Below are 56,799 nucleotides of genomic sequence, written 5' to 3' on the forward strand. Positions count from 1 at the left end.
CGCCGCGGCGCGTCCGGGATTGTCGCTACTGGCGACCGAAGACACCTACGTCGGCAGCGACGACCTGCGGCGACAGGCCGCCGCGCGGGCGGGTGCCCGCACCGAGGTGCTCGACGGCCTCGGGCACTGGTGGATGCTTCAGGATCCCGCGCGAGGCGCGCAAGCACTCACCGACTTCTGGACGTCACTGAGCTGATTCACAGCCGGTTCTACTGCACCACCGCGGACGCGGTGCAAGCATGGCCCAGTCGCGGTCAATAAGTCGGCCGCCGGGGAAGGGACCGCCATGGCCGAAGAATTCCGCGGAGTCATCAAGCTCGACATCAGGGATTCGGTCCCCGACTGGACGCCCTATCAGCTCAAGAAGGCACCTGAGGACGCGCCCAACGTCCTGATCGTCCTCTACGACGACACCGGCCAGGCGGCCTGGTCGCCCTATGGCGGCCGGATCAACATGCCCACCCTGGACCGGCTGGCCGACAACGGCGTCACCTACACCCAGTGGCATACCACCGCGCTGTGCTCCCCCACCCGCTCCACCTTTCTCACCGGACGCAACCACCACGTGAACCGCTGCGCCTCGATCACCGAGGGTTCGATGGGCTTTCCCGGCGCAGCCGGCCGGCTGCCGGCCGAGTGCGCCACCATCGGACAGGTCCTGCAGGACAACGGATACGCCACGATGTGGCTGGGCAAGAACCACAACGTCCCGGTGGAGGACCTGTCGGCAGGCGGCAGCCGTTCGGAGTGGCCGCTGTCCAAGGGTTTCGACCGTTTCTACGGTTTCCTGGGCGGCGAGACCAACCAGTGGTATCCGGACCTCGTCGAGGACAGCCACTTCATCGAACCGCCCTACGCGCCGGAGGACGGGTACCACCTCTCCAAGGATCTCGCCGACCAGGCATTGCGGATGCTGCGCGACATCCGCTCGGCCAGCCCGTCCAAGCCGTGGTTCATGTGGTTCTGCCCCGGCGCCAACCACGCGCCCCACCACGCCCCGCAGGAGTACATCGACAAGTACAAGGGCGTCTTCGACGACGGCTACGAGGCCTACCGGGAGTGGGTGCTGGCCCGGATGATCGAACGCGGAGTGCTTCCCGAAGGCACCGAGCTGACGCCGCTGAACCCGATGCCCGCCGACGTGGCAAACGAGGCCGACTATGTGCGGCCATGGGCCGAGCTCAACGACGACGAGAAGCGGCTGTTCTGCCGGATGGCAGAGGTGTTCGCCGGGTTCTCGGAGTACACCGACGTCCAGGTCGGCCGCATCGTCGACTACCTGGAGAAGACCGGCCAGCTGGACAACACGCTGATCCTGTACTGCGCCGACAACGGCGCGTCCGGTGAGGGCACCCCCAACGGGTCGGTCAACGAGAACAAGTTCTTCAACGGCTATCCCGACAGCCTCGAAGAGAACATGTCCTACTTTGACGAGCTGGGCGGCCCGGAGACCTACAACCACTACCCGACCGGCTGGGCGGTGGCGTTCTCCACGCCGTTCCAGATGTTCAAGCGGTATGCGCAGTACGCCGGCGGCACATGTGACCCGCTGGTCGTGCACTGGCCCAAGGGCATCAAGGCCAAGGGCGAGATGCGGCACCAGTACCACCACTGCACCGACATCGTGCCAACGATCCTCGAAGCCGTCGGCCTGGAGATGCCCACGGTGTATCGCGGGGTCGAGCAGTACCCGCTCAACGGGGTGTCGATGCGCTACAGCTTCGACGACGCCCATGCGCCGACCACCAAGAAACGGCAGTACTTCTCGATGCTCGGCACCCGCGGGATCTGGCAGGACGGCTGGAAGGCCGCCGCCCTGCACGCGCCGATCAGTGGCAAGGGCCATTTCGACGCCGACCGCTGGGAGCTCTATCACGTCGACTCCGACCGCGCTGAGGCGCGCAACATCGCCGACCGGTATCCGGAGAAACTGCAGGAACTCATCGACGCGTGGTTCGATGAGGCCGAAACGAACTTCGTTCTCCCCCTTGATGACCGCCCGGCGATCGAACAGATCAGCGACGTCCGGCCGCAGGGCGAACCGCCACGGTCGCGCTACATCTACTTCCCCGACACCTCACCAGTGCCGGAGTCGACTGCGGTCAACATCCGTGGCCGCTCCTACAAGATCCTCGCTGACGTCGAGGTGACTCCGCAGTCGCAGGGCGTGATCTTCGCGCACGGCTCCCGCTTCGGCGGCCACACGCTGTTCATCAAGGACCACAAACTCCACTACGTCTACAACTTCCTCGGTATCAAACCCGAGCAGAGCTTCGTCTCCCCCGAACTCGACACCGGCCAGCTGACGCTGGGCGTGGAGTTCGTCCGCGACGGCGCCGGCGAGCACGGCGAATCGCTGGGGACGGCGAGACTGTATGTCGGACAACAGGTTGTGGCCGAGGGACCGATGCGGGCGCAGATCGGGCCGTTCACCCTGTGCGGTGACGGGCTGTGCGTGGGCTACGACAGCGCCGACCCGGTCAGCCGCGCCTATCCGCCGGGGTTCCCGTTCACCGGCGGGCGCATTCTCGGCGTCGGCGTCGACGTCAGCGGCGACCAGTACCTGGATCTGGAGCGGGAGGCCGCGGCGGCGTTCGCCCGCGACTGAACGGTGGGTGGACCATTTTTGGGCGGCGCAGGGTTTGTTCGCGCCCGCGGCGGGTAAGCGGTCGGAGTTGTCCCCTAACAAGGAAGTGAGGGCCGCATGTCTCTCGGATCGAGAACGATGTCCAGGGCCACGATGGCGTTGGTTGGCGGAGCCGCAGTACTGACGTTGACCGTCGGCTGCGGCGGTAGTGGCGACTCCGGTAAGAGCTCCACGTCGACAACGACGACGACAACGTCACCAACGTCATCGATCGTGACGACGACGACCAGCCCGACCGACACGATGGCTCCCGGTGGAACCGGCACGGCGCCGGGCGGCGTCACCGGTGGCGGCGATGCCAACGGCGGTGGCGGCAGCATCCCGGGTGGCCCGACCGGTAGCGGCGGCCCCGGTGGCGGTGGCGGCAGCATCCCGGGTGGTCCCACCGGTAGCGGCGGCCCCGGCGGCGGCAGCGGATCCATTCCCGGCGTCGGCAGCGGCGGCGGTGGTCCGGGCGGTGGCGGCGGCTGCATCAACGGCGTGGGCTGCATCGGTACCGGCGGATAGTCGAGCAGAGGCCAGTGGCCACTTGTGACACGGGTCCGATGTGCCGCAAGTGGCCACTCAGGTTTCGGCCGGCCCCACCCGGTAGATCGACTTGAGCGAGAAGAACGCGTCCAGCCCCTCCGGCCCGAGTTCACGGCCGATGCCGCTGGCCTTCACTCCGCCGAACGGCGCGCGGAAATCCAGCTGATAGTCGTTGATCCCGATGGTTCCGGTGCGCACCGCCCTGGCCACCTCGGTGGCCCGCTCGTCATCGGTGGACCACACCGTGCCGGCCAGGCCGAACTCGCTGTCATTGGCCAACGCGACCGCCTCGTCGTCGCCGTCGTACGGGATCACCGCGAGCACCGGGCCGAAGATCTCCTCCTGGGCAATGCGGTCGGTATTGTCCACGTCGGCGAATACTGTCGGTGAGACGAACCACCCGCGCTGCTGATCGGCCGGAACCGAGCCGCCCGCAACAAGTTTGGCTGAACTGTTCTTACCCGACTCGATATAGCCCAGTACCCGATCGCGCTGGCGGTCGCTGACCAGCGGCCCGATATCGGTCGAAGTATCCAGCGGGTCACCGACTTTCAGGCCGTCGACCATGTCGACCAGTGCGGCCAGCACCTCCTCGTAACGTGACCGCGGCGCCAGAATCCGTGAACTCAGGTGGCAGGTCTGACCGTTGTTGACGAACGAGGCCGTGCGCAGTCCCTTCATGGTGGCGTCCAGATCCGCGTCGTCGAGGATGATCGCCGCGGACTTGCCACCCAACTCGAGGGTGACCGGCCGCAGGAGCCGCCCACATACCTCGCCGATCGCGCGCCCCGCTGCCGTCGACCCGGTGAACGTGACCTTGTCGACCCCGGGGTGGGCTACCAGGTAGGCGCCCGCCGCTGCGCCACCGGGCACGACGTTGAGCACACCCGGCGGCAGCCCGGCCTCCGCGGCGGCCTCGGCGAAAACCAAGGCGTCCAGAGCTGTTTCGGGGGCGGCCTTGAGAACTACCGTGCAGCCGGCCGCCAGTGCCGGCGCCAGCTTGAACGCGGCCAGCGCCTGTGGGTAGTTCCACGGCACGATCGCAGCCACCACCCCGACGGCTTCCCGGCGCACGACGGTATGCCCGATCATGCTCGGCCGGATCTCCTCGATCGGCGTGTCAGTGATCAGCTGGGCGTAGTAGCGCACCAACGCGGCCGGGAACCGGCCGTTTGCCCCGCGGGACAACGACATCGGCATGCCGTTCTCCCGGGTCACCAATTCGTCGGTGCCCCGAGCACGCTGGTCCAGTGCGGCGGCGAACGCGTTCAGCATCGTCGCACGATGATCCGGTGAGGCGGACTGCCAGGCGGGCAACGCCGCTGCGGCGGCGGCCACCGCGGCATCGATCTCGGCTTCGGTGGAGCTGGCACCGTCACCTAGCGCCTCGCCGGTGGCGGCTTCGATCACCGGGTGTGCTTCCTCGGCGGCCCGGAACTGGCCGTCGATGAAAATCTTTGCCGCCGTGCTCATCTGGTGACTCCCGTGGTCTCGGTATCCGCTGCGGGTGCGAACAGTACTCCGCCGGCGATCAAGCGCTCGATGTCAGCGCTTGCCATGCCCAGCACGTCTCGGCACACCTGGCGGGTGTCGGCGCCGGGAAGCGGCGCCGGGCGCTGTGGGGCGGGCGGTATGTGACGGTAGGCTGCCGGCCCGGCTTCGGTGGGCAGCGGCCCGTCGAACAGTGGATGGACCATATCGCTGAACACCCTGCGCAACCGAAGCTGCGGGTCGTCGCGCAGGTCGGTGGCCCGGTACATCGGGCCCGCGGGAACGCCGACGGCCTGCAGCTCCTCGGCGGCCTGCAGCGGCGACCGATCTCGCACCCAGGTTGCCAGTTCGTCCTGGCCGATCACCGCGGCGATCGCCTCCCGATCCGCGTCCGACCGTACCGACACCACACACCATTCGTCGTCGCCGGCGCACGACAGCACCCGGTGCGTGGTGGGATCCGAATCGATTCGTTGCCCGCCGGTAGCGGCTGCGGCCAGCGTGACGTACAGCGTGTCGAGCTGGTTGATCGCCGCCTCGGCCTGCGAGACGTGGATCCGGGCGCCCACGCCGTCGCGCTCGCGCCGGATGAGCCCGGCCAGGGCGCCGATCGCGCTGATCCGCCCGACGACATGGTCGGGAAAGATCGTCGTCGCGTCGTAGAACGCATGCCGCGCGGTGGGCGCGGCCGGCTCATCCGATGTCCACAACCGGGTCACCCCGATGGTGGCGCGCACCAGCGGGCCGTAGCCCATGCGCCTGCTCCAGGGGCCGGTGTCGCCGAATGCGCTGCTTTCGGCCAGCACCAAACCGGGATTGAGCTCCAGCAGCCGTTCGTGGGAAAAGCCCAGCGCGGGCAGTGTTCCCGGCTTGAAGTTGGCGAACACCGCATCCGATGCAGACACCAGACGGCTGAACAGTTCGGCGCCTTCCGGGCTGCGCAGCTCCAGGCCAAGACCGAGGTTGTTGCGATGGGCGCGAGCGAACGACTCGCTGATCTGCTGATTCGGTCCCTTCTGGCGTAGCCCGTCGGGATAGCTCGAACTCTCGACCTTGATCACCTCGGCGCCCAGGTCAGCGAACAGCCGGCTGAGTTCCCCGCCCGCGACGATGACGCCCAAATCCAGAACTCGAATACCCGCCAGTGGCCGACCGCCAACCTTCCGGGTTGCCCCCGGGGTGAATGGTGTTGATTCCCAGTGCTTGTCGCCGCCGCTGAGCCCAGGTGCCGGGGCGCGGTAGCCGGCGCGGGTGCCGTCAATCACCCAGTAGCCGACCGGCACGCGGGCGGCAACGCCGGGCGCCAGCTCGGTGTCGATCAGGGCCCCGACCGCGGCGAGGTGCTCGGAACCCAATGCCTGCGACGGGGTCAGGACGGCGGCGATCGGTACCCCGTGTGCCTGACCCTCGGCCACCAGCTGCTTCATTGTCCGGTCGGCGAACAACGCCGCCATCAGCTGGCTCAACTCACCGAATGCCTTGGTGCGGGCCGCAATCGACTCGAAGCTGGGATCCTGGAACTGCTCGGGCTCCCCCAGCCAGGCCCGCATGCCGTGCCATTGCCGCGGGGAGAGGACGCAGAGCCGGACGTAGCCGTCTCGGCAGGCGAAAATCGGATATGCGTCCTGGTTTCTGGGCCGCCCCCGCCACCGTTCGGTAGCGTTGCGGGCGGTCGCGGCCTGACCCTGGGTGCCGAATGCTGGATCCAGCGTCAAGACCACCGCATCGAAGCGCGAGAAGTCGACGTAATCCCCTGTTCCGCAGCGCAATCGATTGAAGTACGCCACCAGGACCGCCCAGGCTGCCTGTACCGCTGCGGTGGCCGACGCGATGCCGTCCGGCGGCAGCACCGGAGTGCCGGATGCCGGGCCCGAGCGAGACAGCGCCGAGCACATCGCATAGAGCACCGCGTCGGTGGCCTGCCAGGTCGCGTGCGGACCCTGGGTCCCGAAATCGGTGACCACCATGGTGACCAACTGCGGGAACTGGTCGGCCAGGGTGGCGCACGAGGTGCCGAACGCGGCCGCGAGTCCGGGTGCCCCGCTGTCGACGACGATATCGGCGCCGGCGACCATCTCGAAGAACAGCGCGCGGTCGGCATCGTCGGATGGATCGAGCACGACGCCGCGCTTGTTGGCGTTGTGCAGGGCGAATGGGACGCTGACCCCGTCCAGGGTCGGTCGGGCATGGCGTGCGGGGCTACCTCCGGGCGCCTCGATCTTGATGACGTCGGCGCCCAGGTCGGCTAGCAACCGGGTGACGCCGTCGCCCGTCTGATCGCACAGGTCCAGTACCCGCACCGAGGCGAGCAGGCGATCGTGAACCGTCACGAGTCGGCCGCCAACAGCCGCTCCACCCATTCCAACGCAGTGTCGGTGTCCTCGACGACGTAGAGAGTGTCAACGAAGACATCACGATAGGCGTTGTCCCGCAGCACTTTCAATGCATCCTCCACTGCCTCGATCGGTGTTCCTTCCGCGACGTTGAGCCGGACGTGGGTGGCGATGGCCGCCGGATCGCGTCCCGCTGCCTGTGCTGCATCGTCGATCACCCTGCGCTGAGCATCGAGCTTGTCGATCCGCACGTTGCCGGGCACGCCGACCACGGCCAGCCACCCGTCGGCCCGGCGGCCGATCCGGCGCAGCCCCGCGGACGAAGACGCCCCCAGATAGATGGGCGGACGCGGCTGCTGAACGGGTTTGAGACTCACCCACGAGGGCGGGATGCGATATCGATCACCGTGGAACGAGACCGGATCAGTGGTCCACAGCGCATCGAGCGCGTCGAGCATTTCGTCGAGTTGGGTACCACGATGCTCGAACGAGGCGCCGGCACCCCGATACTCCTCCGGCGACCAGCCGATGCCGAAGCCCGGCAGTACCCGGCCGCGGCTGACCACGTCGATGCTGGTCAATTGCCGGGCCAGCTGAACCGGCGGATACCACGGCGCCACCAGCACGCTGAACCCCAGCAGCGCCGACGTGGTCTCCGTCGCGGCGACCGTCAAGGCGACGAAGGGATCCAAGCTGCTCCGAAAATTCAGCGGCACCGTATCGCCGCCGCCGTAGCCGACCGACGGATCCGCCGCTGCCAAGAGCCGATCGCCCACCCACAGGCTTTCGGCGCCGAGTTGCTCGGCGGTCGAGGCGAATCGAGCCAAGTCGGCATGGGCGGACTCACCGAATTGCGGCAACGCGAAGCCCAGCACCCCGCCAGCGTAGTAGAGCGGCCCGTGAACAAATGGTGCCCCGCGGGCACGGTTGCGTCGATCGGAGTTGGATGGGGGCATGGAGTCGATAAGTGAAGACACGATCGCCCAACTCGACGGTTGGTGGCGCGCCGCCAATTACCTGTCCGTCGGTCAGATCTACCTGCTGGACAACCCGCTGCTGCGGACGCCGCTGACGCGCGACAACGTCAAACCCCGACTGCTCGGGCACTGGGGCACGACCCCGGGTCTGAACTTCCTCTACGCGCATCTCAACCGTGCCATCAAGGCGCGCGAGCAGCCGACCATCTACGTCACCGGACCCGGCCACGGCGGTCCAGGGCTGGTGGCCAACGCCTACCTGGACGGCACCTACACCGAGACCTACCCCGACATCACCCAGGACGTCGAGGGCCTGCGCCGGCTGTTCCGTCAGTTCTCCTTCCCCGGCGGCATCCCGTCGCACGTCGCCCCCGAAACCCCCGGTTCGATTCACGAAGGCGGGGAACTCGGCTACGCGCTGTCGCACGCCTACGGCGCGGCATTCGACAACCCGGATCTCCTGGTGGTCGCGGTGGTCGGCGACGGCGAAGCCGAGACGGGCGCGCTGGCCACCAGCTGGCATTCCAACAAGTTTCTCAACACCACCAACGACGGCGTGGTCCTCCCGATCCTGCATCTCAACGGCTACAAGATCGCCAACCCGACCGTGCTGGCGCGTATCCCGGAAGACGAATTGCGCAGTCTGATGGTCGGATTGGGGCATCAGCCGTACTTCTTCGAGGTACCCGACGACGGTTCGACAGACCATGCCGACGCGCATCGCCGATTCGCCGCACTGCTGGACGACGTGCTGGACCGGATCACTGAGATCAAGGCGAACGCCGCCGCCGGCGACGAGGAGCGGCCGGCCTGGCCGATGATCGTGTTCCGCACCCCCAAGGGCTGGACGGGGCCCGCCACCATTGACGGCAAGAAGACCACCGGCTCGTGGCGCGCACATCAGGTCCCGCTGGCCAGCGCCCGCGACACTCCCGAACACCTGCAGGTGCTGGCGCAGTGGCTGGCGTCATACCGCGCCGAGGAACTGTTCGACGCCGACGGCAAGCTGGATCCGCACATCGCCGCACTCGCGCCGCCCGGCCAGCTCAGAATGAGCGACAACCCGCACACCAATGGTGGGTTGCTGCTCAAGGACCTGCGACTGCCGGACTTCCGGGCCTTCGGCGTGGATGTGCCCGCACCCGGCGCCACCGTCGCCGAGGCGACTCGCGTGCTCGGGCAGTGGCTGACCGAAGTGATCCGGCTCAACCCGGACAACTTCCGGATCTTCGGACCCGACGAGACCGCATCCAACCGCCTGCAGTCCGTCTTCGAAGTGACCGACAAGCAATGGGAAGCCGAATTCGTCGGCCCCGAGGTCGACGAGCACCTGGCCCGGGCGGGCCGGGTGATCGAGATGCTCTCCGAACACCAGTGCCAGGGCTGGCTCGAGGGATACCTGCTGACCGGCCGGCACGGGTTGTTCAACTGCTACGAAGCGTTCATCCACATCATCGACTCGATGTTCAACCAGCACGCCAAATGGCTGAAGGTGACCAACCACATCCCGTGGCGCCGCCCGATCGCCAGCCTCAATTACCTGCTGTCCAGCCATGTTTGGCGCCAGGATCACAACGGCTTCAGTCATCAGGATCCGGGATTCATCGACCACGTCGTCAACAAGCGTGCCGAGGTGGTGCGGGTGTACCTACCGCCGGACGCCAACACCCTGCTCTCGACCTACGACCACTGCCTACGCTCTCGCCAGTACGTCAACGTCGTTGTCGCCGGTAAACAGCCCCACCCCAACTTCCTCACCATGGAGGAGGCGATCGCGCACTGCACCCGCGGACTGGGCATCTGGGAGTGGGCCGGCAACGAGAAGGTCGGACGCGATCCCGACGTGGTGATCGCCGCCGCCGGGGATGTGCCGACGCTGGAGGCACTCGCCGCCGTGGACCTGCTGCGCCAGCACTTGCCCGAGCTTCGCGTTCGCTTTGTGAACGTCGTCGACCTGATGCGGCTGCAGGACGCCACCGAGCATCCGCACGGTCTGTCCAACCGGGACTTCGACATGATCTTCACCCCGGACAAGCCCGTCATCTTCGCCTACCACGGTTACCCGTGGCTCATCCATCGACTGACCTATCGCCGGAGCAACGACAGCCGGATCCACGTCCGTGGCTACAAGGAGGAGGGCACCACCACGACGCCGTTCGACATGGTGATGCTCAACGACTTGGACCGCTACCACCTCGTCATCGACGTGATCGACCGGGTGCCGCAGCTGCAGTCGCGGTGTGCCACGCTGCGCCAGCGGATGGTCGACAAACGTCTGGCCGCCCGCGAGTACACCCGCGCCTATGGCGACGACATCCCCGAGGTGCGTGACTGGGTGTGGCCGGACGCACGCGGAGCTCAGGGTGGCGGACCGGTCGACGCTGTCGCTGCGACCGGCGGCGACAACGAATAGCAACCGAGCTGATCGCTCTTGAACTGGCCATATTGCGGCCACACGTACACTTGGCCGGTTATGTCCGAGCAGAGCGCGGTGGCCCCGCATCCCCATCCCGCGCTTTCGCAGCTGGCCGCGCTGCATCACTTCCGGGTCTACGTCGACATCGGCATCGTCGTCGTCGTGCTGGCGATGACCAACCTGATCGCCCACTTCACCACCCCGTGGGCCAACGTCGCTGTGGTGCCGGCGGCCGCTGTCGGACTGGTGCTCCTGGTGCGCTCGCGCGGATTGGGCTGGACGGAACTGGGCCTGGGCCGCGAGCACTGGAAGTCGGGGGCCCTGTACGCGCTGGGCGCGGTGTTGTTGGTGCTGACCGTGATCGCGGTGGGCGCGCTGCTGCCCTGGACGCGGCCGATGTTCCTGAACAACCACTACGCCACCCTGTCGGGCGCGCTGCTGGCATCAATGATCATCATCCCGTTGCAGACGGTGATTCCCGAGGAGCTGGCGTTCCGCGGGGTGCTGCACGGTGCGTTGGATCGCGCCTGGGGCTTTCGTGGCGTGGCGGCTGCGGGGTCGATGCTGTTCGGCCTATGGCATGTCGCCACTTCGCTGGGGTTGACCAGCAGCAATGTCGGTTTCACCCGGCTTTTTGGCGGCGGTGTGCTGGGCATGGTCGCTGGGGTCGTCATGGCGGTGCTGGCGACGGGAGCGGCCGGTTTCGTGTTCACCTGGCTGCGTCGGCGCAGCGGCAGCCTGATCGCGCCGATCGCACTGCATTGGTCGCTCAACGGCCTCGGGGCGCTGGCTGCCGCGCTGGTGTGGCACCTGTCCTGAGCTAGTCGCGGCGGCTGCGTCGCGCCCGGAATTCCCGGTTCTTCAGCTTGTTACCGCACGTGGCCATGTCACACCAAGTGCCCCCGTGGTTACGGGACCGGTCGTAGAACGCCCACCGGCAATCGTCGTTGCCACAGGCCTTGAGATGAGCCCAGGTGCCCTCGCGTTGAGCGTCGGAGACCACCAGCAGCAGCGACAGCAGCCGCCCTTCCATGGAATCGGTGTCGGGGGCCACCCGCAGCGTGCCTTCCGCGCCGAGCCGAACCCGGGCGCCGGCAGTATCGGTGATCCGCCTTAGTGGCTTCAGCTGGTCGTCGCTGGGCACCGGGCCGCCCGCGTTGTGCACGAGCATGGCGCGCAGCGCTTCGCGCACGGCGCGAATGGTGTGTAGCTGTTCGCTGGTGGGAACGTCGCCGGAGGGCAGCAGTCCCTGGGCTTGCAGCCATGGCTGTGCATCGGAGGCGAGCGCCAAACGGTCGGCGCCGGATTCCCGATCGACGGTGTTGACCAGCGCTTGTATCCGAGACAGCGGCGGTGGTGCCGGCTTGCCTTCGGTGTCCCCGAGCCACTCCGCAGGGGCCTGCGTCATGTCACCCAGCCTAGGAGGACGTGACCGGTAAATCAACTTGACCGGTCACGCATGACCGGTGTAGCGTTTTGATTGGTCATAAGAGAGGGCGACGAGGCCCATCTCGGAACAGGAAAAGGCCATGGGGCCCAACGATTTTCAAGACAACATCCGCCACGCCAACGCCCGCGACACTAGCATCCGGTTACCGGGCGGATTCGACGCCCCTGCGTCGGCCGAGCTGCTCGATGGCGCGACGCTCAGTTCCCGCTTGAAGGCACGGCTTTTCGCCGGCCGACTCGACCGCGAAGTCGAAGTGGGCATCGTGCCATTGCCGGGCAGCTCGCTGGCCGTTCACATCGCGCGGCTGACCTCCGTCGAGGAACGGGAAGCCCTCGCCAATACGCTGCGGCAAGCGTTGACCGAGCTGCGTCGCGCCCCTCGGGGCCTCTCCCCACGGATCCCTGTGCATCCCGAGCGACTGGCCAGCAGCCGGAGCGTGATCGACGACATCACGCTGTTGCTGCATTCGCCACGCCCGGTGCGTGCGCGTGGCATGGCCCGGCTGCGGTTACTGCTCTCTGATGGAACCGGGCCGCTATACCGCAACGGGCGCGGCAGCCTCGCCGCCGAGCTGCGCGGGGTCCTGGCCGCTCTCTAGGGCCCTAGGGCAACAGCACGGCGGCGCCCGCAATGCGTCCCTCGGCCAGGTCGGCCAGTGCTTGATCGGCTTGTTCGAGCGAATATTCCGGGGTGGTCACCGCGATGCGATGACGACCCGCCAATGCCAGGAACTCCCGCGCATCGGTGCGGGTATTGGACGTGACCGACCGAACCTGGCGCTCCTGGAACAGATGTCGCTGGTAATTCAGCGCCGGAATGTCGCTGAGATGGATGCCGGCGATCGCCAGCGTCCCACCGCGATCGAGTGCCTCCAGCGCCGGCAACACCAGATCACCGACCGGAGCGAAGAGGATCGCCGCGTCGAGTTTGACCGGTGGCGGATCGGCCGCGCCCTGGACCGAGGCGGCGCCCAGCCCCAGCGCGAGTTCGCGGGCATCGGCCCCCCGGGTCATGACGTGGACCTCGGCGCCCTGTGCCAGTGCCACCTGGGCAGTGATGTGGGCGCTGCCGCCGAACCCGTACAACCCCAGCCGCCCCCCTTCGGGCAGTTCAGCACGCAGCAGCGACCGGTATCCGATGATCCCGGCGCACAGCAGCGGTGCGAGTTCGCTATCGGTGTAGCCATCGGGCAGCCGGTGTGCGAAAGCGGCTGGGACGGTGGCGAAATCGGCATAACCGCCGTCGGCGTCCCATCCGGTGTACAGGGAGTTCGGGCAGAGGTTCTCCGCGCCGCGCCGGCAGTAGTCGCACACTCCACAGGTGTGACGCAGCCAAGCGACGCCGACCCGGTCCCCCACCGCGAACTCGTCGCCGGCATCCGAACCGATTGCGACGACCTCGCCGACCACTTCGTGGCCAGGTATGACGTGCGGGCGGTGCACCGCGAGATCACCCTCGGTGACGTGGAGGTCAGTCCGGCAGACGCCGCAGGCGCGCACCGCCACCAGGAGCTCGTCGGGCGCCGGCTGCGGAATCGTGGCGGTGGTGTCCAACTCCAGCGGCCGACTGCTCATCGGGCCGGGCCGGCGTACCCGCCAGGCGCGCATCGCGGTCCCTTCGGTGCTCATCTGTCCATCGTGCAACGCGCCCGGGCAGGGCGCAGGTGGTGGTGTCCTGCTAGGTCTTGCGGACCATGCCGACGATCCAGAGCAGGATCACCGAGCCGAGGACCGCGGTGAACAGGGTGAACCACCATCCGCCGGCCGCAGTGTCGAGGAAGAAGCTCAGCAGGAACCCGCCGACCAGGGCGCCGATCACCCCGATGACGATGTTCATCAGAATGCCTGAGCCGCCGCCCTTCACGATCTTTCCGGCGATCCAGCCTGCCAGCGCGCCGATGATGATGTAGCCAATCCAGCCGACGCTGGTCAGCGTCGTCGAACGGGCGAGGAATTCAGTAGCTGCCACCATGTCCATCGCGGTCTCCTCGGTGTCACTGGCCAGCGCCGATGCTGGCCGCTATCCCTCTGGTATACCGCCGGCAGGTAACGATTGGCCGGTCGATACGGCCACGATCACCTACTGACCGGGCGTCATCCCCGGAACCGGTGTCTCCACCGGTACGGGAACGCCGACGGGCACGCGCCCGCCCGGAACCGGAGCCGGAGTATCGGCGACCGGAGCGTTGGGGTCCGGCGCTGGCGGAGGCGGCGGGGCGTACGGCCGGATCGACTCGGCCAGTGCCTTGGCGGCTGCCGGATCGATCGGATCCTTCGCGGTGCCCAGCCAGACCACGAACCAGCGTTGGTTGCGCTGATCACGCGGGGCGTTGGGGACCGCAGTGCCGACCACGCCGGCCCAGATCTGGCCATTGGGCTTGGTGGTGTCGGTGAACTTCACCTCGTAGGAGGAGAAATAGCCCGGCATGTCACCGGCTTGCAGTGCCCCGCTCTGCTGATTGATCCGGACACCGGGGAACGGCATGAAGAACTCGCCCATGTCCGAGCCCAGCCGAATCGCAGCCTTGCTGTTGTCCTGCTCGGCGCCGGCGAACAGCTTCAGGTCCAGCCGGCCGAGGATGACGCTGGTGTCATTGGCCGTCGGGGCGGGCTGGCCGTTCTCCGGTGGCGCGGTCTGCTTGCTCAGCAGCGCCTGGCCGTAGTTCAGGCGGGACGCGTCGGAGACGATCCAACCGGCGGGAAGCAGGTAGCTGAATCCGCCTGCCGTGTTCGGGGTACGACCCGGCTCGAGCGGCGGGGGGGCCGCCGGCGCGTTGGGATCAACCGGCGCCGGCGCCGGCGCGTTGGGATCAACCGGCGCTGGCGGCGGCGCGTTGGGGTCCGCCGGAGGCGGGGGGACTTCGGTGGCCGGCGGCGCGGCGGGGGCGGCCGGGACGGCGGGGGCCGCCGTCGTAGGCGCCGGCGTCGCAGGATCCGCGAGCGCCGACGTTGATGGCAACGCGATCGTGACGGCGCTGGCGGCGGTCACTGCGGCAACCGCAAACGCCGTCCACCGGCCCGGGCGTCGCGAAATCGGGTCCGACTGCGTCATTCCGATGAACCTACCGTGTTACAGCCGTGACGCAAGTGTGGCCTGCTCACGGTGTTGCGCGGGCTGCGGAGTGCAGGGCAACCTCCTGTGCCTTGACTGTGAACCACACCGTGTCCCCGGCGGCCAGCCGCAGCCCGGCCGCCGACTCCGCGGTGATATCGGCGGCCAGCCCCGGTGCGCCGTCCGATTGCTCGTCGGCGCGCACCCGCACGCGCGCACCATCGGCGTCCAGCTCCGCGACGCGGATCTGGACGCTGTTGCGCGGGCTACCGTGCGGCAGGTCGCGGTACACCGCGACTGCCGCCGGAGAGAACACCGCGACGAGATCGCCGTCGGCGATCTCGTCGGCGATCTGCCTGCCATGCCACAGCGTGCCGTCGGGGGCCCGCAGGCTTTCCGGGCCGCCGCGCACACCCCGCACCACGTTCACGCCCGCGATGCGGGCGCCGAACATGCTGCGCGGCGCGGCCAGCACGTCACCGACCCGGCCGGCCTCGGCCACCCTGCCGTCCTCGAGCACCAGCACCCGGTCGGCCAGCGTCAGGACGTCGAGCAAATCGTGGGTGATGAGCACCGTCGCCCTCCCCTCGGCCGACGACACCCGGCGCAGCAACGCCCGCACCGCGGCCGCCACCGCGACGTCGAGCCCGGCCAGCGGCTCGTCGAGCAGCAGCACTTCGGGCTCGGCGGCCAGCGCCCGTGCGATCGCGACCCGCTGAGCCTGGCCGCCGGACAGCTGGCCTGGCTTGCGCCCGGCGAGCTCGGCCAGGCCGACCTCGGCCAGCCAGGTCGCGGCGCTGGCCCGCGCCGCGGCGCGGCCCGCCCCGCGACTGCGCGGCGCGAACTCGACGTTGGCCTGCACGCTCAGGTGCGGAAACAACAGCGGGTCTTGCAGCAGCAGGCCGACGCGCCGGTCATGGGTGGCCACGTGAATACCCGCCGACGTGTAGGTCAGCGCCCGTCCGCCGAGGCGCACCAGCCCGGCATCGGGCGCCAGCAGCCCGGCGATCACATGCAATGTGGTGGACTTCCCGGCGCCGTTGGGGCCGAGGATCGCCAGCACTTCGCCGGCGGCGACCTCGAACGCCACTTCGAACCCGCGCTCGGCCACCGCGGCGTGGAACTGCAGCTCAGGCATCGCTGGTCCAGCCGGACACCCGCCGCATCCCGAGCCCCAGGACGACAACAGCGGCGACGGCGACCAGCAGAATCGACAGCGCCACCGCCGCGTCCGGGTCGCTCTCGCGCTGCAGGTAGATCTCCAGCGGCAGTGTCCTGGTGACGCCTTGGCGGGACCCCGCGAAGGTCAGCGTGGCGCCGAACTCCCCCAGCGACCGGGCGAAGGCCAGCACCGATCCCGACACCAGACCGGGGGTCAGCAGCGGCAGCGTCACCCGCCACCACACGGTTGCCGGTTTGGCCCCCAACGTCGCCGCCACGACGTCGTAATCGGCTCCGGCGGTGCGCGCGGCACCCTCCAGCGCGATCACCAGGAACGGCAGCGAGACGAACGTCTGCGCCAGCACCACCGCGGTCGTGGTGAAGGCGATCCTGATCCCGGCCGCCTCCAGGTAGCTCCCGAGTAGGCCCAGCCGTCCGAACGCATACAGCAGTGCGATACCGCCGACGACCGGCGGCAACACCAGTGGTAACAGGATCAACGGGCGCAGAGCGCGCACGACCCGCCCGTCGCTGCGGGCCAGCACCAGCGCCATCGGAACGCCCAGGACCAGGCAGAATGCGGTGCTGGCCGCGGCCGTGCGCAAGCTCAGCAGCAGCGCGGCCTGCGATGGCGTGCTGGTGATCAGTGACCAGAAATGTGTCCAGTCGACCTTGATTGCCATGGCCACCAGCGGGAGCACCACGAATGCCGCGCCGAGCACAGCCGGGACGTACACCCAGCGGGGCAGCGGCGGCTGCGTCCGGTGTGCCGCGCTGCGCCTCACCCGTCACACCCTAGGACTTAGCGACACGCCGTGTCCTGATCGTGTCGCGACCACATTGGCTGAATTAGCTACCGTCCAGTAACATTTCTCCCTAATCGACACCACCGCGCTCGAAGGCGTGCACGAGGAGGTCAAAGATGATGGACGTGCTGGTCACGGGTGCTGACACCGAACTGGGGCGCACGATCGCGGAGGGTTTCCGCGACGCCGGCCACAAAGTCGTCATCAGCGGCGCGCGCCGCGACGACCTCGAGGTAGCTGCCAAGGAACTCGATGTCGACGCCATCGTGTGCGACACCACCGACCCGGCGGCTCTGGCCGAGGCGCGCACCCTCTTCCCGCATCACCTGGACACCATCGTCCACGTCCCGGCTCCGGCCTGGGTCGGCGGCGACCCCCGGGTCTACACGCTGGCCGACACCGCCAAGGCGTGGCGCACCGCGCTCGATGCCACCGTGCTCTCGGCCGTGTTGCTGGTGCAGAACATCGGCGATCACCTGCGCTCGGGCGGATCCATCGTGACCGTGGTGCCGGACAATCCGCGCGACGGCGGCGCCGACGCTGCGGTCAAGGCAGCGGTGTCGAATTGGACTGCGGGACAAGCTGATTACTTCGGCACCCGCGGCATCACCATTAACACCGTGGCCTGCGGCCGCAGCGCGGAGCCGTCCTACGACGGACTGTCCACCACCCCGCCGTCGGTGGCCGCGGAGATCGCCCGGCTCGCGCTGTTCCTGACCACGCCGGCCGCCCGGCACATCACCGGCCAGACCGTGCACGTCGGCCGGGGCGCGTTGGCCAACTTCGGCTGACTGTGATTCATCTGGCGTTTTCCGAGAGGGACTAACCTCTGCTGGGTGACGATCCGACTCGCTCTTCAGATCCCGAACTTCTCGTACGGCACCGGTGTCCCCGAACTCTTCCCGACGGTGATAGCGCAGGCCCAGGAGGCTGAGGCAGCGGGATTCGACTCCGTCTTCGTGATGGACCACTTCTACCAACTCCCCAACCTCGGCGCACCCGATGAGCCGATGCTGGAGGCGTACACCGCGCTGGGCGCGCTGGCCACCGCGACACAGCGGGTGCAACTGGGCACGCTGGTCACCGGAAACACCTACCGCAACCCGACACTGCTGGCCAAGGCCATCACCACCCTCGACGTGATCAGCCAGGGCCGGGCCATCCTCGGTATCGGCACCGGCTGGTTCGAGCTGGAACACGACTCACTGGGCTACGAATTCGGCACCTTCACCGACCGGTTCAACAAGCTCGACGAGGCGCTGGAGATCATCCTGCCGATGCTGCGCGGCGAGCGGGTGACCGTGGACGGCAAGTACTACCGCACCCAGGAGGCGTTCGCCAATCCCCGCTTCCGCGATCACATCCCGCTGATGATCGGCGGCACCGGTGAGAAGAAGACCATTCCGTTGGCGGCCCGTCATTTCGATCACCTGAACCTCGTCTGCGGCTTCGACGAACTCCCCCGCAAGGTCGCGGTGGCCAAGCAACGCTGCGAGGACATCGGCCGGGACCCCGGCACACTCGAGACCAGCATGTTGGTGTTCGCGATCATCGACGAGAACGTCACCGCAGATTTCATCCCGGACGACGTCAAGCAGCGTGCTGCATACGGCAGTCCCGACCAGATCGCCGAGCAGATCAAGACCAAAGTGCTCGACGCCGGCGTCGACGGCGTCATCCTGAGCCCGGTGACCCACCTCGACGGCTATCACCCGGGCCGGGTGACCGCCGTTGGCGAGGTCCTGCGGCCCCTGCTGGGCCTCTAGCCACCGCGGGTGGCACACATCACCTGATCCGCCCGGGGACCGGCGCGAAGTCTGTCGGCCGGGCGACTACCGTAGTACGTGTCCTGTGCATGTTTTGAGGAGCAGAAATGACCCACCCCGGTGCAACGCCATCGGATAAGCACAAGGTCGTCATCATCGGTTCGGGATTCGGCGGCCTTAATGCCGCGCAGAAGCTCAAGCGGGCCGACGTCGACATCAAGCTGATCGCCAAGACCACCCACCACCTCTTCCAGCCACTGCTGTACCAGGTGGCGACGGGCATCATCTCCGAAGGTGAGATCGCCCCGCCCACCCGGGTCATCCTGCGCAAACAGGAGAACTGCCAGGTGCTGCTCGGTGAGGTCACCAATATCGACCTGACGGACAAGACCGTCGACTCGATCCTGCTGGGCCACACCTACCGGACTCCCTACGACACCCTGATCGTCGCCGCCGGTGCCGGGCAGTCGTACTTCGGTAACGACCACTTCGCCGAGTGGGCGCCCGGCATGAAGACCATCGACGACGCTTTGGAACTGCGTGGCCGCATCCTGGGCGCGTTCGAGCAGGCCGAGCGGTCCAGCGACCCGGTGCGCCGCGAAAAGCTGCTGACCTTCGTCGTTGTCGGCGCCGGCCCGACTGGTGTCGAGATGGCCGGGCAGATCGCCGAACTCGCCGATCACACGCTGCGCGGCGCGTTCCGCCACATCGATTCGACCCGGGCGCGGGTGATCCTGCTGGACGCCGCTCCCGCCGTGTTGCCACCGATGGGCGAGAAGCTCGGCAAGAAGGCGCAGGACCGGTTGGAGAAGCTGGGCGTTGAAATCCAGCTCAACGCGATGGTCACTGACGTCGACCGCAACGGGATCACCGTCAAGCGCCCCGACGGCACCATCGACCGCATCGAGGCTGCCACCAAGGTGTGGTCGGCCGGCGTCTCGGCGAGTCCGCTGGGCAAGATCATCGCCGACCAGTCCGACGCCGAGATCGACCGGGCCGGACGGGTCAAGGTGGGGCCGGACCTGTCGGTTCCCGGGCACCCGAACGTGTTCGTGGTCGGCGACATGGCGTTGGTCGACGGCGTTCCCGGTATGGCGCAAGGCGCCATCCAGGGCGCCAAGTACGTCGCCAACCTGGTGAAGTCGGAGCTCAAGGGCGCCGACCCTGCTGCCCGCGAACCGTTCAGCTATTTCGACAAGGGCTCGATGGCAACCGTGTCCCGCTTCAGCGCGGTGGCCAAGATCGGCAGGATCGAGTTCGCCGGGTTCATCGCGTGGCTGGCATGGCTCTTCCTGCACCTGGTCTATCTGGTCGGGTTCAAGACCAAGGTCGCGACCATACTGTCGTGGATCACGACATTCCTCGGCCGCGGTCGCAGCCAGCTGACGATTACCGAGCAGCAGGCGTACGCCCGCACCAGAATTGAGCAACTCGAGGAGATCGCCGCGACGGTCGAAGACGAGAAGGCGGCGAGCTGACCCGGCCCCGTGTGGGCTGGGAGTTGTCGGTGAGCGACGCTGAAATCACGGCGTTTGCACACTGCCTGCCCTAGCATGATCAGCGATGACAGTCTCACTACAAGGGGGCCCGATGACATTCAATCGTTCCGTGCGACGCGCAGCTGCGGCGGCGTTGGGCGCAGGTGCGGTGTTGCTCAGCGTGGCTGGACCCGCTGCCGCCGACCCGCCGCCCAACTGCACCACCGCGGATATGACCGGAATCATGTCCGGAGTATCGGCGGCGATGTCGACCTACCTGTTCACGCACCCGGACGTCAACGCGTTCTTCACCGGTCTGCAGGGGCTGCCCAAGGCTCAGGTCAAGACCCAGACCCAGCAGTACCTGGACGCCAACCCGGGGATCCGCGCCGACTTGGATGGCATCCGCCAGCCGTCGACAGACTTCCGCAACCGGTGTGGCCTCATCCAGCGTCCGCTGGCCCCAGGCGTGGTCTAGCCTCCTCCCGGCGTGGCCCGGTGCCGTTTCGGCGGCGCACCCTAAGGTTGTCGGCGTGGTCGTGAAGCCCGACGAGATCGTCTACCGCGTGCTGCAACGGCTGCCTACCCGCATGCTGTCGCTGCGTACCATCGTCATCGTCGCTGCGCTGTCGGTGGTGATCCTGGTGCTGACGCTGGGCACCTGGGTGTGGGTGGGTGTCACCCACGATCAGTACAGCCAGCTCGACCGGCGGCTCGATTCGGTCAGCAGTCTGGGTGATGTCAGCTCACTGCTGAGCACCGCAGGCCCCAGCGGGGTCGGCACGCCCACTCCCGACGGGAACCTGGTGCGCACCATCCGGGTCGGGGCGATGGCGATGTCGGTGCCCCCCGATGTGGTGCTGCCTGCCCTGGGCGACGGCTATGCCAACACCACCATCGACGGCGTCGAGTACCGGGTGCGCACCTTCTCGGTCGGTGGGGCGACGATCGCGCTGGGCGCGCCACTGGCCGAGACCCAGCGCCGGATCGCCGAACTGCACCTGCGGGTGCTGTTGATCTGCGCGGGCGTCATCGCGGGCACCGTGGTGATCGGCTGGCTGATCTCGCTGATCATGATCAACCCGTTCCGGGTGCTGGCCCAGCAAGCCCGCGCCATCAACGCCCAGTCCAACCCCGACGAGGTGCAGGTGCGCGGGGTCAAGGAGGCGGTCGAGATCGCCGAGGCTGTCGAAGGCATGCTGGCCCGCATCGGCGACGAACAGGCCCGCACCAAGGCCGCCCTGGAGTCCGCCCGCGACTTCGCCGCCGTCGCCTCGCATGAGCTACGGACTCCGCTGACCGCCATGCGCACCAACCTCGAGGTGCTCTCCACCCTGGATCTGGGGCCCGAACAACGCACCGAAGTGATCGGCGATGTCATCCGCACGCAGAGCCGCATCGAGGCCACGCTGACCGCCCTGGAACGACTCGCCCAGGGCGAGCTGACCACGGCAGACGATTTCGTTCCGTTCGACGTCGCCGAACTGCTCGACCGGGCCGCGCACGACGCCGAGCGGATCTACCGCGACCTCACCGTCTCGCTGGTGCCCTCGCCCGCAGTGCTGATGGTGGGCCTTCCGGTCGGGCTGCGGCTGGTCATCGACAATGCGCTCGCCAACGCCGTCAAGCACGGTGCCGCCACTGAAGTGCAGCTGTCGGTATCGAGTTCGGCCGACGGCGTGCAGATCACGATCGACGACAACGGCAGCGGGGTGCCCGAAGAGGAGCGGGCCGCGGTGTTCGAGCGGTTCTCCCGCGGCTCGACCGCATCGCGGTCCGGGTCAGGTCTTGGCCTTGCCCTGGTTGCCCAGCAGGCCGAATTGCACGGCGGCACAGCATCGTTGTGCGCCAGCCCGCTCGGCGGTGCCAGGCTGGTGCTCGACCTCGCCGGTCCTGGCGACTAGAGCCGGGCACCCTGCCAGGTTGAGATGCTGCCGCCGGCGGCCAGTGCGTACGTGATGCCGGCCGCGTCATCGGCCGGCTCGGGGTAACGCAGTTCGCTGACACAGGCCAGTGGGGAACCCAGCGCATCGTCGGCCACCGAGGCGGGCCCCAGCTCCACCCGGTGCCGAAGCAGCGGGGCGCCGGCCACGTCGGCGCGCATGGCGCCGCTCCAAAAGCCTTCGCGCTCACCGGTTCTGCCGATCTGCACCCGCTCCCGGATGCGCAGCCGCGAGGTGCCGGCCGCCCAGACCGTCAACTCGCTGAGGTGGCGTGCATTGGCAGCGACGACAGTCGGCTCGGGATCGAGGTCGAGCTCACCGTCGTTCTCGATGTGCCAGCATGCCCGCGACTGAGTGGTCGCTGCGCCGGGCAGCGCCACCGTGGCCGCGGCGCTGCGAAGGCGCAGGCGCGCACCGACTTCCACGATCAGCCGGATCGAGATGGTGTCCCCACCCAGTGGCGTTGCCGCCGCCGACACCAGATGCACGGTGTCGGGCTCGGTGTGCCGCGCCGCCAGTGCACCGCGGCACTCGATGCGGGGCAGCCGTCCGGGCTGGGCGACCACGAGGACATCGGAACGCATTGCGTCAGGTGAGTTGGTCGACGCGCAGCTGCTCGCGCACCCAGGACAGGACCGCCGACGCCGCGGGATCCTCGGTCAGTGAGATCAGCACGGTCGGGCGGCCCTCGCGCACCTTGGCGGCGTCGCGGCGCATGACCTCAAGGTCGGCTCCGACCAGTGGCGCTAGATCCGTCTTGTTGACCACCAATAGATCTGAGAACGTCACCCCAGGGCCGCCCTTGCGTGGCACCTTGTCTCCGCCGGCAACGTCGACGACAAAGATCTGCACGTCGACCAAGCCGGAGGAGAACGTCGCGGTCAGGTTGTCCCCGCCGGACTCGACCAGAATCAGGTCAAGCTGCGCGTGACCGGCGATCAGGTCGTCGATCGCATCCAGGTTGGCGGTGATGTCGTCGCGGATCGCGGTGTGCGGGCAGCCGCCCGTTTGCACGGCGGCGATCCGATCGTCGGGCAATACCGCGTGACGCCGCAGGAAATCGGCATCCTCGGTGGTGTAGATGTCGTTGGTCAGCACCGCCAGGGACAACTCGGTGCGCAGCTGGCGACACAGCGCTGCCACCAGCGCGGTCTTGCCCGAACCGACCGGGCCGCCGATCCCGATGCGCAGCGGCTCCCCCGGCTGGCGGGCGCGCTTGGGCCGATCGGCATGGGCGTGCGGTTGGCCCTCAATGAAATGTGGAGGCATACAGACTCTTTCAGGAGACGAATAGGGGACGTTCGCGTTGCGCGTGGCGCTGCGCCAATTCATCGAGCAGCGGGTCGGACAAGTCGGCGAGCGCGGTGGCGGCCAACTCGGCGGTCTGTTCGCACAGCTGCGCCAAGCTGAAGGTCAGCGCCGCGACATCGGCGGGATCCAGCGCCAGCAGCCGCTGCGCGGCGGTGGCGGTGCCGGTCATAGTGGTGTACACGATCGACAACGCGGTCTGCTCGGGCTGCAGTCCGCTGGCTAGGCCGACGCGGCCGGCGGTCACCGCCAAATGCGGACGGGGACCCAACGAATCCCAGGCCCAGTCCTGCTCCGAGTCCGGCCAGACTCGACGGGCCAGCCGAAGCAGCCCGCGGCCTTGGGCGCGGGAGGCCTGCCGGGCCGCCGGTGCCGGTGTCCGGGCATCGGTTTCGGCGTCGGCGACGGCCACCGTCAGATCCCCGCGGTGCACGGCGGCCGCAACGGACGCCGTCACCAGACCGCTGGTGCGGATCCGGCGGCGTAGATAAGCCGCCAATGTGGTGAGGTCGACGACCAGCTGGCTGGCCACCGCCTCCTCGGCCCCGCCGGAGTGCACGTGTCCCCCGGTCGGCAACCGCGAGTCGGTCAGCGTCAGCAGGGTGCTCAGCGACGAGGGCGAGCGAAGCGACGGGGAATGTGCAGCCATCAGAACAGGAAGTAACGCTGAGCCATCGGCAGCTCGGTCGCGGGTTGTTCGGTCCAGACCTCGCCGTCGATGCGCACGGTGAAGGTGTCGGGGTCGACCTCGATGCGGGGCCGCGCGTCGTTGAGTGGCATCTGCGCCTTGCCGACTGCGCGCACATTGCCCACCGGCGCCAAGCGCCGGTGGACCGCGAGCCGATCGGCCAGCCCGTCCTCGATGGCCTGCGGAGCGACGAAGTGCAGCGAGGTGGCAGCTGCCGCGGCGGGTGCGGCTCCGAACATCGGGCGCGGCAGCACCGGTTGCGGGGTCGGAATGGAGGCGTTGGCGTCGCCCATCGCGGCCCAGGCGATCATCCCGCCCTTGATGACCGCGTGCGGGCGGACCCCGAAGAACGCCGGTTCCCACAGCACCAGGTCAGCCAGCTTGCCGACCTCGACCGAACCGATCTCGTGGTCCAGGCCGTGGGCGACGGCCGGGCAGATCGTGTACTTCGCGATGTAGCGGCGCACCCGGTGGTTGTCGGCTCCGGAGTCCCCTTCGAGGAAGCCGCGACGCTTCTTCATCACGTGCGCGGTCTGCCAGGTGCGCATCACCACCTCGCCGATGCGGCCCATGGCCTGGGCGTCACTGCCGATCATCGAGATCGCCCCCATGTCGTGCAGCAGGTCTTCGGCGGCGATCGTCGAGGGCCGGATGCGGCTTTCGGCGAACGCCAGGTCCTCGGGCACGGCGGAGTTCAGGTGATGGCAGACCATCAGCATGTCCAGGTGCTCGTCGAGGGTGTTGACCGTGTGTGGCCGGGTCGGGTTGGTCGAGCTGGGCAGCACATAGGACTCGGCGGCGACGGTGATGATGTCCGGTGCGTGCCCGCCGCCGGCACCTTCGGTGTGATAGGCGTGGATATTGCGGCCCTTGATCGCGGCCAAGGTGTCCTCGACGAAGCCGGCCTCGTTGAGGGTGTCGGTGTGGATATTGACCTGCACCCCGGCAGCCTCGGCCACCGTCAGACAGGCATCGATCGCGGCGGGGGTGGTCCCCCAGTCCTCATGCAACTTGAAACCCGCTGCACCCGCACGCAACTGCTCCCACATTGCTTCGGCGCTGACGGTGTTGCCCTTGCCCAGCAATGCGATGTTGAGCGGCCAATGGTCCATCGATTCCAGCATGCGCGCCAGATGCCAGGCGCCCGGTGTCACCGTGGTGGCCTTGGAACCCTCGGCGGGCCCGGTGCCGCCGGCGATGATGGTGGTGATGCCGCTACCGATGGCCTCCTCCATGATCTGCGGACAGATCAGGTGCACATGGCAGTCGATCGCGCCGGCGGTGACGATGCGGCCGTTGCCGGCGATTATCTCCGTGGACGGGCCGACCACCAGATCGGGGTGTACGCCCGACATGATGTCGGGATTCCCAGCCTTGCCGATGCCGACAACGCGGCCGTCGCGAATTCCGATGTCCGCCTTGATGATTCCCCAGTAGTCGATGATCACCGCCCCGGTGATCACGGTGTCTGGTGCGCCGTCTGCGCGGCTGGCCCGGCTCTGGCCCATCGATTCGCGCAGCACCTTGCCGCCGCCGAACACCGCCTCGTCGCCGGCCAGTCCCGGCCCGCCGCTGCGGTCCTCGGTGATCTCGATGATGAGGTCGGTGTCGGCGAGCCGGATCCGGTCGCCGGTGGTGGGGCCGAACAGCGCGGCGTAACGGGCCCGGGACAGCTCGGTCATGCCGGATCCAACTTTCCGGGCGGGTTCAGGCTCAGGCCGTGAACTTCACGAAAACCACCCAGCGGCACCAGGCGAACTCGCTGCGCCACACCGGGTTCGAAGCGCACCGCGGTGCCCGCTGGAATGTCGAACCGATGTCCGTGGGCGGCGACGCGGTCGAAGGACAGCGCGGCGTTGGCCTGCGGTAGGTGCACGTGGCTGCCGACCTGTACCGGCCGGTCGCCAGTATTGACGATGTCCAGCTCGATACGCGGGGCGCCGGCGTTGATCTCGATGTCACCGTCACCGAGGAAGACCTCGCCGGGAATCATGGTGTCTTCTTTCACCTCACGGGATGGGGTGGTGGACGGTGACCAATTTGGTGCCGTCCGGGAAGGTGGCCTCAACCTGAACGTCGTGCAGCATCTCGGGCACGCCCGCCATGACGTCGTCGCGGGAGAGCACCTCGCGTCCGCTGACCATGAGCTCGGCCACGGTGCGGCCGTCGCGCGCGCCCTCCAGGACGTGGTCGGTGATGAGCGCGACCGTCTCGGGATGGTTGAGCCGCAGCCCGCGCGCCTGCCGGCGGCGCGCGAGCTCGGCGGCATACGAAATCAGCAGCCGGTCGGTTTCATGCGGTGTGAGTCGCATAGAGCGCGATCCTGCCATGGCAGGACGTGATCAGCAGGTCGGCGGGCGGGCTCACCCCTGCGGCGGCTCGGGCTCCAGGTTCTGCAGGCGCACCTGACCGCGGGCGACCAGCCGGTCCTTGTCGTCGCGAATGGTCACCAGCCAGAGCTGCTGACGCCGGCCGCGGTGCACCGGCTCGGTGACGCCGTAGACGGTGCCCCCGGAGATCGCTCGCAAGAAGTCGGTGTTGTTGTTGACGCCGACGACGTTGCCGCCGCCGTTGGCAGCCAGCCAAACGAAGGCCGACGTGCTGGCCATCGACTCGATCATCGAGCAGTACACCCCGCCGTGCACGATGCCCATCGGCTGCAGCAGTTTGGGCTGGACTTCCAGCTGCGCCTTGGCGCCGTCGGGTGACAGTTCGGTGAACACCAGGCCGAGCTCGTTGTCGAACGGGGCGGAGAAAGCGATCTGCTCGATCGGCGACTGCTCTGATTGCACGCATCTGTGTCTACACCAGGCAGGTGGCCGAGATGAGGGACGGGCCCCGCGTGTGAAACGCGGGGCCCGTCCTCAGCACGGACCGGGGTGTCTCTGCAGCCCTCAGGACATCCGGCGCGGTCCGTTCGTCTTTGTTGGTGTAACCATAGGCAAGGCTTGCCTAAGTTACAAGCCCTACCCTGCCCGACGCAGTGCGCGCACCGGAAGTCCGAAGCCACTCAAGGCGTCGAGCACCGACTGGCCGCGTCGCATGCAGGTGACCTCGCCACTTCCGGTGAGCAACGGGACCTGGGTGGCGGTGATGACCACCGCCGAGCCGACCATCTGCCACATCGCCGCCGGCGTGACCGAGCCTCGGCTGAGCTCGTACAAGCACTCGAAGATCGGCTCCAGCGAGCGGTGGCAACGGTGTGCCGTCCAGGTCGCCAGGGCGAGCTCGTTGGGCAGTCGCACCACGTCGGTGGTCGCCGGGTCGTCGGGCAGCACCCGGAGGGTGGGGTCCACTACCGCGGCCCAGTCGATCGTTCCCTCCGAGTCGACGTGCATCCAGAGGTTGCCCGGCCCGGTGTCCCACACCCGGCCCTCGAGCACGAACAACGTGACCACTCGGCCCAGGACGGCATGGGTGAAGGTTGCCGCCAGTTGCTGGGCGACGGCGCGCCGGTCGCCCAGCTCGTCAACCGCGGTTTCGAACATGTCTGCCAGTCGGCCCGACGTCGTCACCGAGTCCAGTGCCCACCACCGGCGCCGTGACACATCGGCCATGACCGCCACCCCGTGCACCCGCGGGGAATCCGGGCTCAGCCTGCGCAATCGGCTGCTGGATTCATGCAGTGGCAGCATGCGGCGAATGGTCATTCCGTCGATCAGTGGATCAACGACGGCTGTGGTCACGGCACCTCCTCAGGTTCAGTTAGGCAAGCCTAACCATAAGAAGTGTGGCAAGGTTAGCATTGCCTAATGTGAATGCTGTCACAGCCAACACACAGATTCGGTGCGTTGTCCTGGGGTTACCGGCCGCTGGACTGCGGCGGGGAACGCATCGGCGGCAGCCGGAGTTAAGCCGGAAAGTTAGATACGACGCCCGGTAGTAACCGGGAGTACTCTTGTTTCATCGCTACGAAATGAACGGAAATGGCCAAGTTGACTCGTCTCGGCGAACTTGAACGCGCGGTGATGGACCACTTATGGGCCGCTGGCGAACCGTTGACGGTCCGCCAGGTCCACGAGGCCCTCTGTACCGAGCGCGATCTCGCCTACACCACGGTGATGACGGTTCTGCAGCGCCTCGCGCGCAAGAACCTGGTATCCCAGATCCGCGACGACCGCGCCCATCAATACGCGCCGGTGCACGGTCGCGACGAACTGGTCGCCGGCCTGATGGTCGACGCGCTGGATCAGGCGTCCGACTCCGGCGGTCGGCAGGCCGCGCTGGTGCACTTCGTTGAACGGGTCGGGGTCGACGAGGCGGACGCCTTGCGCCGCGCCCTGGCGGAATTAGAATCCAGGCACCGTTCAACCTGGCCCGCTGGCGGTGCACCCAGCGTCTGAGGGACACTGTCAGCGTGTCCGCGCTGGCCTTCACCTTCCTCGCCTTGATGCTGGTTGGTCCTGTGCCTGCATTACTGGCCCGGGCTGATTGGCCGTTGCGTGCGCCGCGGGCGGCAATTGTGCTGTGGCAGTCGATTGCGGTGGCCGCTGTGCTGTCCGCGTTCAGCGCTGGGCTGGCGATCGCCAGCCGGCTGTTCGTCCCTGGCCCCGACGGGCGCCCGACCGCGACGATCACCAGTGAGATCGCTGCACTGGGTTGGCCGTTGTGGCTGGCCTATGTCCTGGTCTTCGCCATCACTCTGGTCATCGGTGCCCGCCTGCTGATCGCCGGCGTCCAGGTCGCGGTGGCCACCCGCCGCCGCCGGGCGCACCACCGGATGGTGGTGGACCTATTGGGTGAATGCCGGCACGGCGTGAGTGGGTTGCGGGTGCTGGATGTCGCCGAGCCACTGGCCTACTGCTTGCCCGGTGTGCGGAGCCGGGTCGTGCTTAGCGAGGGCACCCTGGCGGCGTTGAGTGACAGCGAACTGGCGGCGATCCTCAGCCATGAACGCGCCCACCTGCGCGCGCGCCACGATCTGGTCCTCGAGGCGTTCATCGCCGTGCATACCGCCTTCCCCCGCTTCGTTCGTAGCGGCAGTGCACTGAATGCCGTACGGCTGCTCGTGGAGTTACTCGCCGACGATGCGGCGGTGCGGACCGCTGGACCCACTCCCCTGGCCCGCGCCCTGGTGGCCTGTGCGTCCGGACGCACGCCAAAGGGCGCGTTGGCCGCTGGCGGTCCCACGACGGTCATCCGGGTGCGCCGGCTGTGCGGACAGCCCAACAGCCTGCTGCTCTCGCTGGCCGCCTATACCGCCGCCGCGGCGGTCCTCGTGGTACCGACCGTCGCGGTCGCGATGCCGTGGCTGACTGAGCTTCATCGGTTGTTTCTTTCCTGAAACTGTTCTTCCACAACAAAATTCACACAATTGAAAGGCGCCAGATGAGCTCACCGCAGACGAACGGTACTGCACAGATCGGTGTTACCGGGTTGGCGGTGATGGGCTCCAACATCGCGCGGAACTTCGCTCACCACGGCTACACCGTCGCACTGCACAACCGGTCGGTCGCCAAGACCGACGCGCTGCTCGCCGAGCACGGCTCCGAGGGCAGCTTCGTCCGCGCTGAGACGATGGCCGAGTTCGCCGCCGCACTGGAGCGGCCGCGGCGCGCGCTGATCATGGTCAAGGCCGGTGATCCCACCGACGCCGTGATCAACGAACTCTGTGAGGTGTTCGAGCCGGGCGACATCATCATCGACGGCGGCAACGCGCTCTACACCGACACCATCCGCCGCGAGAAAGCGGTGCGCGAGCGCGGCCTGCACTTCGTCGGCGCCGGCATCTCTGGCGGTGAGGAGGGTGCCCTCAACGGGCCGTCGATCATGCCGGGTGGTCCCGCCGAGTCGTACAAGTCGCTGGGCCCGCTGCTCGAGGAGATCTCCGCGCACGTCGACGGCGTTCCGTGCTGCACCCACATCGGCCCCGACGGTGCCGGCCACTTCGTCAAGATGGTGCACAACGGCATCGAGTACTCCGACATGCAGCTCATCGGCGAGGCCTACCAACTGCTGCGCGACGGGCTCGGCAAGACCGCACCCGAGATCGCCGAGATCTTCGCCGAGTGGAACAAGGGCGACCTGGACAGCTACCTCATCGAGATCACCGCCGAGGTGCTCAAGCAGATCGACGCCAAGACCGGTAAGCCGCTGGTCGACGTCATCCTCGACGAAGCCGAGCAGAAGGGCACCGGGCGCTGGACAGTGAAGTCGGCCCTGGACCTCGGCGTGCCGGTGACCGGCATCGCCGAGGCCGTGTTCGCCCGCGCACTGTCGGGCTCGGTCGCTCAGCGCAAGGCCACGACCGGCCTGGCCTCTGGCGACCTCGGCGACCGACCCACGGATGCACAGCAATTCATCGACGACGTCAGCAAGGCGCTGTACGCGTCGAAGATCATCGCCTACGCCCAAGGCTTCAACCAGATTCAGGCGGGTAGCGCCGAATACAACTGGGATATCACGCTCGGCGACATGGCGACCATCTGGCGCGGCGGCTGCATCATCCGGGCCAAATTCCTCAACCGCATCAAGGAAGCGTTCGACGAGGATGCACAGCTGGCCACGTTGATCTCGGCGCCGTACTTCCGCGACGCGGTCGAGGCGGGAATCGACAGCTGGCGTCGCGTAGTGGTGACCGCGACCAAGCTGGGTATCCCGGTCCCCGGCTTCGCCTCGGCGCTGTCCTACTACGACGCGCTGCGCACCGAGCGGCTGCCCGCGGCACTGACCCAGGGGCTGCGCGACTTCTTCGGTGCGCACACCTACGGCCGGATCGACGCCGATCCCGCCGCCCGCTTCCACACCTTGTGGAGCGGCGACCGCACCGAGGTCGAGGCCTGACCCCAGTACCCTGAGGTACGTGCAGTTTCTCGACGGCCAGCGGCCCGCGTACGACCTGACCTACGACGACGTCTTCATCGTCCCCAATCGATCCGACGTCGCCTCCCGGTTCGATGTCGACCTGTCGACGTCCGACGGCACCGGCACGACGATCCCGGTCGTGGTGGCCAATATGACCGCGGTGGCCGGGCGGCGGATGGCCGAGACGGTGGCCCGCCGCGGCGGAATCGTGGTCCTGCCGCAGGACCTGCCGATCGACGCGGTCAAGCAGACGGTCGACTTCGTCAAGAGCCGGGACCTGGTGGCCGACACCCCGGTCGTTCTGGCTCCCGATGACTCGGTCTCCGATGCCGTCGCGCTGATCCACAAGCGCGCTCATGGCGTAGCGGTGGTGGTGTCCGAGGGACGGCCTGTCGGCCTGGTCACCGCGGCCGCCACCGCCGGCGTCGACCGGTTCGCCCGGGTGCGGGACATCGCGATCAGTGACTTCATCACGGCGCCGGCGCACACCGAACCCCGGGAGGTGTTCGAGCTGCTCGAGCACGCTCCGGTGGACGTGGCCGTCCTCACCGGCGCCGACGGCGCCCTGGCCGGGGTGCTGACTCGCATCGGTGCGGTGCGCGCCGGTATCTACACTCCCGCCGTCGACGCCGCCGGCCGGCTGCGCATCGCCGCGGCGGTCGGCATCAACGGCGATGTGGCCACCAAGGCGCAAGCGCTGGCCGAGGTCGGCGTTGACGTACTGGTCGTCGACACCGCCCACGGCCACCAGGTCAAGATGCTCGACACAATCAAGGCGGTGTCGTCGCTGGACCTCGGTGTCCCGCTGGCGGCGGGCAACGTCGTCTCCGCCGAAGGCGCCCGCGATCTGATTGGGGCCGGAGCCTCGATCGTCAAGGTCGGCGTCGGCCCCGGCGCGATGTGCACCACCAGGATGATGACGGGTGTCGGGCGGCCGCAGTTCTCCGCGGTACTCGAATGCTCCTCGGCGGCAAGAGAACTCGGTGGCCACGTGTGGGCTGACGGCGGGGTGCGACACCCCCGAGACGTGGCGTTGGCGCTGGCCGCCGGAGCCTCCAACGTGATGATCGGATCCTGGTTCGCCGGCACCTACGAATCCCCCGGCGACCTGATGCTCGACCGCGACGGCCGGCCATACAAGGAGAGCTACGGCATGGCTTCCAAACGGGCGGTGGCCGCCCGCACCAGCGCTGACAGCGCCTTCGACCGGGCCCGTAAGGCGCTATTCGAGGAGGGCATCTCGACGTCCCGAATGGCGCTCGATCCCGACCGCGGCGGCGTGGAGGACCTGCTCGATCACATCACCTCCGGGGTCCGCAGCACCTGCACTTACGTGGGCGCGAGCACCATCGCCGAACTGCACGAGCGCGCGGTGCTCGGCGTGCAGTCGGCGGCCGGCTTCGCCGAAGGGCATCCGCTGCCGACCGGTTGGTGAGCCGGATCCCGGCGCGCAAGGGAGCTAACATAGGGGTTCGTTCTGACCCCATCGAGGAAGGGATCCCGTGCCGCAGGCACCCATCGAGGCCCCCGCGGATCGGGCTGCCTGGGGTGAGGGGCACGCCGACGATTCCCCCGTGGACGATTCCGGGGCGGAACCTTCCACTAGTCGGCCGGGCACACGGCCCGGCGACATCACGGCAATGAGGGCACGCGTCCGGTGACCATCGTCTACACCCTGTTGAGCCTGCTGGCGATCGTCGTGCTGACGTTGGGCACGGCATTGTTCGTGGCCGCCGAGTTCTCGCTGACCGCCCTCGAACGCAGCACCGTCGACGCCAACGCCCGCACCGGCGACCGTAAGGACCACAACGTCGCGCGCGCCCACCGCACGCTGTCGTTCCAGCTGTCCGGTGCACAACTCGGCATCTCGATCACCACCCTGGCCACCGGCTACCTCGCCGAACCCGTCCTGGCGCGGCTGTTCGACCCGGTTCTGGACTTCCTGCACGTACCCGACAGTGCCGCGGCCGGGATCGCATTGGTGCTGGCCATCCTGATCGCCACCTCGCTGTCGATGGTGTTCGGCGAGCTGGTGCCCAAGAATCTGGCGGTGGCCCGCCCGGTCCCGACCGCGCGGGCGACGGCCGGATTTCAGCTGATGTTCTCCACCCTGATGACCCCGGCCATCAAAGCCACCAACGGCACCGCCAACTGGATCCTGCGCCGGCTCGGCATCGAACCGGCCGAGGAGCTGCGTTCGGCGCGCTCCCCGGAGGAACTCGGCGCACTGGTTCGCAGTTCGGCCGCGCACGGTTCACTCGACGAGGCCACCGCAGCGCTGGTCAACCGGTCGCTGCAGTTCGGCTCGCGGATCGCCGAGGAGTTCATGACGCCGCGCACCGAGATCGAGGCGCTGGCGGCCGACGACACGGTCAGCGATCTGGTGACCGCCTCGGCCAGCACCGGTTTCTCCCGCTTCCCCGTCGTCAATGGCGATCTGGACGAGACCATCGGCATCGTGCACGTCAAGCAGGTGTTCGGTGTGCAGGCGGCACAGCGGTCGACCACCAAGCTGTTGACACTGGCGATCCCGGTGCCGACGGTCCCGTCGTCCCTCGACGGTGATGCGTTGATGTCTCAGCTGCGCGCCCACGGGTTACAGACCGCCATGGTGGTCGACGAATACGGCGGGACCGCAGGGATGGTCACCGTCGAGGATCTGATCGAGGAGATCGTCGGCGACGTCCGGGACGAGCATGACGACTCCACTCCCGATTTCCAGAAGTCCGGCCTGGGCTGGCGCGTGTCGGGTCTGCTGCGCATCGACGAAGTGGCCGAGGCGACGGGTTTCCGGGCACCTGAAGGCGAATACGAGACCATCGGCGGGTTGGTGCTGGAGAAGCTCGGTCACATTCCTCAGACCGGCGAATCGGTGGAACTGTCCGCGTTTGATCCCGACGGCCCGTTCGACGATCCGACCCGCTGGCGCGCCACCGTTGTCGCGATGGACGGCCGGCGCATCGACCAGTTGGTGCTGACCGAGCTGGTTCGCCCCAGCGACGGGGAGCGCTGATGGGCGCCGACTTCCTGGGTGTCCTGCTGACGATCGCGCTGCTGGGCGCCAACGCGTTCTTCGTCGGCTCGGAGTTCGCGCTGATCTCCGCCCGCCGCGACCGGCTGGAAACCCTTGCCGAACAAGGCAAGCGGAGTGCGGTCACCGTGCTGCGAGCCGGTGAGCAGCTGTCACTGATGCTGGCCGGCGCCCAGCTGGGCATCACGGTGTGCTCGATCCTGCTGGGCCGGGTCGGCGAGCCGGCCGTGGCCGGCCTGCTGGAGAAGCCCTTCGACCTGGTCGGGGTGCCCGACGCCGTGCTGCACACGGTGTCGTTCCTGGTGGCACTGGCCGTTGTGGTGACACTGCACGTCCTGCTCGGCGAAATGGTGCCCAAGAACATCGCGATCGCCGGCCCGGAGAAGACGGCGATGCTGCTGATGCCGGTCTACTTGGCGTACGTGCGGTTCGTCCGGCCGCTCATCGCCTTCTACAACTGGGCGGCCAACACCACGCTGAAGGCCTTCGGTATCGAAGCCAAGGACGAGCTCGACGTCACCGTGTCCACCGTCGAGCTGGCGGAGATGATCGCCGAGTCCCGCTCCGAGGGCTTGTTGGATCCTGAGGAGCACATGCGGCTGACGCGTGCACTGCAGATCCGCAACCGCGTGGTCAACGATGTCGCGGTTCCGCTCAGCGAGATCCGCGCGATCCCGGTGGCCCGGCCTGGCTGCGGACCCACCGTCAGCGAGGTCGAGCAGGCGCTGCGCGAGACGGGCTACTCCCGATTCCCGGTCGTGGGTACCGACGACACGCTGATCGGTTACCTGCACATCAAGGACGTGCTCAGCCAGATCGACGGTCCCGATTCGGTGCTCGACATCTCGGTGGTGCGCCACCTGCCCCGGGTGGCCGCCGACATGGCGCTGCCCGATGCCCTGTCGCAGCTGCGCCGCGACAACAGCCACCTGGCACTGGTCACCGGCGCTGACGGGTCAATCATCGCAATGGTCGCGCTGGAAGACCTGGTCGAGGACCTTGTCGGCACGGTGCGCGACGGGATGCACCGTGCCTGATGTGCTCGCCGAGCCCGACTGGATGGCCAGATCAGCCGCCCACCGGGCCCGGGTCGAGACCTTCGTCGGCCCGCGCGGCCGTCGGGCTGAGCGTGGTGAAGCCCACCCGGTGTGGGATTTCCTGTTCAGCTACTACAGCCTGCGTCCCCGCCAGCTGCGGGTGTGGCATCCCGGCTACGGCACCGCACTCGCGGGGCCCGCGGCCGACGAGTACCTCGGCCGTGCCGGCTACACGGCCAGTCCGGACGGCGTCACCATCAGCCCGGATTTTCTGAGCTCGCGACTACCCACTGTCGGATTCGTCGCCGATCTATTACGAGCCACCGAGGACCGCGCGCCACAATTCGGCTGCTTCGGGATGCACGAGTGGGCGATGGTCTACCGCACCGCCGCCGTTCGCCACGACCGCGTGCCGCTGCGGCTGGGCGCGGCCGGCACCGATGCGGTGGTCGAATCAATGCCCTTGCGTTGCACCCACTTCGACGCGTTCCGGTTCTTCACCGATGCGGCCGCCCCGCTTAACCGCGGTGTGCCGACCCGAGCCGGCCAGCGCGACTGGGAACAGCCGGGCTGCCTGCACGCCAACATGGACCTCTACAAGTGGTGCTACAAGCTCGGCCCGCTGATCGAGTCGCAGCTGCTGGTGGACTGCCTGGAACTCGCTGCCGAAGCCCGCGAGCTCGATATGCGCGCCAGCCCCTACGATCTGACGCACCTGGGATTTGAGCCGATCACCGTCGAGGAACCCGCCGGACGAGCCGAATACGTGCGCCGCCAAGGAGCCATCAGCGAGCGCGCGGCTCCCTTGCGCATGGCACTGCTGGCGTGGTGCGACCGGCTGCTGGCCTGTGACCGGCGTAACTGCGCCTACGACAGCTTGTCGGAGGGGTTCCTACCTGCGGGTAAGATGAATTGATTTGTCGTGAGGGAGGACAGATGACCGAACGCGTGTCCGTCGGCAACCTGCGTGTGGCGCAAGTGTTGTACGACTTCATCACCAACGAGGCGCTACCCGGCACCGGGATCGACCCCGACAGCTTCTGGTCTGGTGTGGACAAGGTCGTCGCCGACCTGACTCCGCAGAATCAGGACTTGCTCGCTCGCCGCGACGAACTGCAGGCCCAGATCGACAAGTGGCACCGGCAGCGGATCATCGGCGGTATCGACGCCGGCGAATACCAGCAGTTCCTGCGCGATATCGGGTACTTGCTGCCCGAGCCAGCGGACTTCACGATCACCACCTCCGGCGTCGATGACGAGATCACCACCACCGCTGGACCACAGCTGGTGGTCCCGATCCTCAACGCCCGCTTCGCGCTGAACGCTGCGAACGCCCGCTGGGGCTCGCTGTACGACGCGCTCTACGGCACCGACGTCATCAGCACCGAGGGTGGCGCCGAACCGGGCGGCAGCTACAACAAAGTTCGCGGTGACAAGGTCATCGCGTACGCCCGCAACTTCCTCGACCAGGCGGTGCCACTGGCGGAAGGCTCCTGGGCCGACGCAACCGGAATCAGCGTCGCTGACGGCGCACTCGACATCGCCCTGGGCGACGGGAAAACCACCGGTCTGGCCAGCCCGGAGAAGTTCCTCGGTTACACCGGCGAACTCGGCTCCCCGGCGTGGTCGGTGCTGCTGGTCAACAACGGCCTGCACATCGAGGTCCTGATCGACCCAGAATCGCCGATCGGCAAGACCGATCGGGCCGGCATCAAGGACGTCGTGTTGGAGTCGGCGATCACCACGATCATGGACTTCGAGGACTCGGTGGCCGCCGTCGACGCCGAGGACAAGGTGCTGGGCTACCGCAACTGGCTCGGTCTGAACAGGGGCGATCTGGCCGAAGAGGTCAGCAAGGGCGGCAAGACGTTCACCCGGGTGCTCAACGACGACCGGACGTACAAGACTCCGGACGAAGGTGAAATCACTCTGCCCGGCCGCAGCCTGCTGTTCGTCCGGAATGTCGGGCACCTGATGACCAACGACGCGATTGTCTTCGATAAGGACGGAGCCGACGGCGCCGAAGTTTTCGAAGGCATCCAGGACGCCCTGTTCACCGGCCTGATCGCCACACACGGTCTCAAGGCGCAGGACGGCAGCCCCCGGCAGAACAGCCGGACCGGCTCGATCTACATCGTGAAGCCGAAGATGCACGGCCCCGATGAAGTTGCCTTCACTTGCGAACTGTTCAGCCGCGTCGAGGACGTGCTTGGCCTGCCGCAGAACACCATCAAGGTCGGCATCATGGACGAGGAGCGCCGCACTTCGGCCAACCTCAAGGCCTGCGTCAAGGCCGCCGCCAACCGGGTTGCGTTCATCAACACCGGCTTCCTGGACCGCACCGGCGACGAGATCCACACCTCGATGGAAGCCGGCCCGATGATCCGCAAGGGTGCCATGAAGACCCAACCGTGGATCCTGGCCTACGAAGACCAGAACGTCGACGTCGGGCTGGCGACCGGGTTCTCCGGCCGGGCCCAGATCGGCAAGGGCATGTGGGCCATGACGGATCTGATGGCGCAGATGGTCGAGCAGAAGATCGGTCAGCCCAGGGCCGGTGCGACCACCGCGTGGGTGCCGTCCCCGACGGCGGCGACACTGCACGCCATGCACTACCACTACGTCGACGTCAACGAGGTGCACAAGGAGCTCGCCGGCCAGACCCGCACGACCCTCGACGATCTGCTGACGATCCCGCTCGCACAGGAACTGGCCTGGTCGCCGGAAGAGATTCACGAAGAGGTCGACAACAACTGCCAGTCGATCCTCGGCTACGTGGTGCGCTGGATCGACGCCGGTGTCGGCTGCTCGAAAGTGCCCGACATCCACGACGTTGCGCTGATGGAAGACCGTGCCACCCTGCGGATTTCCAGCCAGCTGCTGGCCAACTGGTTGCGCCACGGCGTCATTACCCCCGACGATGTACGGGAGAGCCTGCGCCGGATGGCCGCGGTGGTCGACGAGCAGAACGCTTCCGATCCCGAATTCCGCCCGATGGCACCGGATCCCGAGGGCAGCATCGCCTTCCAGGCAGCTCAGGAGCTGATCCTGGCCGGCGCCGCGCAGCCCAACGGCTACACCGAGCCGATCCTGCATCGGCGGCGCAGGGAGTACAAGGCCAGCGCCTGAGAAGCAAGCCCGCACCGCACGACCGTTGAGACGAAAGAGGATCAAGCACCGCCATGGGCAGGCACAGCAGACCCGGACCCGGGGAGTCTTTCGGTGAACCGGACGAGCCTGCCGAGGTACCCGAGAGTCCCACCGGCAGATTCGCCCGCCCGAGCGACGATGTCGCCGCCGCCGGTGACGGGGGTGCCGGTGACGGCGGCTACGAGCCGTCACCACTGACCGACACCGCCCGTCGGCGAATTGCCGCATTCGAAGGCGGCCACCGTAGCGAGACCGGCCGCCGCGGGGTGAGCCTCGGTGTGATCGCCGCGTTGGTCACCGTGGTGGTGGTCGTCGGCGCGGTGATCCTCTGGCGGTTCTTCGGCGACGCGCTCTCGCACCGGTCGACCGATGCCGCCGCGAAGTGCTTGGCCGGCGCTGTCAACGTCGGCGTGGTCGCCGATCCGTCGATCGCCGCCGACGTCGCCAAGTTCGCCGAGGGTTTCAACGCCGTCGTCACCCCGATCGGCGATCGCTGCGTGAAGATGGTGGTGACCGCGGCTGATTCAGATCGGGTCGTCGACGGATTCGTCTCCGACTGGCCCGGCGACCTCGGCGAACGTCCGGCGCTGTGGATACCCGCCAGTTCCATTGCCGAGGCACGGCTGCAGGCCACCGCCGGTAAGCAGGTGGTCAGCGACGCCCGCTCGCTGGTCAGCTCGCCGGTGGTCCTCGCGGTGCGCCCGCAGCTCAAAGAAGCGTTGGCTCAACAGGGTTGGGCGGCCTTGCCAGGCCTGCAGAACAACCCCGCGGCGCTGGACTCACTGAACCTGCCTGGCTGGGGTTCACTGCGGCTGGTGCTGCCGACTGTCGGCAATGCCGACGCCACCTACCTTGCCGCCGAGGCCGTCGCCGCGTCCTCGGCGCCGGCGAACGCGCCGGCCACCGCGGGCCTCGGTGCTGTCAACGCACTGCTGGCCGGTGCGCCCAAGCTGACCGACAACTCCGCCGATGCGGCCTGGAAGGCTCTGTTGGGCGCAGGTGACGCAGCCGGCGCGCCGGTGCACGCCGTGGTGACCACCGAGCAGCAGCTGTTCGGCCGAGCGTCGGCAGCCGACGCCAAGAACAATGTCGCCGAATGGCTGCCCTCGGGCCCGGTCACGATCGCCGACTACCCCACCGTGCTGCTGTCCGGGACGTGGTTGTCCAGCGAGCAGGTCAGTGCCGCCAGCGAATTCGCCCGGTTCATGCGTAAGCCCGAGCAGCTGACCGCGCTGGCGAAGGCCGGTTTCCGGGCCGAAGGCACCACCCCGCCGGGCAACGACGTCGTCACCTTCCCCGAACTGGGGGCACCGGTGTCGGTTGGCGACGAATCGGAGCGCGCCACCCTGGCCGCGGCGGTGTCCAACCCGGCCACCGGATCAGCCACCACGATCATGCTGAACCAGGCGATGGGCGCCGACGAGGGCGGAAAGTCACGGCTGGCCAACGTGGTGGCCGCGCTGAACAACCGCATCGGCGCGCTGCCGTCGAACGCCGCGGTGGGACTGTGGACGTTCAACGGGGTCGAGGGCAAATCGTCGGTGCCGATGGGACCGCTTACCGATCAGGTCAACGGGCAGCCGCGCTCGGCGGCATTGACCGGCACGTTGGCCGGACTGGCACCGTCCGGCAGTGGCGCGGTGTCGTTCACCACGCTGCGCCTGGTGTACGGCGAAGCGCTGACCAACTTCCGTGACGGACAGTCCAATTCGATATTGGTGATCACCCAGGGCCCGCACAGCGACCAGACACTGGACGGTCCGGGTCTGGTGGCCTACGTCAAGTCGGCGGTCGACCCGGCCAAGCCGGTGGCGATCAACGTCATCGACTTCGGCGACGACTCCGACCGGGCGACGTGGGAGGCCGTAGCGCAGACGTCGGGCGGTTCGTATCAGAACATCGCCACGTCGGACTCGCCGGATTTGGCGACCGCGGTCACAACGATGCTTTCCTAATCGAGGTCCAGTAACCGCTTTGCGCCGGCGGTGAACTCGTCGGGCACCTCGATCTGCGGGTAGTGGCCGATGCCGGGCAGTTCAATCACCTCGGCGGCGGGCCGCAGCTCCCGCAGGCCGGCCAGCACGTTGGTGGTGGCGACGGGATCGCCGGTGGCCCAGAGGAATCCCAGCGGCTTGTCCCAGTCGCGTACGGCTCCGTGCCAACGTGGCGCGAAGCGCACCCGCTCGTCGAGGTAGGCGCACAGCAGGTTGAGAATGCGATGGCCGTTGTCGCGAGCCAGCAGTGCCCACTGCGCCTGGGCCTCCCCGTCGGACAGCGGGTGCGCGGGGCTGAACAGCTTGGCGAAACCGCGCAGGAAACCGCGTTCGTTGGTCAGCCTGGCGAGAACAGGGCCGAACGGGCCGCGCAGGATCTTCTGGCTCGGCCGCAGGCTGGCTCGCTCGATGATGACGCTGCCGTTGGTGAGCACGGCCCGCTGGATCTCGAAGGGCAGCGTGCCTGAGACGTCGCGGGCCAGCAGTTCGGTGGCCACCGACGTGCCCATGTCGTGGGCGAGCAGCACCACCGGGCCGGGCGCGACGTCGGCGACCGCCTGCTGCACGATGTCAGCTTGCTCGAGCAGGCTGTAGCGGTGCGGCCGGGGCTTGTCGGACAGTCCGAAGCCCAGAAAGTCCAGGGTCAGCCAGGCCCGGTCACCGAGCCGGTCGACGACGCCGCGGAAGTCGTAGGAGCTGGATGGAAAACCATGCAGCAGAAGGACAGCGGGGCCCCTTCCGGGCTGGGATCGCACGAATACCGACCCCGCGCTGGTGGACAGCATCCGCCCACCCTCTTGCCACTGGCGAACACTGGCAGGCAGCACAGGGTGACGCTATCAGGCGAAGGCCTCCACCGGCGGGCACGAGCACACCAGGTTGCGGTCGCCGTACGCCCCGTCGATGCGGCGCACCGGCACCCACACCTTCGGGCGGAACTGCTTGCCCAGCGGATAGGCCGCCCGCTCGCGGGTGTACGGATGTGTCCACTCGTCGACCAGCAGGCACTCGGCGGTGTGCGGTGCGTTGTGCAGCGGATTGTCGTCAGCGGGCCAGTCGCCCGACCCGACCTTGTCGATCTCGGCACGAATGGCGATCATCGCTTCGCAGAATGCGTCCACCTCGGCCAGACTTTCGCTCTCGGTAGGCTCCACCATGAGCGTGCCCGCCACCGGGAAGCTCATCGTCGGCGCATGAAAACCGAAGTCCGCCAGCCGCTTCGCCACATCGTCGACAGTGACACCGGTGGCCTTGGTGATGCCGCGCAGATCGAGGATGCACTCATGGGCCACCATGCCGCTCTCGCCGGTGTACAGCACCGGGTAGTACTCATCGAGGCGTCGGGCGATGTAATTGGCCGACGCGATCGCCGTCAGAGTCGCGTTGCGCAGGCCGTCGCCGCCCATCATCCGGATGTATGCCCAGGTGATCGGCAGGATCGATGCCGAGCCGTACGGTGCCGCCGACACCGCGTGCCCCTTCGGCAGCTCCTCGGCCAGCGGGTGGCCCGGCAGGAACCCCGCCAGGTGGGAACGCACCGCCACTGGCCCGACGCCGGGACCGCCGCCGCCGTGCGGGATGCAGAACGTCTTGTGCAGATTCAGGTGGCTGACGTCGCCGCCGAACTTGCCCGGCCGGGCCAGCCCCACCAGAGCGTTGAGGTTGGCGCCGTCGATGTAGACCTGCCCGCCGGCGTCGTGCACCGCCGCGCAGACATCGGCGATGTCGTGTTCGTACACCCCGTGCGTGGACGGGTAGGTGATCATCAGCGCGGCTAGCCGCTCGGCATGCTCGGTGACCTTGGCACGCAGGTCGTCAAGGTCGACATCGCCGTTCTCCCGGCAGGCCACCACGACCACCCGCATGCCGGCCATGGCCGCCGAAGCGGCGTTGGTGCCGTGCGCGCTCGACGGGATCAGGCAGACATCTCGACCGCTGTCGCCGCGGCTCATGTGGTAGTCGCGGATGGCCAGCAGACCCGCGTACTCACCCTGCGATCCGGCGTTGGGCTGCAACGAGATTGCGTCGTATCCGGTGAGACCCGTCAACCACGTCTCCAGGTCGGCGATCAGCTTGCGCAGCCCGGGGGTGTCGCCGGCCGGCGCGAACGGGTGCTGGCGGCCGAATTCGGGCCAGGTGATCGACTCCATCTCGGCGACGGCGTTGAGCTTCATCGTGCAGGAGCCCAGCGGAATCATGCTGCGGTCCAGTGCAATGTCCTTATCGGCGAGCGCGCGCAGGTAGCGCATCATCTCCGTCTCGGTGCGGTACCGATGGAACGCCGGGTGAGTGAGGAATTCACTTGTCCGCGAATCGATCTCAGGACCCGCGTAGTTTCCAGCCACCGGGGCGGCTCCGGTGAAGGCCTCGAGCACCAGTGCGACGTGTGCGGCCGTGGTGGCCTCGTCGCAGGTGATCGACACGTGGTCGGCGTCCACCCGCCAGATATTGATGCCGCGGCCCTTGGCCTCGGCCTGCACCGCGGCGGCCCGGCTTGGGACATGCGCCAACACGGTGTCGAAGAAGGTGTCGTGCACAACGTCGACGCCGGCCGCACTCAGGCCGGCGGCCAGCGACCGGGCGTGACCATGCACGCGCCGGGCGATCCCGGTCAAGCCCTCAGGGCCGTGGTAGCTGGCGTACATCGCCGCCATCACCGCCAGCAACACCTGCGCGGTACAGATATTGGACGTCGCCTTGTCGCGGCGGATGTGCTGTTCGCGGGTCTGCAGCGAAAGCCGGTACGCCGCTGCGCCGTCGCTGTCGACCGACACCCCCACCAGCCGGCCGGGGAGCTGGCGCGCATGCTTGGAGTGCACCGCAAGAAAACCGGCGTGCGGACCGCCGAATCCCATTGGCACACCGAATCGTTGGGCACTGCCGTAGGCCACGTCGGCGCCGAACTCCCCCGGCGGGGCGATGAGCGTCACCGCCAGCAAGTCGGTGCCCAGCGCCACCAGCGCCCCGCGCTCGTGGGCCTGCTCGACCAGCTTCGACCAGTCTGTCACTCGCCCGCTCGCACCGGGCAGCTGTGCGATGACACCGAAGAACTCACCTTCGGGCAGCCCGTTGCGCAGGTCGGCGGTGACGATCTCGATGCCCAGCGGCTCCGCGCGGGTCGCCAGAATGGCCGCGGTCTGTGCGAACAGGTCTTCGTCGACTGCCAGCCGGTTGGCCGGCCCCCGCGTCCCGCGGTGCATCAGCGTCATCGCCTCGGCGGCGGCGGTGGCCTCATCGAGCATCGAGGCGTTGGCCAGATCCAACCCGGTGAGATCGGCGATCATGGTCTGGAAATTCAGCAGCGCCTCCAGCCGACCCTGGCTGATCTCCGGCTGGTAGGGCGTGTAGGCGGTGTACCAGGCCGGGTTCTCCAGGATGTTGCGCAGCAACACCGGCGGCGTCAGAGTGTCGTAATAGCCCTGCCCGATCATCGACACGGCGATCGTGTTGGTGTCGGCCAGTGCCCGCAGCTCGGCCAGCGCCTCATGCTCGCTGACCGCGGCGGGCAGCTGATCGAGGCCGGGCGCCAGGCCGTTTGCGAGCGCGTCGAGGATTCCGGCTGGCAGCGCCTTGGCGGCCAGGTCGTCGAGCGAGCCGACGCCGATGACGTCGAGCATGGTCGTAACCGCGTCGGAGTCCGGTCCGATATGACGATCGGCGAACGTGGGCTGGGTGTGATCGGACACGGATGGGCTCCTGACTCGGGCGGACGCAGCCGTCAGCGGCGTCCTCTCCCTCTGTCGTCCACCCAAAACCGGGCGCCTGAGAGATTCGGCTTTGAGAGCCTTTCCCCATGGGCGGGCAACCGCGAGGTCACCGCTTTCCAGAGGCATCGTGGCCACGCGCGGTCCTGGGGCCTGAGAGGTTGACGGAGAGGTGTTGCTCCTTCGGCGTCCGTGACTGGCGGCCACGAAGCTCTCCCGCGCGAGGGCGATACGCCGCTGATTCTAGCCGATCTTGCGGTCGCGGCTCTTACGCCGCGAGGCCAGCTCGTCTTCGGGCGAGGCGATCGATTCGCCGCCGTCGGCACGCTCGCCGGGGAAGTCCGCGATGGCACCGGAGAGTTCCCGCATCGCACCACTGACCGCGATGCCGAACACACCCTGCCCACCCTGCAAAAGGTCGACAACTTCTTCGGCGGACGTGCACTCGTAGACCGTTGTGCCGTCCGAGAACAGCGTGATGTTGGCCAGGTCCTGCACGCCGCGCTGCCGCAGATGATCGACGGCGACCCGGATGTTGTGCAACGAGATGCCGGTGTCGAGTAGACGCTTGACGATCTTGAGAACGAGGATGTCTTTGAACGAGTACAGCCGCTGGCTGCCGGACCCGGCCGCGCCGCGGATGGATGGCACCACCAGCGAGGTGCGGGCCCAGTAGTCCAACTGGCGGTAGGTGATTCCGGCGATCTGGCAGGCACTTGGGCCGCGGTAGCCGACGAGTTCGTCGGGCACCGAATCATCGGGGAACAGGCCTGGCTGCACTGACTCACCGACCGGTGCGCCGACGGCCGAATCCGCCTTGAAAGAACCAGACGTCGCGCCGGCAAGGTCCAACTGTCCCTGACGTGGCTGCTCGCCCACGATGCTTCCTCTCGCCGTTCGAACTCTTGCCCCGCTAACCGCTCCACCAACCGCGTAAGCCCAGCGTCCGAGTTCATCGAGCATACGCTTGTCGACGGGCAGTCGCGCTCGTCGTCGTGATGAAAGTATGGCTGCCCTTGAGCGCGCTCCCCGGCATCCGTCGCGCGTGTCGAACCGCTACCGGCCAAGTGAGACGCATCCGTGATCTTGGCGTTCACCAGCCATGGGGCCCGAATACCCGATCAGGTCGCCTTGAAATCGTCCGGGGACACGCTGTCGAGAAACTCCTTGAATTTCTCGACCTCGTCCTCGCGGACGGCACCGGTGGACTCCTCGTCGCTCTCGTCGGGAATCAGCAGCCCGGCCTCGGCCAGCACGGCCTCTTCCACATAGATGGGCACCCCCATCCGCAGGGCGATCGCCACCGAGTCCGACGGGCGGGCCGAGACCTTGATATCGCGGTCGAAGATCAAATCGGCGTAGAAGGTACCTTCCCGTAAATCCACGATGCGCACTTCCTTGAGTGAATGCCCAAGTGCGCCAATGAGATCACGGATCAGGTCATGGGTGAGCGGCCGAGAATGCTCGACGCCCTGCTGTTCCAGCGCGATCGCGGTGGCTTCGGACTGGCCGATCCAGATGGGCAGGTAGCGGTCGCCGTTGGATTCCCGCAGCAGCAAAACCGGCTGGTTCTGGGGCTGCTCGACGCGGATGCCGACCACACGAACCTCACCCATATGTGTCTGACCTCCGCGCTCCCGTTGCCATCAATCGGAGTCTAGTCCTCAGCGGTCGAGAACGTCTCGTACAGCGGACTTGATCAGCGACGTGTGCAACGTGATTGCCAGGGCCGCGACTTCGCGCGCCAAGTCGTCGGCGCGGTCGCGGGCACCGGTCTTTGACGCCTTGCCCACCGGGCCGGCGATCTGGGCGATCAGGTCGGATTGGCGGTCGGCTGCCGACCGGAATGCCCGCAGGTGCCGCGGTTCGACGCCGTACTCCCCCAGTGCCCGCGCGCACTGCGCGATGACCACCGAGTGTTCGTCGAACAACCCGCCCGGGCCGGTGGTGATCACGCCTGCCTTGCACAGTGCAACCACCAGCTCCTCGTCGACCCCGGATCGCTCCAGCAGGTCTTCTCGGCTCAGGCGAACCTGGGTGCGTGCGGCGTCGTCGTCGTCCGCGGAGTCACCCGAGACCGTCACCAATCGCGGTACGGCGTAAGGCGATCCGACGTGCGGCAGTTCGCCGTCAGGCAGGGCATCGAGCTGTGCCTTGATGACCTTCAGCGGCAGGTAATGGTCGCGCTGCGCGGTCAGGATGAACCTCAACCTGGCGCAGTCGTACGCGGTGAACCGCCGATATCCCGATGCGCTGCGCTCCGGCGTGACCAGACCTTCGGCTTCCAAGAATCGAATCTTGGAGATCGTCACGTCCGGGAAGTCCGGTCGCAGCAGGTCCAGGACCGCTCCGATAGACATCCCGGCGAGCGCGGGAGTATCGGGCTGCATCATCAGCTCTTCGCGCGAGCGCTCTTCGCCGACACTAGCTTCCCGGACCACCTTCGTCGTCGGACGGCTTGGGTCCGGTGAGGAACACCAGCCGGAACTTGCCGATCTGGACCTCGTCGCCATTGGCAAGCGTGGCCGAATCGACCGGTTCCCGGTTGACGTAGGTGCCGTTGAGGCTGCCGACGTCGACGACCTGGAATTCGTTGCCGTCCAACCGGAACTCGGCATGCCGACGGCTGACGGTCACGTCATCGAGGAAGATGTCGGAGTCCGGATGGCGACCGGCCGACGTCGTCGGCTGGTCCAGGAGGAACCGCGAGCCCGCATTCGGTCCGCGCTTGACAACCAGCAGCGCCGAGCCGACCGGGAGACCCTCCACCCCGGATACTGCGTTGTCGCCGCTGGCCGCCGCCGGGGCGTCCAGCTCGTTGAGGAAGTCCGCGCGGAAGACGGATGTCGTCTCCACGGTGACTTCCTCAGACGTCTGGTCCGCCCCAGAGTTCTGGTCCTTGTCCGTCACCCGTTGCTCCTCACTAGCTGCCGTGGCGATACTTGGCGGGGTGCCCGCACAAGGCGCCCGTCCGCCTCCACCATCACTTACGTCGACCGTACCGCGCAGTGGTCGCCGTTGTGCCCACCACCGCCGGATCAGTGGTTGGCAGGCACCCTAACAATTTCATTCGGTCACTGTGCCCCGATAGGCGTCCGCATCAAGCAACGCCGCCAACCCCTGGTCGAGGGTATCGCCGTCGACCTGCAAGTCCAACAACCACCCCTGACCGTAGGGGTCCGAGTTCACCAGCCCGGGGTTTGCCTCCAGATCGCCGTTGACCGCAATCACTTTGGCGGTGACGGGAGCGTAGAGGTCCGAGACCGACTTCGTCGACTCGACCTCGCCAAACGACTCACCGGCGGTGACAGCGCTGCCGACGTCGGGTAGCTGCACATACACCACGTCGCCCAGCGAGGACTGGGCGAAGTCGGTGATGCCGACGCGCACGGTGTCGCCACCGGTGCGCTGCACCCACTCGTGTTCGGCGGTGTAGTGCAGATCGGCTGGGATTTCGCTCACAGTGCTCCTCGGTGTCGGACGCTCATTTGACGGGCTGAGCGTATTGGCGGGCTTTCGGTTGCCGCAAGGTGGTGATGTCCAGCCGGTCGGATTGCGAGACGGTCATTTGCCCGCCGACTCGCTCGACGCTGTCGACGGCGCCGCCCGGGATGTTCATCGCCGCAGCCAGGGTGGGTGGATCACCAATGGCCAGAACAGAATACGGCGGGCTCAAAGTTTGCGTGTCGATCTCCAGTGCGCCGGGGCTGCCGACTACCCAGCTGTCCACCCCGATCCGCACCGCCCGCTGCCCGGACCGGATCTCCATGGCTTCGGCCCCGGCGGCGCGCAGTTCGTTGATGACATCAAGCATGGTTTCCGGCGCAACGCCGGGTCCGGGATCGTCGATGGTGATGCTCACCCCGGGCCCGGTGGCGCCGACGGTGCCGATCATGATCGATAGCGCGGCCAGCCTGGCCTGGGCGTTCTGGATGGCCGCCTGGTCACTGCTGCCTGCGGTCTGCATCGCGGTAAGAGTTCGCTGTAGCTCGGCCACCTCGGTGTTGAGCGCCGCCTCACGCTGCTGCAGTGAGCCCAGTAGGACCAGGAGATCGGCCGGGCGCGCGGTGTCCAGCGCGTCGCCGGACTCGGTTTGCCGGACTTGGGTGGCGATGCCGATGCCAAGCACCAGACACAGCAACACGCCCAGCACGCCGAACACCAGCTGAGTGCGGCTGCGGGGCCATCGCGCCGGAGGCGGTGTGGGGCCAGGGAGTTCGTGGCGCCCATGCTCGGTCGCCACGTCCTCCCGCGTGTCCTCCCCCGCGTCCTGCCCGGCGCTGTCGGTCACCTCACGCCCCGAACAGCTTGCGCCGCAATGCCGCGGCGTTACCGAAGATGCGGATGCCCAGCACGACGATGATCGCCGTCGACAGCTGGGTGCCCACGCCCAGCTGATCGCCCACGTAGACGATCAGCGCGGCGACGAGCACGTTGAACACGAACGAGACGACGAACACCTTGGGGTCGAAGATCTTCTCCAGGTAGGCCCGCAAACCGCCGAACACGGCGTCCAGCGCGGCGACGACGGCGATCGGCAGGTAGGGCTGGATGACTTCGGGGACGCTGGGATGCAGCACCAGGCCCAGCACGATGCCGACGATGAGTGCGGCGATTCCAATCATGTGTGCCTTCCCAATACCCGGGTCGCTTCGCTCCTGCCCACCGGTCCCAATACCCGGGTCGCTTCGCTCCTGCCCACCGGTCCCCTATGACCCGATCTGCTTGGCAAATTTAATCTCTCGGACTGCGCCGGCGGGCAACGACAGGCCGTCACCGCTGGCCACGCTCACCCCGACACCGTAGGACGCCTCCAGCAGTCGCAGCCGCTGCAGGCCGCTGCTGTGGTCGAAGGTATCCCGCATCCCGTTCGGCGGTCCCACCGCGAGAATCGTGTACGGGCTGCTGATCGGATGATTGTCGACCAGGATGGCGCCACCCGCTTGGCGGATCGTCACGTTGGGCCCCATTCGCACGCCGCCGACCGAGATCGCTTCGGCCCCACTGGCCCACAGCGAGTTCACCACGAGCTGCAGATCGCGATCAAGGATGACTTGGCGGCTGCCGGGCACCCGCTGGTTGGCGACATCGGAGAGGCCCCGCCCCATCCCGGGGTCGGTGACCGTGATGGTCAGACCGGGGCCGATGACGGCGGTGGTGGCCGCGGCCAGACTCAGCGCATCGAGCCGGCTGAGCAGGTCTCGCCCGGTGGTGTCGTCACGCAACTGGCGGCGCTGAATGTCGTCGGCCTGGGTGGCCAGCTCATCGCGGCGGTGAGTGAGCCGGTCGGTGGTGCCCTCAGCGGATCGCACGCTGGCGGCGAGTACCTGTTGGGCTGCGTTGACACCGGGAGCGGTGGTCCGCGCCTGCGCCACCGCGGCGGCAAACACCGCAGCGATCAGCAGGGCGGCCAGCGCCTGCCACCCGCGGGTGGCGATGGGGCGGCGGGAGCGGCCGGTGCGCTCCCGTTCGGCGGCCGCCGCGGCATATCCGGGGTCGAGGTGTTCGGTCAGCAGCGACCGCAGTAGCCCCGGCAGCGGGATCAGCGTCGGCACGCGGTCGGCGCCAGCCGGGTAGGCGTGCAGGCCGTGGCGTTCGCTGCGGCCGGCCAGCGGGTCGTAGCCGCCCAGCGCGCTGTTAGGCGCGGGCATCGCTGACGCCTGCCCTGGGCAACGTGGTCACCACCAGGCGTACCTGCAGCAGATAGAGGACCGCAGACCACAGGTACATGCCGACGCCCCAGATCAGGAATCCCCAGCCGCAGGCGCCGATCACCCGGCTCCACAGGGCATCCCACTGCCCCAGCAGCACCAGGGGGAAGCCCGACATCAGCGCGAACGTCGCTGCCTTACCGATGTAGGTGACCGGAAGCGCGGTCAGCCCGCGGCTGCGCACTATTGGCAGCGTTGCGGCCAGCACGAGGTCACGGCCGATCAGCGTGATCACCAGCCACCACGGCACGACGCCCGCCGCGCCGAGGCCCAGGGGAACGGTGATCATGTAGATCCGGTCGACCAGCGGGTCGAGCAACTCCCCCAGCCGTGACGACTGGTTGGCCACCAGCCGCGCGATCTTGCCATCGGCCCAGTCGGAGAATCCGCTGAACATGAGGATCGCCACCGCGAGTGCGTAAGCGTGGGTGACCAGCAGCAGGTACAGGAATACCGGCACCAGGACGAGCCGGATGACCGACAGGACGTTCGGGATCGTCAGCACCCGATCGCGGCCGTGGCGCGTCATGAGGAGAACCTAACGGAAAACCCCGGGCAGGCTCAGCGCAGACAACGTGTCGTCGTTGAGTGGGTTGTCGTGGACCATGTAGGTCCACGTCGAGGTCGGGCGGGCCAGTTTCGACAGGTCCAGTCCCTGCTCCTCCTCGAGGATGTTGGCGGTCTCGAACGTCTGCTGCGACGCCTCGATCGCGTCGGCGGCCAGATTCGCGAACGCGTCCACGGCCATCCGGTGGAACTCGTCGAGCGGGTTCTGCCGGCCAAGGGCCCGCAGGTGGATACTCTCCCGGATATCGGACAGGTAAGCCAGGTGATCGGCCCAGCCGCGGTCGAGGTGGAACAGCATGATCTGGCGGCAGATCGTCTCCAGCTGCTCCTCGCTGGATTTCTCGGACAGCTCCTCGTAGCGGTCCGGGGACAGGTCCTTGAGCTCGTTGCGGGCCGCCGCCGTGCTCAGCAGGGTGTTGCGGCGCTCGACGATGATCGCGCGCTGCTGGGCGATGAGCTGGTTGTAGCGCCAGGTGTTGGCGTGCACGTCGAGCAGCCTGCCCTCAGCCACCCGCTGGGCGTGGTCGAGCAGGCTGCCGGCCTTGGCGCTGATGATCTTCCCGGCGTCGTCGGCGTCGGTGGGCAGCTTGCCTGAGTCCAGATGCGCGAGGACGACGTCGTCCTCCCAGCTGGCGAAGAACACCGACGAACCGGGGTCGCCTTGGCGCCCGGCCCGGCCACGCAGCTGGTTGTCCAGCCGTTCGGTGAGATGCCGCCCGGTGCCGATGACGTGCAGGCCACCGAGCTCGGCCACCTTCTCTTTTTCGGCGGAATGGTCGGATTCCTCAGATCCACCCAGCCGGATGTCGGTGCCGCGACCGGCCATCTGCGTGGAAACGGTGACCGTGCCGAGCTTGCCGGCCTCCGCGATCACGGTGGCTTCTTCCTCGTCGTTCTTGGCGTTGAGCACGACGGCCGGAACGCCGCGGCGGATCAGCCGCTCGTGCAGTTCCTCGGATTCGGCGACGTCATGGGTGCCCACCAGAATCGGCTGCCCGGTGGCGTGCACCTCGATGATGTGCTCCATGATCGCCTCGATCTTGGCCGCCGCGGTGATGTAGACCCGGTCGGCGGCGTCCTCGCGGACGTTGGGCGCATTCGACGGGATCGGCGAGACGCCCAGCTTGTAGAACTGGCGCAGCTGCTCGCCGGCGGCCAGCGCCGTACCCGTCATCCCGCACACCGTCGGGTAGCGGTTGATCAGCGCCTGCACGGTGATGGTGTCCAGGACCTCGCCGGTCTCGGTGGTCTCGATGCCTTCCTTGGCTTCGACGGCCGCCTGCAGGCCGTCGGGCCAGCGCTGCAGCTGGGCGATCCGGCCGCGTGAGGAGTTGATGAGCTGCACGGCGCCGTCGCGGACGATGTAGTGCACATCGCGCTGCAACAGCACATGCGCGTGCAGGGCCACATTCACCTCGGTCAGCGTGGTGGTGACGTGGTCCTCGGAATACAGGTCGATGCCGCCGAGTGCGGCCTCGAGTTTCTTCGCGCCGTCTTCGGTGAGGTGAACGTTGCGGCTGTCGGCGTCGGTGTCGTAGTCGATACCGGCCGTCAATTCGCCCACCAGACGGACGATTTCGACCTTGGGCGTTTCGCGGTGTGTGGTGCCGGCCAGCACCAGCGGCACCAGCGCCTCATCAACGAGCACCGAGTCGGCCTCGTCGATCAACGCGACGTCGGGGTTGGGTGACACCAGGTCGGCCTCGTCGGTGACCAGCTGGTCGCGCAGTACGTCGAACCCGATCTCGTTGACCGACGCGTAGGTGACGTCGCACTGATAGGCGGCGCGGCGCTCGGCTGCCGTCGACTCGGAGGTAATCCAGCCGACCGTCAGACCCATCGCCTCGATGAGCGGACCCATCCATTCGGCGTCGCGGCGGGCCAGATAGTCGTTGATGGTGACGACGTGGACGTTGCGTCCAGCCAGTGCGTAGCCGGCCGCGGCGATGGCACCCGAAAGGGTCTTGCCCTCGCCGGTGGCCATCTCGACGACATCGCCGGCGAGCATACGCAGAGCTCCGAGTAGCTGTACGTCAAAAGGACGCAGCGAGGTCGTTCGCTCGGCCGCCTCGCGAGCGATGGCCAAGAACTGCGGAACGTCGGCAGAGGCGGCGAGGTCGCCGAGTTCGAGCAGTTTGGCCGCCTTGAGCAGCTGCTCGTCGTCCAGGCCCTTGGCCTTGTCGTCGAACTCCGCCGACGCCGTCACCTCGGCCATCGACTCGGCTTTGGTCTTCTCGGTGCTGGCACCGAGGAGACGCCAGAAGCCCCGGCTGATGCGGCCGGATCCGGCAGCGCTGTTCTTGCGATCTTTCGCCACGGGTCAACGGTACCGTCGGCGCAATAACGGATGTCGACGTGCTCGTCGCCGGTGCCGGCTCATCGGCCCGGAAGCGGATCCGCGCCACTGCGGGACCGGTCCGCGCGCGGTGTTCGTAATCTCGCCGAACGGTATGTTTGCTTAGCCGCTCGTGACTGGCCCGCGCAGGCGGATCTGAAGACGGCGCTGAAGCTCACATTTCGCTAGCCATCTGGTCCGGACTCGCGCCTGCACAGAGTTCCAAGGGTAGGTTCGCCGGGAAGCCACACGGATCGGTTGTCATGCGCGACGCCGCCGCAGGAGGAGAAACGCGTTGGAGAAGTTCAAGCCGTCGATGGACTGGGGACACGAGCTCGTCCCGTCCTTGATCTGGATTTCCAAAGCGTGGACGATCAGCGCCGTCCTGAGCCTCGTTGTGTTGTTCCTGCTGGCGCGCTACACCGTCTGGGGGCGGCAGTACTGGCGGATCACCGGTGACTACTTCAAGGGCCGGCAGAGCGTCCGGGTCTGGATCTGGCTAGCCGTGCTGTTGCTGTCGACCATCATCTCGGTTCGCCTCGACGTGTTGCTCAGCTACTACAGCAACGACCTCTTCACATCGCTGCAGGTGGCCTTCCAGGGTGCGGGCGGTGGCAACGACGAAGTTCGCCAATCCGGTATCCACGGCTTCTGGGCGGCACTGATCCTGTTCGGCATCTTGGCGACCATCTACATCAGCCGCGTGATGCTGGACATCTACCTGATGCAGCGGTTCATCATCCGCTGGCGGGTATGGCTCACCGACCGGCTCACCTGCGACTGGCTCGACGACCACGCTTACTACCGCACCCGCTTCACCGACAGCGATATCGACAACCCCGACCAGCGCATCCAGTACGACATCGATATCTTCACCGCCGGGGTGGGCTCATCCCCGAACCAGCCGATGATCGGCAGTTCCAGCACGCTGCTGTTCGGGGCGATCAACTCGCTGGTGACGGTGGTTTCGTTCACCGTGATCCTGTGGAACCTGTCCGGCCCCCTGACGTTGTTTGGGTTCACCCTGGGCCACGCGCTGTTCTGGGTGGTGCTGATTTACGTGACGTTCGCGACGATCATCGCGTTCTGGATCGGCCACCCGCTGATCAAGCTGAGTTTCCGCAACGAGCTGACCAACGCCGTGTTCCGCTATGCCCTGGTTCGGCTGCGTGACGCCGCCGAGGCCGTTGGCTTCTACCGCGGTGAAGACGTGGAGCGGAGCCTGCTGCGCACCAAGTTTGCCGCGATCATCGCGAACTACCGCAGGTATGTGAACCGTACGATCGCGTTGACCGGCTGGAACCTCTCGATGAGCCAGATCATCAACCCGCTTCCCTTGGTGATCCAGGCGCCGCGGTTGTTCTCCGGCGCGATCGACCTGGGTGACGTCACCCAGTCCTCCAGCGCTTTCGGATCCATCCACGACTCGTTGTCGTTCTTCCGTAACGCCTACGACTCGTTCGCCTCCTACCGTGCGGCGATCATTCGTCTGCACGGGCTGGTCGAGACCAACTCCGAGGCCCGCGAGCTACCCAAGCTGAACACTCTTCCCAGCCACGACGGTTCGGTGGAGCTCCGGCGCGTGGAGGTCCGCACGCCCAGCGGCAAGCAGCTGGTCGACCCGATCGACCTGCGGCTGGAGCCGGGCGAGACGCTGGTGATCACCGGCGCGTCGGGTGCCGGCAAGACGACGCTGCTACGCAGCCTGGCCCAGCTGTGGCCCTACACCTCGGGCACGCTGTGCCGCCCGGACGATCACGACACGATGTTCTTATCGCAGATGCCCTATGTGCCGCTGGGTGATCTGCGCACGGTGGTGTCCTACCCAGCGGCCTCCGGAGATATCAGCGACGACCAGTTGCAGCGGGTGCTGACCAAGGTCGCGTTGTCCCACTTGGCCATCCGGCTCAACGAAGTCCAGGACTGGGCGAAGGTGCTCTCGCCTGGTGAGCAGCAGCGCATCGCGTTCGCCCGAGTGCTGCTGACCCGACCCAAGGCGGTCTTCCTCGATGAGGCCACCTCGGCGCTGGACGAGGGTCTGGAGTTCGCCCTCTACGACCTGGTCCGCGGTGAACTGTCGAACACCATTCTGGTCAGCGTCAGCCACCGCAGCACCGTCGAGCAGCACCACGTCAGGCAACTGGAACTGCTCGGCGATGGGGAATGGCGGCTGAGCCGCATCGAGGGAACCGAGCCCGCGAAGGTGTGACCGCGCAAGCGGCAGTGTTGTTCGCACTGACCAATATCGACGACCTGGTAGTGCTGGCGGTGTTCTTCGGCCGGGCGGGCCGGCATCGGGTGGATCAGCTGCGCGTAGTCGCGGGTCAGTATCTCGGCTTCTGCGCGATCCTCGTTGTATCGGTAGTGGGCGCGCTGGGAGTAAGCCTGCTGCCACGCAACGTCATTCCCTACCTTGGCCTGCTGCCGCTATTCCTCGGTATCCGGGCCGGGTGGCAGGCGTGGCAGGCGCGAGGGGCCGACGGCGCCGACGGCGAACCGCCCCGGCGCGGTCCGCGCGTTCTGGAGGTCGCAACAGTGACCTTCGCCAACGGTGGCGACAACGTCGGGGCTTACGTTCCGGTGTTCGCCGTCGCCGGCGTCGGCAGCATGGCCGGCTATATCGGCACATTCCTCGTCGGCGTGGCGATCTGGTGCGCTGCGGGACAGTACTTCGCCAGCCGCCCGCCCGTCGCCAGGTTGCTATCCCGTTGGGGCCACGTCATTTTGCCCGTGGTCCTCGTCGCGATAGGCCTGGCGATCCTGATCGAAGGCGGAGCTTTCGGTCGTTAGCCGTTCACTGTTGCGGCGGCATGGGTCCCGGCGCGCCGGCCGAAGAAGGAGCCCTCCCCGAGCTGGGTGCCGCTCGCGTAGCCCTTGCCGTCCTGGGCGATGTTGGACGCGCAGGCCCCCGCCGCGTATAGGCCACGGATCACGCTGCCGTCGGCCCGCAATACCTCGCCGTTGACGTCGGTGGCCAGCCCGCCGACGGTGAACCCGGAATACATCGCCTTACCCAGCGTCAAGTCGAAGGCACCCCACGGCCCCTTATCTTGCGGCGCAAGGAATTCCGGCTGCTTGTGGAATTCGGGGTCCTCACCCTTGGCGGCGTGTTCGTTGTAGTTGTTCAGTGTCTCGACGAGGTTGCCCGTCGGGATGCCCAGTGCCGCCTCCATCTCTTCGACCGTCTCCCAGCCGTCGATGAAGGTGATCAGCGGGATCTCCGGGCGCTGCATGTGGGCTTCGTCGACGATCAGATATGCCGCACTGTCGGGCTGGTCCATCACGAAACCCGAAGTGCGCGAATGGTAGCCGTCCTCGGTGACGAACCGCTTGCCGAACTTGTTGACGATGATGCCGGTCAGCAGGATCGACGGCGGGTAGACGGGCGCGGTGATGAACACCTGGTCCATATGCTTGGTGGCCCCGCCGACCGACTCGCCGAGCCGGATGCCCAGGCCGTCGTCGTAGGTGTTGCCGAGCACGAACGGCTTCTCGGCCAGCTTGGGAGTGAATTCGGCGACCATGTCGGGATTCATCACGAACCCGCCCGCGGCGATCACCACGGATTTGGCCCGGATCGACCCCGTCTCGCTGAAGCGTTTCCACGACACCCCGACAACGGCCGAGTCGGCCGAGTGGCCGTCCACGACGAGGTTCGTCGCGCCGGTCTCGTACCGGATCTGCACACCCAGCTCGGCGGCCCGTTTCAACAGCAGGTCGATCACCATTGCCGCGCCCTGGGTGTCCCCTGGCACCGGGACCTTGTGTCCGCGCGGGGCCGGTACCGCCATGTTCTTGTACGGCCACACTTTCTCGTTGCCGGTGAACATCAAGCCTTCGGTATTCGGCTGGATGACAGCCTTTTCCGGGTAGTAGGTGCGCTCGAAGACGACGCCGAGCTCCTCCAGCCAATTGAAGTGCTCGACGCTGCCCTCGCAGTAGGCGCGGATCTTGTCGAACTCGGGTTCACGCGACACCGCGACGAGGTACTTGTACATTTCCTCGACGCTGTCGCTGTGACCGGTCGCCTGCTGCACGGCGGTACCACCGCCGAGGTAGAAGTGCCCGCCCGCCATCGAGGTGGTGCCGCCGGCGACGGCAGCCTTTTCGAGCACCAGAACCCTGGCACCGGCGGCCGCCGCACTCACCGCCGCACACCCGCCGCCGATGCCGAAACCGATCACCACGACATCGACGTCGTCGGACCACTCGGTCACGTCGGCGGCGTCGACGGTCGTGGGGATGTCCAGGCCACTCATTGTTGCTCCTGTTTCACATAGTCGAAAAACGTGCGGATCTCGTCGGGGATATAGGCGATCTCGAGGTAGGGCACCCCAGCCGCGGGAGCGGCCAGGTAGGCGAACTGCATGCCACCAGGCATCTCGCCGCGGGCAACGACCGGAGCCGTCGCCGCGGCTTCGGA

General features: G+C 67.5%; 53 protein-coding genes and 2 riboswitches (2 of these 55 running past the window's edge). Of the genes, 22 read left to right on the plus strand and 31 right to left on the minus strand.

Annotated elements, in window-relative coordinates; translation table 11 throughout:
* From G6N38_RS26465 to G6N38_RS26475, 3 genes are all read left to right on the plus strand, one after another.
* Positions 1-196: the 3' end of an alpha/beta fold hydrolase gene (locus tag G6N38_RS26465; protein ID WP_163751085.1), read on the plus strand. The gene continues 551 nt to the left of window position 1, outside the view; 196 of the gene's 747 nt are visible here — the last part of the coding sequence; the start codon falls outside the window, past its left edge; the stop codon is at positions 194-196.
* A gap of 90 nt (positions 197-286) precedes the next feature.
* Entirely contained in the window at positions 287-2,608 is a 2,322-nt protein-coding gene (locus G6N38_RS26470) for an arylsulfatase (protein ID WP_163751086.1), read from the plus strand.
* 117 nt (positions 2,609-2,725) lie between these two features.
* The gene (locus G6N38_RS26475; RefSeq protein ID WP_179968451.1) at positions 2,726-3,154 is read left to right on the plus strand and encodes a hypothetical protein; all 429 of its coding nucleotides are present in this window, start codon (positions 2,726-2,728) and stop codon (positions 3,152-3,154) included.
* A gap of 57 nt (positions 3,155-3,211) precedes the next feature.
* Here G6N38_RS26475 and G6N38_RS26480 read toward each other — a convergent pair whose 3' ends face one another.
* From G6N38_RS26480 to G6N38_RS26490, 3 genes are read right to left on the minus strand one after another with little or no spacing between them, the layout of a single operon-like run.
* A complete protein-coding gene (locus G6N38_RS26480) occupies positions 3,212-4,648 on the minus strand; it encodes an aldehyde dehydrogenase (RefSeq protein WP_163751088.1) in 1,437 nt (478 codons plus the stop codon).
* Complete coding sequence (locus G6N38_RS26485; RefSeq protein WP_456320174.1) at positions 4,645-7,026, minus strand: CoA transferase; 2,382 nt, start codon at positions 7,024-7,026, stop codon at positions 4,645-4,647. Before G6N38_RS26485 ends, G6N38_RS26480 begins: the two co-directional genes overlap by 4 nt.
* Positions 6,993-7,874 carry a TIGR03619 family F420-dependent LLM class oxidoreductase gene (locus G6N38_RS26490; protein WP_163751090.1) on the minus strand — a complete coding sequence of 294 codons (882 nt, stop codon included), beginning with the start codon at positions 7,872-7,874 and terminating at the stop codon, positions 6,993-6,995. Before G6N38_RS26490 ends, G6N38_RS26485 begins: the two co-directional genes overlap by 34 nt.
* 79 nt (positions 7,875-7,953) lie before the next feature.
* Here G6N38_RS26490 and G6N38_RS26495 point away from each other — a divergent pair, with 79 nt between their 5' ends.
* Positions 7,954-10,389: a phosphoketolase family protein gene (locus G6N38_RS26495; RefSeq protein WP_163751091.1), complete on the plus strand. Its 2,436-nt coding sequence runs from the start codon at positions 7,954-7,956 to the stop codon at positions 10,387-10,389.
* A gap of 60 nt (positions 10,390-10,449) precedes the next feature.
* A complete protein-coding gene (locus G6N38_RS26500) occupies positions 10,450-11,211 on the plus strand; it encodes a CPBP family intramembrane glutamic endopeptidase (protein ID WP_163751092.1) in 762 nt (253 codons plus the stop codon).
* A gap of 1 nt (position 11,212) precedes the next feature.
* Here the strand turns inward: G6N38_RS26500 and G6N38_RS26505 are convergent, their stop codons facing one another.
* Positions 11,213-11,800, minus strand: coding sequence for a CGNR zinc finger domain-containing protein (locus tag G6N38_RS26505; protein ID WP_163751093.1), 588 nt, complete (start codon positions 11,798-11,800; stop codon positions 11,213-11,215).
* 121 nt (positions 11,801-11,921) lie between these two features.
* Here G6N38_RS26505 and G6N38_RS26510 point away from each other — a divergent pair, with 121 nt between their 5' ends.
* Complete coding sequence (locus G6N38_RS26510) at positions 11,922-12,440, plus strand: hypothetical protein (RefSeq protein WP_163751094.1); 519 nt, start codon at positions 11,922-11,924, stop codon at positions 12,438-12,440.
* A 4-nt stretch (positions 12,441-12,444) separates the two neighbouring features.
* Here the strand turns inward: G6N38_RS26510 and G6N38_RS26515 are convergent, their stop codons facing one another.
* The 5 genes from G6N38_RS26515 to G6N38_RS26535 all read right to left on the minus strand — a co-directional run bounded on the left by G6N38_RS26515 (position 12,445) and on the right by G6N38_RS26535 (position 16,839).
* Positions 12,445-13,449: a zinc-binding alcohol dehydrogenase family protein gene (locus G6N38_RS26515; protein WP_407663021.1), complete on the minus strand. Its 1,005-nt coding sequence runs from the start codon at positions 13,447-13,449 to the stop codon at positions 12,445-12,447.
* Positions 13,450-13,519: 70 nt separating this feature from the next.
* The gene (locus tag G6N38_RS26520) at positions 13,520-13,819 is read right to left on the minus strand and encodes a GlsB/YeaQ/YmgE family stress response membrane protein (RefSeq protein WP_163751096.1); all 300 of its coding nucleotides are present in this window, start codon (positions 13,817-13,819) and stop codon (positions 13,520-13,522) included.
* Positions 13,820-13,921: 102 nt separating this feature from the next.
* Positions 13,922-14,893, minus strand: coding sequence for an APA family fibronectin-binding glycoprotein (locus tag G6N38_RS26525; protein ID WP_163751097.1), 972 nt, complete (start codon positions 14,891-14,893; stop codon positions 13,922-13,924).
* 46 nt (positions 14,894-14,939) lie between these two features.
* Positions 14,940-16,031, minus strand: a complete 1,092-nt coding sequence (locus tag G6N38_RS26530) for a sulfate/molybdate ABC transporter ATP-binding protein (RefSeq protein WP_163751098.1) — start codon at positions 16,029-16,031, stop codon at positions 14,940-14,942.
* The gene (locus G6N38_RS26535; protein WP_246227451.1) at positions 16,024-16,839 is read right to left on the minus strand and encodes an ABC transporter permease; all 816 of its coding nucleotides are present in this window, start codon (positions 16,837-16,839) and stop codon (positions 16,024-16,026) included. The genes G6N38_RS26530 and G6N38_RS26535 overlap by 8 nt, the downstream gene beginning before the upstream one ends.
* 140 nt (positions 16,840-16,979) lie before the next feature.
* Here G6N38_RS26535 and G6N38_RS26540 point away from each other — a divergent pair, with 140 nt between their 5' ends.
* From G6N38_RS26540 to G6N38_RS26560, 5 genes are all read left to right on the plus strand, one after another.
* Positions 16,980-17,651: an SDR family oxidoreductase gene (locus G6N38_RS26540; RefSeq protein ID WP_163752440.1), complete on the plus strand. Its 672-nt coding sequence runs from the start codon at positions 16,980-16,982 to the stop codon at positions 17,649-17,651.
* 45 nt (positions 17,652-17,696) lie between these two features.
* The gene (locus G6N38_RS26545) at positions 17,697-18,626 is read left to right on the plus strand and encodes an LLM class F420-dependent oxidoreductase (RefSeq protein WP_163751099.1); all 930 of its coding nucleotides are present in this window, start codon (positions 17,697-17,699) and stop codon (positions 18,624-18,626) included.
* Positions 18,627-18,733: 107 nt separating this feature from the next.
* Positions 18,734-20,104: a type II NADH:quinone oxidoreductase Ndh gene (locus tag G6N38_RS26550; protein ID WP_163751100.1), complete on the plus strand. Its 1,371-nt coding sequence runs from the start codon at positions 18,734-18,736 to the stop codon at positions 20,102-20,104.
* Between the two features lie 112 nt (positions 20,105-20,216).
* Complete coding sequence (locus G6N38_RS26555) at positions 20,217-20,582, plus strand: heme-binding protein (protein WP_163751101.1); 366 nt, start codon at positions 20,217-20,219, stop codon at positions 20,580-20,582.
* Positions 20,583-20,694: 112 nt separating this feature from the next.
* Positions 20,695-22,008: a sensor histidine kinase gene (locus G6N38_RS26560; RefSeq protein ID WP_163752442.1), complete on the plus strand. Its 1,314-nt coding sequence runs from the start codon at positions 20,695-20,697 to the stop codon at positions 22,006-22,008.
* Here G6N38_RS26560 and G6N38_RS26565 read toward each other — a convergent pair.
* From G6N38_RS26565 to G6N38_RS26600, 8 genes are all read right to left on the minus strand, one after another.
* Complete coding sequence (locus G6N38_RS26565; RefSeq protein WP_163751102.1) at positions 22,005-22,631, minus strand: urease accessory protein UreD; 627 nt, start codon at positions 22,629-22,631, stop codon at positions 22,005-22,007. The genes G6N38_RS26560 and G6N38_RS26565 overlap by 4 nt on opposite strands.
* 4 nt (positions 22,632-22,635) lie before the next feature.
* On the minus strand, positions 22,636-23,316 hold the full coding sequence (ureG, locus tag G6N38_RS26570; RefSeq protein WP_163751103.1) for an urease accessory protein UreG: 681 nt from the start codon (positions 23,314-23,316) through the stop codon (positions 22,636-22,638).
* A 10-nt stretch (positions 23,317-23,326) separates the two neighbouring features.
* Positions 23,327-24,004 carry an urease accessory protein UreF gene (locus G6N38_RS26575; RefSeq protein WP_163751104.1) on the minus strand — a complete coding sequence of 226 codons (678 nt, stop codon included), beginning with the start codon at positions 24,002-24,004 and terminating at the stop codon, positions 23,327-23,329.
* Entirely contained in the window at positions 24,004-25,725 is a 1,722-nt protein-coding gene (locus G6N38_RS26580) for an urease subunit alpha (RefSeq protein WP_163751105.1), read from the minus strand. The genes G6N38_RS26575 and G6N38_RS26580 overlap by 1 nt, the downstream gene beginning before the upstream one ends.
* A complete protein-coding gene (locus G6N38_RS26585) occupies positions 25,722-26,036 on the minus strand; it encodes an urease subunit beta (RefSeq protein ID WP_163751106.1) in 315 nt (104 codons plus the stop codon). Before G6N38_RS26585 ends, G6N38_RS26580 begins: the two co-directional genes overlap by 4 nt.
* Positions 26,037-26,052: 16 nt before the next feature.
* Complete coding sequence (locus G6N38_RS26590) at positions 26,053-26,355, minus strand: urease subunit gamma (protein ID WP_163751107.1); 303 nt, start codon at positions 26,353-26,355, stop codon at positions 26,053-26,055.
* A gap of 51 nt (positions 26,356-26,406) precedes the next feature.
* A complete protein-coding gene (locus G6N38_RS26595) occupies positions 26,407-26,835 on the minus strand; it encodes a PaaI family thioesterase (RefSeq protein WP_163751108.1) in 429 nt (142 codons plus the stop codon).
* Positions 26,836-27,009: 174 nt separating this feature from the next.
* The gene (locus G6N38_RS26600) at positions 27,010-27,729 is read right to left on the minus strand and encodes an iron reductase (protein ID WP_163751109.1); all 720 of its coding nucleotides are present in this window, start codon (positions 27,727-27,729) and stop codon (positions 27,010-27,012) included.
* A 240-nt stretch (positions 27,730-27,969) separates the two neighbouring features.
* Here G6N38_RS26600 and G6N38_RS26605 point away from each other — a divergent pair, with 240 nt between their 5' ends.
* From G6N38_RS26605 to G6N38_RS26645, 9 genes are all read left to right on the plus strand, one after another.
* Complete coding sequence (locus G6N38_RS26605) at positions 27,970-28,386, plus strand: BlaI/MecI/CopY family transcriptional regulator (RefSeq protein ID WP_163751110.1); 417 nt, start codon at positions 27,970-27,972, stop codon at positions 28,384-28,386.
* 14 nt (positions 28,387-28,400) lie between these two features.
* Positions 28,401-29,327 carry a M56 family metallopeptidase gene (locus tag G6N38_RS26610; RefSeq protein WP_163751111.1) on the plus strand — a complete coding sequence of 309 codons (927 nt, stop codon included), beginning with the start codon at positions 28,401-28,403 and terminating at the stop codon, positions 29,325-29,327.
* A 44-nt stretch (positions 29,328-29,371) separates the two neighbouring features.
* The gene (gene gndA / locus G6N38_RS26615; RefSeq protein WP_163751112.1) at positions 29,372-30,826 is read left to right on the plus strand and encodes an NADP-dependent phosphogluconate dehydrogenase; all 1,455 of its coding nucleotides are present in this window, start codon (positions 29,372-29,374) and stop codon (positions 30,824-30,826) included.
* Between the two features lie 19 nt (positions 30,827-30,845).
* Positions 30,846-32,282 carry a GuaB1 family IMP dehydrogenase-related protein gene (locus tag G6N38_RS26620; protein WP_163751113.1) on the plus strand — a complete coding sequence of 479 codons (1,437 nt, stop codon included), beginning with the start codon at positions 30,846-30,848 and terminating at the stop codon, positions 32,280-32,282.
* 222 nt (positions 32,283-32,504) lie between these two features.
* A complete protein-coding gene (locus tag G6N38_RS26625) occupies positions 32,505-33,860 on the plus strand; it encodes a hemolysin family protein (RefSeq protein WP_163751114.1) in 1,356 nt (451 codons plus the stop codon).
* Positions 33,860-34,915, plus strand: a complete 1,056-nt coding sequence (locus G6N38_RS26630; RefSeq protein WP_163751115.1) for a hemolysin family protein — start codon at positions 33,860-33,862, stop codon at positions 34,913-34,915. Before G6N38_RS26625 ends, G6N38_RS26630 begins: the two co-directional genes overlap by 1 nt.
* A gap of 22 nt (positions 34,916-34,937) precedes the next feature.
* Complete coding sequence (locus tag G6N38_RS26635; protein WP_246228105.1) at positions 34,938-35,831, plus strand: 3-methyladenine DNA glycosylase; 894 nt, start codon at positions 34,938-34,940, stop codon at positions 35,829-35,831.
* Between the two features lie 20 nt (positions 35,832-35,851).
* The gene (locus tag G6N38_RS26640) at positions 35,852-38,044 is read left to right on the plus strand and encodes a malate synthase G (RefSeq protein ID WP_163751117.1); all 2,193 of its coding nucleotides are present in this window, start codon (positions 35,852-35,854) and stop codon (positions 38,042-38,044) included.
* 53 nt (positions 38,045-38,097) lie between these two features.
* On the plus strand, positions 38,098-40,020 hold the full coding sequence (locus G6N38_RS26645; protein WP_163751118.1) for a substrate-binding domain-containing protein: 1,923 nt from the start codon (positions 38,098-38,100) through the stop codon (positions 40,018-40,020).
* Here G6N38_RS26645 and G6N38_RS26650 read toward each other — a convergent pair.
* The 12 genes from G6N38_RS26650 to secA2 form a co-directional block, all read right to left on the minus strand.
* Positions 40,017-40,844: an alpha/beta fold hydrolase gene (locus G6N38_RS26650; protein WP_163751119.1), complete on the minus strand. Its 828-nt coding sequence runs from the start codon at positions 40,842-40,844 to the stop codon at positions 40,017-40,019. The two genes, G6N38_RS26645 and G6N38_RS26650, sit on opposite strands and share 4 nt — an antisense overlap.
* Positions 40,845-40,898: 54 nt before the next feature.
* Positions 40,899-43,745 carry an aminomethyl-transferring glycine dehydrogenase gene (gcvP, locus tag G6N38_RS26655; protein WP_163751120.1) on the minus strand — a complete coding sequence of 949 codons (2,847 nt, stop codon included), beginning with the start codon at positions 43,743-43,745 and terminating at the stop codon, positions 40,899-40,901.
* Positions 43,746-43,786: 41 nt separating this feature from the next.
* A riboswitch (glycine riboswitch) is annotated at positions 43,787-43,894 on the minus strand.
* A riboswitch (glycine riboswitch) is annotated at positions 43,895-43,992 on the minus strand.
* Positions 43,993-44,006: 14 nt separating this feature from the next.
* Complete coding sequence (locus G6N38_RS26660; protein WP_163751121.1) at positions 44,007-44,642, minus strand: MerR family transcriptional regulator; 636 nt, start codon at positions 44,640-44,642, stop codon at positions 44,007-44,009.
* Positions 44,643-44,884: 242 nt separating this feature from the next.
* Complete coding sequence (locus G6N38_RS26665; protein ID WP_163751122.1) at positions 44,885-45,379, minus strand: bifunctional nuclease family protein; 495 nt, start codon at positions 45,377-45,379, stop codon at positions 44,885-44,887.
* Positions 45,380-45,427: 48 nt separating this feature from the next.
* On the minus strand, positions 45,428-46,156 hold the full coding sequence (ftsR, locus tag G6N38_RS26670; protein WP_163751123.1) for a transcriptional regulator FtsR: 729 nt from the start codon (positions 46,154-46,156) through the stop codon (positions 45,428-45,430).
* A gap of 31 nt (positions 46,157-46,187) precedes the next feature.
* Positions 46,188-46,673: a glycogen accumulation regulator GarA gene (gene garA, locus G6N38_RS26675; protein ID WP_163751124.1), complete on the minus strand. Its 486-nt coding sequence runs from the start codon at positions 46,671-46,673 to the stop codon at positions 46,188-46,190.
* A 156-nt stretch (positions 46,674-46,829) separates the two neighbouring features.
* Positions 46,830-47,225, minus strand: coding sequence for a glycine cleavage system protein GcvH (gene gcvH, locus G6N38_RS26680; protein WP_163751125.1), 396 nt, complete (start codon positions 47,223-47,225; stop codon positions 46,830-46,832).
* Between the two features lie 22 nt (positions 47,226-47,247).
* Positions 47,248-48,054, minus strand: coding sequence for a DUF881 domain-containing protein (locus G6N38_RS26685; RefSeq protein WP_322790547.1), 807 nt, complete (start codon positions 48,052-48,054; stop codon positions 47,248-47,250).
* Position 48,055: 1 nt separating this feature from the next.
* Entirely contained in the window at positions 48,056-48,388 is a 333-nt protein-coding gene (locus G6N38_RS26690; RefSeq protein ID WP_133692955.1) for a small basic family protein, read from the minus strand.
* Positions 48,389-48,472: 84 nt separating this feature from the next.
* Positions 48,473-49,414 carry a DUF881 domain-containing protein gene (locus tag G6N38_RS26695; RefSeq protein ID WP_163751126.1) on the minus strand — a complete coding sequence of 314 codons (942 nt, stop codon included), beginning with the start codon at positions 49,412-49,414 and terminating at the stop codon, positions 48,473-48,475.
* Positions 49,401-50,003, minus strand: a complete 603-nt coding sequence (locus tag G6N38_RS26700) for a CDP-alcohol phosphatidyltransferase family protein (RefSeq protein WP_163751127.1) — start codon at positions 50,001-50,003, stop codon at positions 49,401-49,403. The genes G6N38_RS26695 and G6N38_RS26700 overlap by 14 nt, the downstream gene beginning before the upstream one ends.
* Positions 50,004-50,012: 9 nt before the next feature.
* Positions 50,013-52,358, minus strand: coding sequence for an accessory Sec system translocase SecA2 (gene secA2 / locus G6N38_RS26705; RefSeq protein ID WP_163751128.1), 2,346 nt, complete (start codon positions 52,356-52,358; stop codon positions 50,013-50,015).
* 334 nt (positions 52,359-52,692) lie between these two features.
* Between secA2 and G6N38_RS26710 the strand changes: the two genes are divergently transcribed.
* A complete protein-coding gene (locus G6N38_RS26710) occupies positions 52,693-54,585 on the plus strand; it encodes an ABC transporter ATP-binding protein/permease (protein ID WP_163752446.1) in 1,893 nt (630 codons plus the stop codon).
* Positions 54,582-55,166, plus strand: a complete 585-nt coding sequence (locus G6N38_RS26715) for a cadmium resistance transporter (RefSeq protein ID WP_246227453.1) — start codon at positions 54,582-54,584, stop codon at positions 55,164-55,166. Before G6N38_RS26710 ends, G6N38_RS26715 begins: the two co-directional genes overlap by 4 nt.
* On the opposite strand, the gene G6N38_RS26720 is transcribed toward G6N38_RS26715, so the two are convergent.
* Both G6N38_RS26720 and G6N38_RS26725 read right to left on the minus strand, forming a co-directional pair.
* Positions 55,163-56,635 carry an FAD-binding protein gene (locus tag G6N38_RS26720; protein WP_163751129.1) on the minus strand — a complete coding sequence of 491 codons (1,473 nt, stop codon included), beginning with the start codon at positions 56,633-56,635 and terminating at the stop codon, positions 55,163-55,165. The genes G6N38_RS26715 and G6N38_RS26720 overlap by 4 nt on opposite strands.
* Positions 56,632-56,799, minus strand: the 3' portion of a protein-coding gene (locus G6N38_RS26725) for a VOC family protein (RefSeq protein ID WP_163751130.1). 324 nt of this gene lie beyond the right edge of the window; only the last 168 of its 492 coding nucleotides appear in the window; its start codon lies off the right edge, out of view; it ends in the stop codon at positions 56,632-56,634. The genes G6N38_RS26720 and G6N38_RS26725 overlap by 4 nt, the downstream gene beginning before the upstream one ends.

Origin of the sequence: Mycolicibacterium helvum (assembly GCF_010731895.1) — a bacterium.
GTDB classification, from domain to species: Bacteria; Actinomycetota; Actinomycetes; order Mycobacteriales; family Mycobacteriaceae; genus Mycobacterium; species Mycobacterium helvum.

What these genes read in the sequence shown, in the direction of transcription:
- G6N38_RS26470 (WP_163751086.1), top strand. Translation starts at nt 287, where the DNA reads ATGGCCGAAGAATTCCGCGGAGTCATCAAGCTCGACATCAGGGATTCG.
- G6N38_RS26475 (WP_179968451.1), top strand. Translation starts at nt 2,726, where the DNA reads ATGTCCAGGGCCACGATGGCGTTGGTTGGCGGAGCCGCAGTACTGACG.
- G6N38_RS26480 (WP_163751088.1), bottom strand. Translation starts at nt 4,648, where the DNA reads ATGAGCACGGCGGCAAAGATTTTCATCGACGGCCAGTTCCGGGCCGCC.
- G6N38_RS26485 (WP_456320174.1), bottom strand. Translation starts at nt 7,026, where the DNA reads ATGGGTGGAGCGGCTGTTGGCGGCCGACTCGTGACGGTTCACGATCGC.
- G6N38_RS26495 (WP_163751091.1), top strand. Translation starts at nt 7,954, where the DNA reads ATGGAGTCGATAAGTGAAGACACGATCGCCCAACTCGACGGTTGGTGG.
- G6N38_RS26500 (WP_163751092.1), top strand. Translation starts at nt 10,450, where the DNA reads ATGTCCGAGCAGAGCGCGGTGGCCCCGCATCCCCATCCCGCGCTTTCG.
- G6N38_RS26505 (WP_163751093.1), bottom strand. Translation starts at nt 11,800, where the DNA reads ATGACGCAGGCCCCTGCGGAGTGGCTCGGGGACACCGAAGGCAAGCCG.
- G6N38_RS26510 (WP_163751094.1), top strand. Translation starts at nt 11,922, where the DNA reads ATGGGGCCCAACGATTTTCAAGACAACATCCGCCACGCCAACGCCCGC.
- G6N38_RS26515 (WP_407663021.1), bottom strand. Translation starts at nt 13,449, where the DNA reads ATGCGCGCCTGGCGGGTACGCCGGCCCGGCCCGATGAGCAGTCGGCCG.
- G6N38_RS26520 (WP_163751096.1), bottom strand. Translation starts at nt 13,819, where the DNA reads ATGGACATGGTGGCAGCTACTGAATTCCTCGCCCGTTCGACGACGCTG.
- G6N38_RS26525 (WP_163751097.1), bottom strand. Translation starts at nt 14,893, where the DNA reads ATGACGCAGTCGGACCCGATTTCGCGACGCCCGGGCCGGTGGACGGCG.
- G6N38_RS26530 (WP_163751098.1), bottom strand. Translation starts at nt 16,031, where the DNA reads ATGCCTGAGCTGCAGTTCCACGCCGCGGTGGCCGAGCGCGGGTTCGAA.
- G6N38_RS26540 (WP_163752440.1), top strand. Translation starts at nt 16,980, where the DNA reads ATGGACGTGCTGGTCACGGGTGCTGACACCGAACTGGGGCGCACGATC.
- G6N38_RS26550 (WP_163751100.1), top strand. Translation starts at nt 18,734, where the DNA reads ATGACCCACCCCGGTGCAACGCCATCGGATAAGCACAAGGTCGTCATC.
- G6N38_RS26555 (WP_163751101.1), top strand. Translation starts at nt 20,217, where the DNA reads ATGACATTCAATCGTTCCGTGCGACGCGCAGCTGCGGCGGCGTTGGGC.
- G6N38_RS26560 (WP_163752442.1), top strand. Translation starts at nt 20,695, where the DNA reads ATGCTGTCGCTGCGTACCATCGTCATCGTCGCTGCGCTGTCGGTGGTG.
- G6N38_RS26565 (WP_163751102.1), bottom strand. Translation starts at nt 22,631, where the DNA reads ATGCGTTCCGATGTCCTCGTGGTCGCCCAGCCCGGACGGCTGCCCCGC.
- ureG (WP_163751103.1), bottom strand. Translation starts at nt 23,316, where the DNA reads ATGCCTCCACATTTCATTGAGGGCCAACCGCACGCCCATGCCGATCGG.
- G6N38_RS26575 (WP_163751104.1), bottom strand. Translation starts at nt 24,004, where the DNA reads ATGGCTGCACATTCCCCGTCGCTTCGCTCGCCCTCGTCGCTGAGCACC.
- G6N38_RS26580 (WP_163751105.1), bottom strand. Translation starts at nt 25,725, where the DNA reads ATGACCGAGCTGTCCCGGGCCCGTTACGCCGCGCTGTTCGGCCCCACC.
- G6N38_RS26585 (WP_163751106.1), bottom strand. Translation starts at nt 26,036, where the DNA reads ATGATTCCCGGCGAGGTCTTCCTCGGTGACGGTGACATCGAGATCAAC.
- G6N38_RS26590 (WP_163751107.1), bottom strand. Translation starts at nt 26,355, where the DNA reads ATGCGACTCACACCGCATGAAACCGACCGGCTGCTGATTTCGTATGCC.
- G6N38_RS26605 (WP_163751110.1), top strand. Translation starts at nt 27,970, where the DNA reads ATGGCCAAGTTGACTCGTCTCGGCGAACTTGAACGCGCGGTGATGGAC.
- gndA (WP_163751112.1), top strand. Translation starts at nt 29,372, where the DNA reads ATGAGCTCACCGCAGACGAACGGTACTGCACAGATCGGTGTTACCGGG.
- G6N38_RS26630 (WP_163751115.1), top strand. Translation starts at nt 33,860, where the DNA reads ATGGGCGCCGACTTCCTGGGTGTCCTGCTGACGATCGCGCTGCTGGGC.
- G6N38_RS26635 (WP_246228105.1), top strand. Translation starts at nt 34,938, where the DNA reads ATGGCCAGATCAGCCGCCCACCGGGCCCGGGTCGAGACCTTCGTCGGC.
- G6N38_RS26640 (WP_163751117.1), top strand. Translation starts at nt 35,852, where the DNA reads ATGACCGAACGCGTGTCCGTCGGCAACCTGCGTGTGGCGCAAGTGTTG.
- G6N38_RS26645 (WP_163751118.1), top strand. Translation starts at nt 38,098, where the DNA reads ATGGGCAGGCACAGCAGACCCGGACCCGGGGAGTCTTTCGGTGAACCG.
- G6N38_RS26650 (WP_163751119.1), bottom strand. Translation starts at nt 40,844, where the DNA reads ATGCTGTCCACCAGCGCGGGGTCGGTATTCGTGCGATCCCAGCCCGGA.
- G6N38_RS26665 (WP_163751122.1), bottom strand. Translation starts at nt 45,379, where the DNA reads ATGGGTGAGGTTCGTGTGGTCGGCATCCGCGTCGAGCAGCCCCAGAAC.
- ftsR (WP_163751123.1), bottom strand. Translation starts at nt 46,156, where the DNA reads ATGATGCAGCCCGATACTCCCGCGCTCGCCGGGATGTCTATCGGAGCG.
- G6N38_RS26690 (WP_133692955.1), bottom strand. Translation starts at nt 48,388, where the DNA reads ATGATTGGAATCGCCGCACTCATCGTCGGCATCGTGCTGGGCCTGGTG.
- G6N38_RS26695 (WP_163751126.1), bottom strand. Translation starts at nt 49,414, where the DNA reads ATGCCCGCGCCTAACAGCGCGCTGGGCGGCTACGACCCGCTGGCCGGC.
- G6N38_RS26700 (WP_163751127.1), bottom strand. Translation starts at nt 50,003, where the DNA reads ATGACGCGCCACGGCCGCGATCGGGTGCTGACGATCCCGAACGTCCTG.
- G6N38_RS26710 (WP_163752446.1), top strand. Translation starts at nt 52,693, where the DNA reads ATGGACTGGGGACACGAGCTCGTCCCGTCCTTGATCTGGATTTCCAAA.
- G6N38_RS26720 (WP_163751129.1), bottom strand. Translation starts at nt 56,635, where the DNA reads ATGAGTGGCCTGGACATCCCCACGACCGTCGACGCCGCCGACGTGACC.